Origin of the sequence: Acetobacterium sp. UBA5834 (assembly GCF_002435675.1) — a bacterium.
Taxonomy (GTDB): Bacteria; Bacillota; Clostridia; order Eubacteriales; family Eubacteriaceae; genus Acetobacterium; species Acetobacterium wieringae.
The window spans coordinates 1-42,383 of record NZ_DJGY01000041.1; the positions used below are offsets into that span (position 1 = coordinate 1).

General features: G+C 47.0%; 29 protein-coding genes, 1 pseudogene and 1 riboswitch. Of the genes and pseudogenes, 6 read left to right on the forward strand and 24 right to left on the reverse strand.

Going from position 1 to position 42,383, the window contains the following annotated elements; translation table 11 throughout:
- Window positions 1-20: 20 nt before the first annotated feature.
- The 15 genes and pseudogenes from B3F51_RS08360 to B3F51_RS08430 form a co-directional block, all read right to left on the reverse strand.
- Window positions 21-932, reverse strand: a pseudogene (locus tag B3F51_RS08360) (hypothetical protein); the annotation flags it as partial.
- The gene (locus tag B3F51_RS08365) at window positions 929-1,363 is read right to left on the reverse strand and encodes a DUF4406 domain-containing protein (protein WP_286946539.1); all 435 of its coding nucleotides are present in this window, start codon (window positions 1,361-1,363) and stop codon (window positions 929-931) included. The pseudogene B3F51_RS08360 and the gene B3F51_RS08365, both read right to left, overlap by 4 nt.
- 1 nt (window position 1,364) lies before the next feature.
- Window positions 1,365-2,147 carry a phage antirepressor gene (locus tag B3F51_RS08370; RefSeq protein ID WP_286946540.1) on the reverse strand — a complete coding sequence of 261 codons (783 nt, stop codon included), beginning with the start codon at window positions 2,145-2,147 and terminating at the stop codon, window positions 1,365-1,367.
- Between the two features lie 64 nt (window positions 2,148-2,211).
- The gene (locus B3F51_RS08375; protein WP_147659323.1) at window positions 2,212-2,739 is read right to left on the reverse strand and encodes a sigma-70 family RNA polymerase sigma factor; all 528 of its coding nucleotides are present in this window, start codon (window positions 2,737-2,739) and stop codon (window positions 2,212-2,214) included.
- 370 nt (window positions 2,740-3,109) lie between these two features.
- The gene (locus B3F51_RS08380; protein WP_286946549.1) at window positions 3,110-4,696 is read right to left on the reverse strand and encodes an ImmA/IrrE family metallo-endopeptidase; all 1,587 of its coding nucleotides are present in this window, start codon (window positions 4,694-4,696) and stop codon (window positions 3,110-3,112) included.
- Window positions 4,671-5,423 (reverse strand): M48 family metallopeptidase, encoded by a 753-nt coding sequence (locus B3F51_RS08385; protein ID WP_018579898.1) that lies wholly within the window; start codon window positions 5,421-5,423, stop codon window positions 4,671-4,673. The genes B3F51_RS08380 and B3F51_RS08385 overlap by 26 nt, the downstream gene beginning before the upstream one ends.
- On the reverse strand, window positions 5,416-8,541 hold the full coding sequence (locus B3F51_RS08390) for a type I restriction endonuclease subunit R (RefSeq protein WP_147659325.1): 3,126 nt from the start codon (window positions 8,539-8,541) through the stop codon (window positions 5,416-5,418). The genes B3F51_RS08385 and B3F51_RS08390 overlap by 8 nt, the downstream gene beginning before the upstream one ends.
- 13 nt (window positions 8,542-8,554) lie before the next feature.
- Window positions 8,555-9,736, reverse strand: a complete 1,182-nt coding sequence (locus tag B3F51_RS08395; protein ID WP_286946552.1) for a restriction endonuclease subunit S — start codon at window positions 9,734-9,736, stop codon at window positions 8,555-8,557.
- Complete coding sequence (locus B3F51_RS08400; protein WP_286946554.1) at window positions 9,730-12,420, reverse strand: N-6 DNA methylase; 2,691 nt, start codon at window positions 12,418-12,420, stop codon at window positions 9,730-9,732. The genes B3F51_RS08395 and B3F51_RS08400 overlap by 7 nt, the downstream gene beginning before the upstream one ends.
- 36 nt (window positions 12,421-12,456) lie before the next feature.
- A complete protein-coding gene (locus tag B3F51_RS08405; protein WP_286946555.1) occupies window positions 12,457-12,669 on the reverse strand; it encodes a type II toxin-antitoxin system Phd/YefM family antitoxin in 213 nt (70 codons plus the stop codon).
- A gap of 319 nt (window positions 12,670-12,988) precedes the next feature.
- Complete coding sequence (gene rlmD / locus B3F51_RS08410; RefSeq protein ID WP_286946557.1) at window positions 12,989-14,356, reverse strand: 23S rRNA (uracil(1939)-C(5))-methyltransferase RlmD; 1,368 nt, start codon at window positions 14,354-14,356, stop codon at window positions 12,989-12,991.
- A 90-nt stretch (window positions 14,357-14,446) separates the two neighbouring features.
- Window positions 14,447-14,821, reverse strand: coding sequence for a metal-dependent transcriptional regulator (locus B3F51_RS08415; RefSeq protein WP_286946559.1), 375 nt, complete (start codon window positions 14,819-14,821; stop codon window positions 14,447-14,449).
- The gene (locus B3F51_RS08420; RefSeq protein ID WP_286946561.1) at window positions 14,802-16,784 is read right to left on the reverse strand and encodes a YgiQ family radical SAM protein; all 1,983 of its coding nucleotides are present in this window, start codon (window positions 16,782-16,784) and stop codon (window positions 14,802-14,804) included. The genes B3F51_RS08415 and B3F51_RS08420 overlap by 20 nt, the downstream gene beginning before the upstream one ends.
- Window positions 16,785-16,990: 206 nt before the next feature.
- Window positions 16,991-17,752, reverse strand: a complete 762-nt coding sequence (cobS, locus tag B3F51_RS08425) for an adenosylcobinamide-GDP ribazoletransferase (protein WP_286946563.1) — start codon at window positions 17,750-17,752, stop codon at window positions 16,991-16,993.
- Between the two features lie 348 nt (window positions 17,753-18,100).
- The gene (locus B3F51_RS08430; RefSeq protein WP_070372285.1) at window positions 18,101-18,376 is read right to left on the reverse strand and encodes an HPr family phosphocarrier protein; all 276 of its coding nucleotides are present in this window, start codon (window positions 18,374-18,376) and stop codon (window positions 18,101-18,103) included.
- Between the two features lie 169 nt (window positions 18,377-18,545).
- Between B3F51_RS08430 and B3F51_RS08435 the strand changes: the two genes are divergently transcribed.
- The 5 genes from B3F51_RS08435 to B3F51_RS08455 all read left to right on the forward strand — a co-directional run bounded on the left by B3F51_RS08435 (window position 18,546) and on the right by B3F51_RS08455 (window position 23,729).
- On the forward strand, window positions 18,546-18,758 hold the full coding sequence (locus B3F51_RS08435; RefSeq protein ID WP_070372286.1) for a DUF1858 domain-containing protein: 213 nt from the start codon (window positions 18,546-18,548) through the stop codon (window positions 18,756-18,758).
- A gap of 228 nt (window positions 18,759-18,986) precedes the next feature.
- Window positions 18,987-19,160, forward strand: a riboswitch (Lysine riboswitch).
- Window positions 19,161-19,380: 220 nt separating this feature from the next.
- On the forward strand, window positions 19,381-20,379 hold the full coding sequence (locus B3F51_RS08440; RefSeq protein ID WP_286946565.1) for an aspartate-semialdehyde dehydrogenase: 999 nt from the start codon (window positions 19,381-19,383) through the stop codon (window positions 20,377-20,379).
- Window positions 20,380-20,802: 423 nt separating this feature from the next.
- Window positions 20,803-21,681 carry a 4-hydroxy-tetrahydrodipicolinate synthase gene (gene dapA, locus B3F51_RS08445; RefSeq protein WP_286946567.1) on the forward strand — a complete coding sequence of 293 codons (879 nt, stop codon included), beginning with the start codon at window positions 20,803-20,805 and terminating at the stop codon, window positions 21,679-21,681.
- A 9-nt stretch (window positions 21,682-21,690) separates the two neighbouring features.
- Window positions 21,691-22,446: a 4-hydroxy-tetrahydrodipicolinate reductase gene (dapB, locus tag B3F51_RS08450; protein ID WP_286946569.1), complete on the forward strand. Its 756-nt coding sequence runs from the start codon at window positions 21,691-21,693 to the stop codon at window positions 22,444-22,446.
- Window positions 22,447-22,523: 77 nt separating this feature from the next.
- A complete protein-coding gene (locus B3F51_RS08455; protein ID WP_286946570.1) occupies window positions 22,524-23,729 on the forward strand; it encodes an aspartate kinase in 1,206 nt (401 codons plus the stop codon).
- A gap of 83 nt (window positions 23,730-23,812) precedes the next feature.
- Here the strand turns inward: B3F51_RS08455 and B3F51_RS08460 are convergent, their stop codons facing one another.
- Window positions 23,813-24,085, reverse strand: coding sequence for a late competence development ComFB family protein (locus B3F51_RS08460; protein ID WP_286946572.1), 273 nt, complete (start codon window positions 24,083-24,085; stop codon window positions 23,813-23,815).
- A gap of 156 nt (window positions 24,086-24,241) precedes the next feature.
- The gene (locus B3F51_RS08465) at window positions 24,242-25,984 is read right to left on the reverse strand and encodes a diguanylate cyclase domain-containing protein (protein WP_286946574.1); all 1,743 of its coding nucleotides are present in this window, start codon (window positions 25,982-25,984) and stop codon (window positions 24,242-24,244) included.
- A 390-nt stretch (window positions 25,985-26,374) separates the two neighbouring features.
- Between B3F51_RS08465 and B3F51_RS08470 the strand changes: the two genes are divergently transcribed.
- On the forward strand, window positions 26,375-33,076 hold the full coding sequence (locus B3F51_RS08470) for a non-ribosomal peptide synthetase (RefSeq protein ID WP_286946575.1): 6,702 nt from the start codon (window positions 26,375-26,377) through the stop codon (window positions 33,074-33,076).
- Window positions 33,077-33,225: 149 nt separating this feature from the next.
- Here the strand turns inward: B3F51_RS08470 and B3F51_RS08475 are convergent, their stop codons facing one another.
- From B3F51_RS08475 to B3F51_RS08505, 7 genes are all read right to left on the reverse strand, one after another.
- On the reverse strand, window positions 33,226-34,899 hold the full coding sequence (locus tag B3F51_RS08475) for a response regulator (protein ID WP_286946577.1): 1,674 nt from the start codon (window positions 34,897-34,899) through the stop codon (window positions 33,226-33,228).
- A gap of 17 nt (window positions 34,900-34,916) precedes the next feature.
- On the reverse strand, window positions 34,917-35,399 hold the full coding sequence (locus B3F51_RS08480) for a chemotaxis protein CheX (RefSeq protein ID WP_286946579.1): 483 nt from the start codon (window positions 35,397-35,399) through the stop codon (window positions 34,917-34,919).
- Entirely contained in the window at window positions 35,399-35,773 is a 375-nt protein-coding gene (locus B3F51_RS08485) for a response regulator (protein WP_286946581.1), read from the reverse strand. Before B3F51_RS08485 ends, B3F51_RS08480 begins: the two co-directional genes overlap by 1 nt.
- The gene (locus B3F51_RS08490) at window positions 35,770-36,624 is read right to left on the reverse strand and encodes a CheR family methyltransferase (RefSeq protein ID WP_286946583.1); all 855 of its coding nucleotides are present in this window, start codon (window positions 36,622-36,624) and stop codon (window positions 35,770-35,772) included. Before B3F51_RS08490 ends, B3F51_RS08485 begins: the two co-directional genes overlap by 4 nt.
- A 42-nt stretch (window positions 36,625-36,666) precedes the next feature.
- Window positions 36,667-39,045, reverse strand: coding sequence for a methyl-accepting chemotaxis protein (locus B3F51_RS08495; RefSeq protein WP_286946586.1), 2,379 nt, complete (start codon window positions 39,043-39,045; stop codon window positions 36,667-36,669).
- A gap of 17 nt (window positions 39,046-39,062) precedes the next feature.
- Window positions 39,063-39,476 carry a chemotaxis protein CheW gene (locus tag B3F51_RS08500; protein WP_286946587.1) on the reverse strand — a complete coding sequence of 138 codons (414 nt, stop codon included), beginning with the start codon at window positions 39,474-39,476 and terminating at the stop codon, window positions 39,063-39,065.
- Window position 39,477: 1 nt separating this feature from the next.
- A partial coding sequence (locus B3F51_RS08505) for a hybrid sensor histidine kinase/response regulator (protein WP_286946588.1) occupies window positions 39,478-42,383 on the reverse strand: 2,906 nt, incomplete at its 5' end.

The following is a 42,383-nucleotide window of genomic DNA, read 5'->3' on the forward strand; positions in this document are numbered from 1 at the left end:
AACTATTATTGACAATTCCAATCATCTAAATGACCAAACTTATGAATACGAACAAGATCGAAAGCATTAAGAAGTCTCCCACTTGCAGGATCTGTTGCGTGGTGGGAATAGGCAAACTTATCATCATAGAGTATGACACCGGCACTGGAGTCAGCAGGAATATAATCATAGCGACCTGTCATTGCTGAAGGCTCGTATATATCCTTTAAGAACATATCGATTGCACTGCTTACTGAGTAGGTACGGCAAAAAGTACCGATGACTCCTTCCTTAGAAAGCGGATCGGCTTGTTCTTTTAGTGAGCGGTCAATAACTTCTGACTGACGGGAGGATACGGGCCAAGTACTGGTGTCTCGCCAATCATCGTATTTGTTTAGAAACTCATCCGGATCAAGGAGGGAGCCATCTTTTTCTTCATATACAAATACACCGTTTCTTGAAGTAGATGGCCAATACATTAATCGTTCTGGTTCATAGGTTGTGTCATCAAAAAGGTCGATGCCGATTTCTTTTGCGACCATGCGACTAACGGCTGCATACTCCTCTTCTCCCACATCACGAAAGAGTGGAATGATCAGCCTTAATCTTGGATGTTCTGGAGTATGCTTATGAGTAGAATAAATACAACACTGATAAGGGAAGAAGGTAGAGATTTCTTCCCAGATAGTACTTGTGCCATAATCCATATCAAGGGTGAGCATGGAGCGTGATAGAACATTCCCTTTTTTACGTCTACCATCTTTTAAGTGACCGCCGACAAAACCCCCGACATCTTTAATGGAATCCTGACCACCTTTTCTCATTTTTCGATATTCTTCTACCGTTTCGGTGGTACGCTGTGTGGTCTTAACACGGGAGCAGAAGTCATCCCAGCTGATGTCTGTGTTTTTCCACTTTTTATCCATTCGGCTGTTGCCGTATGCTATCTTCATAGAGACTCTACCTCCTCAAAATCTTTATTAAAGTATCTAACCGGCTGTCTGCGTTTCTTTGCTTTTTCAATTTCAATACTCATGCCCCTTGAAATCACATCACCTAGAACCCAGACCTCTTGGCATTTGCCCATCAGGATAATATCCATGAAAATAGCGAGGTCACGCTCTTTCTCATTGCTGTCATCCATAAACTGTGGAAATAGAAGGTGTGGAGCAAGCGGAATATTGCCCTTATCTAAAGCAAAACGGCAAAATGCTCGTGTGCGCTTATTGTTGTTTTCAATATCGCCACTAAATGGAGAGCAAATATAGACAAGGGGCTTAAAGGCAGCTTTTGCTGCTGCCTTTTCCTCACGGGTGATATTGCTAAGTGCTTCATGGGGAGTTGGGTCATGATACCCCTCTGCATTGAATTTATTGATTCCCATATCACACCTCCATCTCAATCTGCGGATAAATACCGTCCGCTTTCAACTGTTCATAGATAAAGAGTCTGCCTTTTTGCGTCCACTTGGTATGCACTTTCGTATGTTGGATACCTTTGCTATCTTCATAAATGTGAGTGTTGGTTTTTGTATATCCATTTGGAGCATATTTCTGATAAAGAAGCCAAATATCACCTTGCTTAAACTGAATCCCTTTTTCATGAAGGTGTTCGTTCATGCGCATGGCACTCCAGCCGTAATCTTTGGCAATAACAGAAATATTGACTGCATCCCTGCATTTAAGAACCACATCATAGTAAGTAGCCTTGGGTTTCATCTCAGCAATTTGCTGCTGACCAATCGCAACGGCCGCCATCAATTCCTTGTTCTTTTCACGTTCCTCTTTTAGTGCAGTAAATGCTGCGATAGCAAGGTCTGGATTTGCGATTAAATCATCTGTTGCATAAAGTCCATGTTTCCGAATAGCAGGGAGTACTTCATTTGTGACCCAGCGTTTGAACTTTTTGGCACTTGGCATCTTGCTTGAGAGGATGAGGCTATAAAGACCGGATTCATTGATAGCAGTCATCGTTTGATTTCTTCCGATGGCGTCACGAATCGTTACGTCATCCTTATCCTCTTCATCAATGTGGTCGATCAAAGCTTTGCGAGTATTTGCATAACCAAGAATGCTTGCTACATCCTTGCCAACAAAATAAGGTTGACCGCCAATCGTGGTAGTACGTACAGAGCCAAACTCTGCATTTTTGTATACTTGTAATTCCATTCGAATTACCTCCTTGTGTTATTTTGGAGGTCTTGACCTCCTACCTAGTAGCCACGGGAGAAGGTCAAATCTGACGGTTTTTATATTCTTGTTCTAATTTCTTTGTTGCTCGCTTTAATTTCTGAGTAATATTGTTTTCGCTGACTCCGATGGAACTGGCATATTCTCGGATGGGCACACCATCAATGCGTACTGCGATGAACATATCTGCCCAGTCCTGCTTTTTGCCAAGAGCGGTGCGTATCCATTGGCAGACATCTTCATATTTATTTTGATAGGCTCGTTCGAGCTCATCTTTTCTAAAAACTCTATCATCGGCTACTTCTTTCATTAGAGGTTCTGAAGTATCACATTCCAGACCATCTGCATTTGGTTTTGCTATTGAATATCCCTTGTGCCTATCAAATTTGTGCCAGTTATTGTATTCGGGCTTATTAAATTTTTCATTGAAGGCATCTTGAATTAACCGTTCTTTGTCAGAGTTTGGAAGCTCATCACCTTCGAGCGATAAACTAATCCACATTTCCTCAGTTTCTTTTTCATTAAGTTCGATAATCTGAAATTTGTTGTCGTATCTTACTGATAATCTCATTAGATTCTCCTGTCCCGTCTTGGAAGGCGGCGGAGAACTAATGAATCTTTGGAAAACAATGACCAACAGAGTTACTTCCTAAAAATATGTATAGGAAATAAAACGGAGGAGCATAAATTTCACCCAACAGCCTGTCATTGGCTATCTTCGAATCATTTATGAATCCGCCGTCTTCTGCTGGCCAGCTTTAGACGCATTTAATTTTTGTAAAGCTTGTACCTTACATTTATAAATATAATAGGTTTCAAAATTTCACGACCAACTCGTTGAGTTGGTCCGAATTTGCCTATTTATCAGCCTTTCTAAATTTGGGCATAAAAAAAGAACCCCTTTCGGGGTCCTAAACCAACTCACTGAGTTATCAACTTTTTTATTCTTTTATTTTACTACCTAATTCTGGAATACCGCTCTGTTCTAAAATGCTGTTAAAATTATCAAGCGATAGTCCGGGCATAACATCTAATATATGTATATAAGTCATGTCGGGATCCTCGTAATAATTCAGTTTGTTCTTCGAGCGTTCAAATAGTTTTTGAGTAATACGAGAACTTAAGCCCATACCTACACAGATTGCCATCAAAACATTTGTTCCCATATCTTCGTACTTATTATTCTTAATTTTGCCATGATAGTTTTTATGGAGTCCTGTCTCTTCATTGAATTTCTCAGGATAAATCCATTTTCTATTTTCCATCAAAAACCATATGCAATCACATAATGTTTTGGTAGGGTCGCCAAGTAATTTCATAAGTTCAATTTCTTCATCAACATCATAGCAAGCTAATTGTTTAGAAAATGCTTGATATACTTCTTCTGGTTCATTTATTAGATCAGATTGAAATTTAGGATGAAATGTAAGAAGTCTATTATCAATCCCTTCTACCTTATTTAGTATTGCATAGCCAATGAAGTCTTTTTCTGTATTGCTATACGCCACATATCTTTGTTCTCGAATATTGATAGCACATCTAGAGAGATTTTGCTTTGCCTTTGGTGTTAGATGGAGAACCCCATCTTCTTGTACAACATATTGGTTATTAGCAAGTACAAAATACCCTTCAGCGTATACAAAATGCCGCTCTTTTATCCAGTTTTTCAGTGTTGTATCAGAGTTAATTATTTGTATCGCTTCTACTGGGGTTAACTTAACAAAGTCTTTATTACTGTGGATTTCTTCATAGACATCATTGTAATCAGAGAATTCAGATATGGTATCCTCTAAACCAACTTCAATCAATCTATATTTTACTGATAGTCTTGACGTTATAAAAAAGCTACTTAAATCTTCAATCAAGGTATCACAAGAGTATATCGTATTTTCACCAGATGCTTTATACTGCTCAATAAACTCTAAAGCTTTCTTTTTGAAGCTTTTTTTGGGCATCAGAACTCTAGGTGCTAATCTGTGTGCTTGCCATTCCAACCATCGAACTTCATTTTCCTTTGTCTTCTTTCCCTCAGGTGGTGTAAAGAAAGTCTCGGACTGTCGGCATAAAATTGGATATAGTTTTTCAGATTCGTTTTTATTTTTAACCTCAAGAATTTGAAAATATGTTTTATCTTTTTCCCAGTGTAGTGCTTCATGAATGAGCGTATTTCTTTTCGAGCCTTCACCATAAAAAGACTCAGACAAAGGGTCAATTAATACTGTTCCAGCACTGAAGGAAGTTGATAAATATTTACCTGTTTCCCTATCATATATATCAACATCTGCATCCAAAAGTAAACAACATCCAAAAACATCTAGGTCGCTTGATAAATGAACTTCTTGAACAGTAAGCCCCATATCCTTAAGAATGTCATCAACCGGAAGAGGCATCGGTTCAACCAATGCCTGTTTACAGTATTTAGTCAGAAATTTTGTAGCATAGTCATCAAGGCGATTCTTTCCAAGAATTAGAGCACCTGATTTTTTATTGATATCGAATACATCACTTGGAGTTATCTTCCTCTTCATAATCTACCTGTTCTCCTTTTTCAATATGATCCAAAGGCAACTCTGACAATAACTTTCTTGCCTCTTTCCAGGTAGGGTAGAACTCCTCCACAAGTGAATTGAATCTATGGGTGTGATTCTTTTCTAACAAGTGTACCAGTTCATGGATAACAACATATTCAAGACATTCTATTGGTTTCTTGGCTAGCTGTAGATTAATCCATATTCTTTTTTTATCAATATTGCATGTACCCCACTTAGTTTTCATATTCTTAATTTTGTACTCATTAGCATGGAGGTTTGTTTTTGTTTCACACCTTGAAACTACCCCATCCAACACTCGTTTAAGTTCTTCTCTGTACCATTCATTGAATGCCCTCTCCCTTGATTCTTTAGTTGATCTTTCGGGAGCAGTCAATATTATCTTGTTTGGTAGTTTTGAAATTTCGTATTTGTTTCCTTCATAGACAACTTGTAGCCGATATGGCTTTCCCCACAGGAAATGGGATTCTCCTGAAACATATTCTCTCTCAGTTTGACGCGCCTGTGACAGCATCCTGTCTCTTACCTTAGTGATTTCTGGCATTTTCTTTAATACAAAGAGCCTTATCTCTTCATCAGGATAATCGCTAGGAGTACTAACTGTCACACTGCCTTCTGGTGGATTCACCCTGATATAGAGATTTTTAAGATTTTTCTTTTTTATAATTTCTATTGGCAACCCACCAATTATTTCTTCATTACACATCGTATTCTGCCTGCCTTTCAGCTATTTCGAAGACCGTAGCAGTTTCCTGCGTTGCTTCATCTTCGTCATAACCATATACCAATAAATTTTCATATATAGCAAGCCTTATGTTTTGTTGTTTTTGAAAATTCCTTTTCCAATCAGGACGTAATGCACTATGGACAGCACTATCAATATTTACTGCTAAAGTCTCGTCTTTATTAAAATAATCAAAGAAAGCTCTTCTAGCTTCACTAGTCTTAACGGTATCAGGATAATCCAAGCTGTCTTCAGGGTGCAAAATCGCTTGGGCCAACTCAACAACTTGCCGTAAATATTCCTCGTAACTCATAGCCTCTATCCGTCTCTGGTCGATTAGTACTTGGAGCATTTCTGATAACTTACCATAATAAACTTGGTTAGATGACATCTTCTTTACAATTTCATGCTGCAAGTTATTTTCGATGATTTCTGCTTTAGCATTTTCATTACCTGGAAGACCTTGTACCAGGGCCTCTATTGGTGTTGTTGAAGTGTTTTCAAGTAACAATTCCACCAACGACATATTCCCGAGTTCACTTACAACTGTAGAATCTTCTGCACGTATGTAAGTATCAAGGACATATCGCATATCAGCCTCATATGGTTTTAAATCGATATAATCACAGCTTGCTAGTTTAACCATTTCTTTTATTTTGTTATAGCCGGAAATATCACTCCTTAGCCTGCTAACTTGCCCCTCTGAATAGCCATAATCACTCACAAGTTTATCACTGCAGTTAGCAAAAGAGCGTGTTAGCGAGGCTGTAAGAGTATATAAAATATCTCTGCGACCAGTGTTTTCATCGTCTTCACTATTTTCACCACAAAAATACTCAATATAATCCGTATCGTCTTTAGGATCGCTTACATTTTCTAATAGATCTTTCAGCGATGCAATTGCACCCACCATCTCAGATTTAGCTTCGTCATAGCGATTCTTTATAAGTCCCTCAACATCTTCCTTATCAAAGCTATCGAAAGCTTCAGCAGTATAATCAGCCACTGCAAGCTGAACATTACGAAACAAGTCCATGTAATCTACGATATAGCCATAGTCCTTATCTTCGCCATCTGGTCTATTAACTCGGCAGATAGCCTGGAAAAGGTCATGATCCCTCATAGATTTATCAATATATAGATATGTCGCTGTTGGAGCATCAAATCCTGTTAAAAGTTTATCTACCACGATAAGAAGTTTCATCTTAGCAGGTTCTTTTTTGAACTGCTCTTTTACTTCCTTCTCAAATTCAGACAATTTTTTGCCCTTAAGCATACGCTCATAAATAGACTTCTTATATTCTTCTTCGCCCTCTTGACTTAAGTCACTCGTAGCTGTTCTAACACTCGCGGTTGAAGGCTCAAAGGAAGTTACAACAGCACACTTGTTAAAGCCGTTGCTAGTAAAAATATCCCAGTATCTGCAAGCCTCATATATACTGTTGGCCACAAGCATGGCAGTACCACGCTCATTTTTTAGACGAGGTTTTAAGTTCATATCGAAAATGATATCGCTAGCTATTTTCTCAAGTCTTTGTTTTGAACTATATAATTTGTTGATTGAAGTCCAACTTTGTTTCAGCTGTATCTTTGCTCTATCTGTAAGACCTAAGGTTTTATTGTCAAACCATAAATCAACCTTGTCTTTACTAGATAAGTCTTGGTCAACATCTCTTGCTTCATAACGCAAATCAAGAACAACACCATCTTGAACACCTTCATCAAATTTATAAGTATGGATGTAAGGTCCAAAAGTCTCAAGACTCGTTACTTTATCTTTTTTGAGTAGTGGAGTACCTGTAAAACCAATAAGTGATGCTTCAGGCATCAGTACTTTTACAGCCTCATGCAATTTCCCTGAGTTAGTACGATGGCACTCATCAATAAAAGCTATAATATTTCCTTTTGATTTAAAGTCAGCTGGGAGGTCTTTTATCAATTCTTTACGATATTGATCCACGTCGGATTGTTTACCTGCATTATGTCCGTATTTATGAATCAAAGAGCAGATAATAGAATCATCATTTTTATTTAGAACCTCTCTTAAATCAGCACTACTCTTTGTTCTTCGTACTTTTTCATTTACATCAATAAACAAACTTTCAATTTGGTCATCAAGTTCATCTCGATCGGTAATGATTACCACTCGGCTATCTGCTACATTCTCAATAACCCACTTAGTAAGCCATACCATAATTAGGGATTTTCCTGAACCTTGCGTATTCCAGATTATTCCACCTTCACCCGAAAGGATTCTTTTCCTAGCAGCAATATTAGCAAAATACTGATTATGTCTTGCAATCTTTTTCACTCCAGCATCAAAAATAATAAAGTCGTGGATTAGTGAAAGAAACCTCTCTTTATGACAAAGAGAAATTACACCATCCCTTAGTTTATTTCTTTCTCTGGATTGGATACCTTTAATACTCGCAGAAAGTTCATCACTAGCTTTAATATCTTCTTTCCAATTCAGATAATACTTTTCTGGAGTTTCGATTGTTCCATACTTCAGTCCTTCTGCTTCGTTACCTGCAAAGAGAAACTGCGTAGTGCTAAAGTAGTTCTGAATATACTCTTTTTTTTGGTTTGTGAGATTCTGACGAATTCCCTCACCAATACTCACACATGAACGCTTTAACTCAAATATGCCAAGAGCGATACCGTTTATATACAGCACCACATCAGGGCGTTTTCTCTCTATTTGATTAAAGCAGAGAACACTTACTTCTTCAGCAGCATAAAAATCATTGTTTTCGACATTGTTCCAGTCGATATAATGGACTGTTTGACGATTTTTATTCTCGTCTTTAACACCTTGCTTGCCATAGCGAAGTAGGGAATAGACCTCTTTATTGATTTGGTAAAGGCTATCCACTTGATTGCTCGCTTTTGAAACAAGCTCAGTTACAGCTTTGGAAATCTGATCTTTCGAATAACCACGTTTTTCAAGATTCTTCTTCAGCAAATCTTCTCTGATAGGTTTGTTATTCTGATCCTCTAGATTTCCGAGATACGTATAACCAAGACCACCGTCTTCCTCTTTATCTATTAACCAGTGAAGGACCTTGTTTTGCAATTTTCTTTCTAAATCAACAGACATAGCCTTTACCTCCTCATACTTCAAGGCGCACACGGCCTGTTAAGAGGTCGTCCATTGCACCTTCTTTAATTTGTATCATTTTTTCTTTTTCTGTTTCGAGAGATTCTATTTCTTCGTCCATTTCTGTCAGAACTTCGGCAATTGCTTGTTGTTCTTTTATTTCCCTCGGAAGTCGTATATTTATATTCTTTATTAGAGTTTTATTCAATCCACCACGTCCACCGTCACCTGATGAATGTTCTCTTAAATCAACATACATATTTTCAATTAAGTAATATAAGAACTTAGGATTTGTTTTATCTGATGGGACTAATGCAGCTAGAGATTGGTTTAATGCCATTGGATAGGCTAGAAACGCTGCTGTTCCCCTAGTCTTTCCTTGTCCTGCTAGTGCAATTAATACCGAATCTTTTGGTGCTATTTTAGCGGATGAATTATTCAAACCAATTTCTGTAATGTTTCTAGTTGCTTTGGTAATTATTTTTTGATGAACTTCTGTAGAAGCAAGCCATGGAATTGACCCGCCCCAGTATTTGTCTATCGTGGTTGAAGGAGTACCTCCTGTAATAATTGCACTTGTTGAACTCTCAATTGTTGATTCTATCCAATCACCGTCAAACCCGTCAACTCTTGTTCTCCCACTGACCAAATCATCCAAAGCACCTTCACGAATTGCTTTTTTCTTTTCAATTAGTTCAGACAGATTGTCTATATGCTCATCAAAATCTGATAATACTGAAGCTATAGCTTGTTGTTCTTTAGAAGAAAGAAGCGGAATTTTATACTCTTCAGTAACTGGTAATGAAATTTGTGAAAAAGAACTTCTTCCATCTCCAGCATTTCTAAAATAATCGACATTATGTTTCAGATAATAAAAAAGAAATTTTACTGCATATATATCAGATGACGTATAGCCCCACATCTCATTTTTAAATGTACAAGGGACATTGCAATATATAAAGTCTATTACCCCTCTTGATTGAACAATTACTACAGGATCACTAATAATATTTGCATTAGGCAAATCCGATACATTTGCTCTAATCTCTGTTGCTCCTCCGGCAAAAACTCTTATCGCTCCAGTAGCAGATTTTATTTTACTCATTCTTTCTGCAGTTATAGGAGTTCCTCTAACACGCTTATATATTTTTTTTATTTCGTTATACTCAATAGTATCTTTAGAATGAGTTACCATGTGTATCCCATCCTTTCTAATGCAGATTTAACCTTAGCCTTCGACTGAACTGTCTTTTCTTCAATCTCTCCTAAAGTGTACTCATAGCGTTTGGCAATTAAGACAACCTTTGAGGCGAGACAATTCATCACCTGATCAATCGCATCAGTAATATCTTTTTCAAGCCTTGCCATCCATTTTTTGTCAAAGAGTAAATGCTTTACTTCATCAATCGTTAGTTCTGCGTATTTAGAAAGGACTACATCATCCAGTTCCTTTTGAGCCTCTTTGATCGCTTTATCAGCTTCTTCCTTCTCTGTTAACTTAGCTTGATAGGAAAGAAGAGCATCATATTCATCAGCATATGTTTCTGGAATTACTGCATTGTCATTTGCTTCTTTTAATGCATTTCTTAATTTAGCCTTTCCGAATGAGCCGTTCTTATTTCTAAGTTCATATATCTTCAGCTCACTATTTGCTTTGACGATTTTCTCCATCTCCGAAGTACTGCCTGTATCAAATAATTCAATAAGCTTTGTAATGTCATCTATTACTTCTGAAGTCTTTTTACTTTCAAGTTCTTTTATTTGTTTATTCAGATTTGCTTTAGGTATACCGTCACCTTTTTCATTCAAAGCATTTATAAGCAAACCTTCGTCACCTGATTCTTCTTCTCTCATTTCATCCAGTTCAGATTCAAGCAATGCAGATTTTTCGATTAGCTCATTAAGAGCCATTAACTCAGTTTCAAAATACTCCTGTTCAATAATGTCTCTCGAAATTAAAGCACCTTCAAAAGACTTCATTTTTGAAGTATCATCGACTTTTATTTCTTCTCCATTTTCATCTTTAGCTTTCTTTTGAGCGTATACATATTCAATCTCACGTCCCGCATCATATCCGCTCGCTTTTATTACATATACATCATCTTGCATTTTTTCATTCCAATAGTTAAGCAAGAAGTCGTACACATCGTAATTGTCTAGAAGTTTTGCCGATTCAAAATCTCTCAAAATTTCAATACCCAAGCTTCGAATTAATTCTTTTGGATTTGTATCTGTATTAATATTGAGTAATGAATCTTTTACTTTATTTTTCCACGTCTCGAATAGAGAACCGTATTCAGTCTCCTTTTCAACCTTTATACTTTCATCTTCAGAAATGACTGTTTCAATTTCATTTGGTTTTATGGCAAGATTATAGACATTATGTTCTTCATCAACACAAGTGAATAGCTCTTGTCTTAACTGTGGCGATATTTTCCAGAGTCTCTCTAAAGAGTTAATATCGACTTCTGGAATACCACCCTTAAGATGAGATGCAATGTTTTGAGGTAATGTGTCATCTATTTTTTGGATATAACGAGGCACATTAAGGTTTCCTTCGTTCTCTTCTAAAATCTCTTTATACGTAATAAAGCGAGAGTACCCCTCAACCTTTTCTTGGTGAATAAAGGTTTGTACAATTTTCTCAATATCCTGTTCACGTAGGCGGTTCTTATTTCCGTCTTTCTTAAACCCATCGCTCGCATCAATCATAAAGATACCTTCACGCTTATCAGCGTTTTCTTTATCGATTATGATAATACTAGCAGGAATTCCTGTGCCATAAAATAAGTTTGTAGGCAATCCAACAATACCTTTTATATATTTCTTATCAAGTACCGCTTTTCTAATAGTCTTCTCTGCATTAGGTCTAGATAGTACGCCGTGTGGCAGAATAATCCCCGCCTTGCCATTGCTTTCCAACGCTTTTAGAACATGTAGAAACCAAGCATAATCACCATTCTTTTCAGGTGGAATGCCATAACCATCAAACCTCTTGTATTTATCTTCAGATGGTTTAATTCCATCAGTCCAGTCTTTATCAGAAAATGGTGGGTTCATGACAATAAAATCAAATTTTCTAAGTCCACCAAAATCATCAGTATATTGTGGGTTTGCCAATGTATTCCCGCTTTTAATTTCACCTGTGCCTTTGTTATGTAGGATGAAGTTCATCTTTGCTAAACCAGCAGTATCAGGATATTTTTCTTGTCCAAATATTGTAACTATGGAATCACCATTATCATCAGTTGGTGCTTCATCTGCTGCACGAATAAGTAAAGATCCACTTCCCGCCGCAGGATCATGGAGGGTCCATTTCTTTCCTGTCTCTTGTTTAATATTGCCAATACCAATAAGTCTAGCAATAATACGTGACACCTCACTAGGTGTATAAAATTGCCCCTTACTTTTGCCAGACTCCTGAGCAAATTTCATCATGAAGTATTCATAAGCATCTCCGATGATGTCATCTCCACTAGCTCTGTTACTTTTAAAGTCAATAGCAGGGTTTTGGAATATAGCAATTAGGCCAGAGACTTTATCTACGAGTTCCTTACCAGAACCTAGTTCATCCGGATTATTAAAGCTTACGTCAGGAAGTGCACCTACTAGCTTATTATCTTCTAGAAACTTTTGGAGAATTACATCAACTCTTTCTCCAACATCTGGCTTGCCTTTTGCAGCAATCAAGTCGTCAAATGAGGCACCTTCATTTACTGTAAACTCAGCAAAACGTTGCCCTTTATATCTGTCTGATACATACTTGAAGAATAGTAATACAAGCACATAGTCTTTATATCTTGAAGGTTCTACTCCACCTCTTAATTTATTACAAGCATCCCATAATAGGGAATACAATTCTGATTTTTTCACGGCCATTCATTTAACCTCTCTCGTCTATTAATTGTTTTATATTTAGTATTCAGTTATATCTATTCCTGCTTTTATTAACCTTTCATATCTCTCGTGGGATATAAGAACTGCTACAGGCTTTCCATTTTTCAAAACAAAAGCTGTTTTATCTTCATCTGATAAACCTGTGATCAATTTCGAGGATTGTCCTCTAAGAAAATCTGACATATTATAAAACTCCATTGGTTGCTTTTGGGCTTTATCTTCCTTATCCATACCTAAATCCACCTTTTCTTTTTATCATAACATTTTACAACTCTTATTTCAACCTTAATATGCACTTGAAAAGTAATTACCTTATAAGTGCATTTCAATCTTGTATGTCCATTCAAACCAATAGCCATCTTGTCAACTCACCACATTTTTGCCAGCAATCTTATCAACTCACTAAGCCTATATTCAAATTCGTAAATCCGGTGAATAATCCACCACTCTTGGATATCTTCCCTCAAAGCAAAATACCGTGATTATCCTTCCGGCTTGTAACCAGACCTCAAATCACGGAAAGCTCTTATTTACACATGTTTCTATACTCTTACTTTTCCACCCTTGACATCAATACCACTGTCTCAACATGACCAGTTCCCGGGAACAGATCCACCGGCTGAACGGTTTTAATAGCATAGCCAGCTTCGGTTATAAACTTTAAATCCCGGGCCAGGGTTGAGGGGTTACAGGATACATAGATAAGCTTGGGGGTGCCCAACTCGCTGATGGCTTGCAGCAAGGATTCGTCACAGCCTTTTCGAGGCGGATCGAGAACGATCAGATCGGGTTTGACTCCTTCATCTTTGATGATCTTGAGCATTTCATCTTCAGCCCGACCCAAAAAGAAGCGGGCATTGTCGATCTGATTGAGGCCAGCGTTTTCCCGGGCATCAAGAACTGCATCGCCGACGCTTTCAATCCCGATGACCTGTTTGGCCTGAGCCGCCAGATAAAGCCCGATGGTGCCGGTACCGCAATAGAGATCAAAGATGGTTTCTGTGCCGGTCAAGGCAGCAGCCGACTTGATGGCATCATAGAGTTTTTCTGTCTGCAGCGAATTGACCTGAAAGAAGGAGTTTGGTGAAATCGAAAAACTGAGATCCCCGATCTGCTCCACCAGTCGGGCCGCCCCGTAGACGCAGAGACTTTTCTTGCCCAGAATCACATTGCCCTTTTCCCGGTTGATGTTGGCGTAAATGCTTTTGACATTGGGAATTCCGGCGACGATGCCCTCAATAATGGCCTGCCGTTGGCTTAACTCCTTACCATTGATGATCAGGGTGATCATGTTTTCGCCCTGAAGGTTGGTGCGCTGCAATACCCCCCGGAGATAACCTTTGTGGGTGCGCTCATCATAAATACTTAGATTCAGTTCCTGAACCAGAGCATTGATGGTTTTGATGGCTGCTATTGCTGATTCTGGCTGGTTGAGGCAATCGTCAATATGAACCAGCTGATGGGATCTTTTGGCATAAAAGCCCATTCCCTTGCGATCAAGTTTAAACTGAGCCTTATTGCGGTAACGGAGGGGATCTTCCATGCCGATAATCGGCGCCACTTCAATCTCTTTAAAGCCCCCAATCCGTTGGAGTGCGTCCCCCACCATTTTGGCCTTGGCCTGAAGTTGGCCCGGATAACTCATATGGCGGATTTGACAGCCACCGCATTGGTCAAAATAGGAACAATCCGGGGTCACCCGAACGGGTGATGCCTGGCTGATTGACAATAGTTTTCCCTGGGCATAGGTTTTTTTAACATTTTTGATTTCTACCTCTACCACATCCCCGGGAAGGCCGCCGTCAATAAAGACAATCATGTTGTCCAACCGACCTACTCCTTCCCCACTATGGGTAATATCGATCAATTCCATGGTATACTGCTGGCCAACTTGTAACGGGTTGCTTGTTTCGTTCATTCTTACTTCCTTAATTTTCTTATTTTGTGATCGCTTATTTTTTTATTACCAGATAAATAATAGATCGGTACGGTAGTTTGCTACTAATGTTTACTGCTTGAGATAGGCCTTCATTTTTTCGAAGGTTTCATCCGAGATAATATGCTCAATACCACAGGCGTCCTGTTCCGCATTGGCCAGGGATACGTCCAGGGCCTTGACTAGAAACTCGGTAATCAGCCGGTGTTTTTCATAAACTTTCACCGCCCGGCATTTTCCGGTTTCGGTAAGATAGATCTGGCCATAACGCTCATGTTCCACATAGCCCAATTCCTTAAGCTTGCGAACCGCATCATTGGCACTGGCCTTACTGACCTTGAGTTCCAGGGCAACATCGGTAATCCGTACCCCTTTGCCGTGTTTTTGACTCTCCAGATAAATGGTTTCGATATAATCCTCAATGGATTCAGTTAATTTTTTTTCCATTTCTACCTCTGCTTTTATCTTTTTGGTTTATTTTTGTTTGCTTCGCCGTAGTGGGCTTGGCATTTTTTGTTTTATTCGTATTCCGGCTAAGATTTGCTTGCGGAGATTGACGATCACCGCTTTTTACTTTGGCCGGAATTAACGCTTTCTTGCCGCTTCCAATCAGATCCTCCCGATAGGCTTTGGTCAGAGCCTCATGCACCAGCAGATAATTCTCCCGTTTGTTATACTGCACCAGCGCCCGCTGCATGTTTTTTTCCCGGCCCTTGGGCACATAAACCGCTTCCATCGTCAGCGGGTTGACCCCGGTATGGTACATGGCCGTCGCCACCGAACCCGGAGTCGGGTAAAAATCCTGAACCTGCTCCGGGAAAAAGCCCATCTCCCGGATGTACTCCGCCAGCTTGACAGCATCCTGGAGGGTGCAGCCGGGATGGCCGGTGATGAAATAGGGCAATACAAACTGGTTTTTCCCCAGCTGCCCATCAATCTGTCTAAACTGCCGGACAAAGTTTTCATAAACTTTAAAGGCCGGTTTGCCCATGTGAGCAAGCACCGTGTCGGATACATGTTCCGGCGCAACCCGTAGCTGGCCGCTGATATGGTGCTCCACCAGTTCCCGAAAAAAGGCCTTGTCCTGATCCAGGGCCAGATAATCATAGCGGATTCCCGAGCGGATAAAGACTTTCTTGATGCCCGGCAGTTTCCGGACCGCCCGAAGGGTCTCCAGATACGGTTTATGGCTGGAATCAATGTTTTTGCAGGGTTCCGGTGCCAGACACTCGCGATCCTGGCAATAACCCCGGCTGGCCTGCTTTTTACAGGCCAGATGAGAGAAATTGGCCGTCGGTCCGCCGATGTCGTGAATATAGCCCTTAAAATCCGGCTCTTTGGCCAAACGCCCGGCTTCCCGGACAATTGAATCACGGCTGCGCATCTGGACGTATTTGCCCTGGTGAATGGCCAGAGCACAAAAGGTGCAATTGCCGTAGCAGCCCCGATTGGCGGTGATACTGAACTTTACTTCGTTAAGTCCCGGGACACCACCGACCGGATCATAGGCGGGATGCCAACGATAGGTAAAGGGCAGATCATACAGATCATCAAACTCCGCCTGGGAAAGCGGCGGCTGGGGTGGGTTCTGCCACAGATAGCGGTTGCCGGTGGGCTGAATATAGGCCCGCAGATCATGCGCATTATTACTCTGATAAATCAGGGCGGTCGCCTCGGCATAAGCCTGGGTATCGGTGCTGACCGCTTCGGTGGACGGCAGTATGACCCCGTCCCCGACTTCCCGGCAGATAACCGCCGTGCCCCGGATATGGGTCAGCTGATGTACCGGAATGCCAGCTTCCAGGCCTTCGGCAATCTCAATGATGGCCCGTTCGCCCATGCCATAAACCAGCAGATCGGCCCGGGAATCAAAAAGAATGGGTCGCCTCACCTTCTCCTGCCAGTAATCGTAATGGGCAAAGCGTCGCAGACTGGCTTCAATCCCCCCGATAATCAGGGGAATCTCGCCGAAGTTCTCACGGATCTTGCCACAATACACAATCGTGGCCCGGTCCGGCCGCAGGCCGGCTTTACCGCCAGGGGCATAGACATCCTCCCGGCGGCGCTTTTTGTTGACGGTGAAATGATTGACCATCGAATCAAGATTGCCGGCGGTGACCAGAAAACCCAGCCGGGGGGCGCCCAACTGCTTAAAGTCGGCGTTTTCCTGCCACTTGGGTTGGGCAATAATCCCCACTGAAAAGCCCCGGGACTCGAGCACCCGGCCGATGATCGCCGCCCCAAAGGAGGGATGATCGACATAGGCATCTCCGGTCACCAGTATAAAATCGCATTGGGCAATACCCTGGGCCTGCATTTCTTTTTTGGACATCGGCAGAAAACCCTTATTTTTTTGGGGTTGGGTGTCGATTCGGGCTTTTTGTCCGGAATCGTTGCTTGACTTATTCATTCATACCCTTTCATAATAATTTTTCACATTTTTTATATTAAACCGCTAAAAAGATATCTATTTGGCAAAACGTTCATGCGCTTCACTGTCTGTTTCACACAAACACTTGTTACACTGTACTGCATACAGGCTATCGCCTGTTCGCCTACACGTTACACACGGGTGTTGTGGAAACAGCCATCAAAGCAATCATTGTTTATCTTTTCCTAAAAAAGTTTAAAATAAACCGGGAAGTTAATCAGGATGATGGCAAATACCACCATAAAAAAGGTCTGATTAAGTTCGATGGTCATCCCGATGGTGTCGCCGGTCATCCCGCCGATTTTGTGCTGCAGATTTTTCATCAACAATAGCGCTGGCAATAGACCGATCACCGCCGTCAGCAGTCCGGGTAGACCCAGAATCAACGTGGCATAACCCAGTAGTAAGACCAGATAAATGATAAAATGGTGGAGCTGGGTCATTTCGACAAAGCGTTTGCCCAAACCGCCACCGCCAGGGGCATAGGTCGAAAAGCAGGTCGACATGATCGCCATCGTTCGACCAAACACCGGCATCACCAGCAGGGCACTGCTGTATTCCGGCAGAATCATCGTATAAGCCATCCAATTGGTTAAAATAATCAGGATCAGTCCAATGGCGCCAAAGGCGCCAAGGCGGCTGTCTTTCATGATTTCCATCATCTTTTCCCGATCCCGGGCTGAGAACAGGGCGTCGGTGGTATCGGCAAAGCCATCCAGATGAAGACCGCCGGTAAGCCAGATGTAGGCAATCACCATCAGCAGCGCCTGCAGCTGAACAAAGTGGATCAGTGAAAACAGCTGGGCCACCCCGTACAGGATCACCCCGATAAAAACTCCCACCAGAGGGATCAATATCATTGATTCATAGAACTCCTCGGCACTGACGTCTTCCAGTTTGATCGGGATACGGGTAAAAAAAGATATCGCTATCAGTAATTTTCGCATGTTGTTCTCCAAATATACAATCTATTTAGGTAATTGCGATACTGCCGTGAGCTTTGCGCCCAGTTTCCCACGAAACAATTTGTTCACTGTACGGCGAACAGTTCTAAGAACTGTTCGCCTACACGTTACAAAATTGTTTGTGGAAACTGCACACAAAGCAACCATTGTTCGGCGCTTTTTCATTTCGCAATTACCTATACTATCATTATTCATGGCCTTTTCGCAGCTCAAATCATCAAATACTACGCTCACGACAGTTTTGCCCGAAAAAAGAAAAGCATGAATTTGCATTCATACTTTATCCGGCCATGGTTTCTGAATTTTCGTTTTTAAAAGATTTTCATTATCTTAAACTTCATCCACAAAATCAAAACGATTTTCAATCATTTGTTTCAATTGTTCAATGGCCCGCTTCTCGTCATCGCCATTCGCTTCGATTTGTATCTCGTCACCTTTTTGAACAGCTAAAATCATCACACCCATAATGCTTTTGGCATTAACCCGGGTTGTTTCTTTTTTGATATAGATTTCGCTTTTAAACTCATTGGCTTTTTGGACAAAAAGAGAGGCTGGTTTTGCATGGAGTCCGGCCTTGTTATTAACGATTACTTTATCAACTATCACAATAATCCACCCCTTTACTATAAAATTCCCCTATGCTACTATTATAACCTTAGACTGCGATTTTAGCAAGTAAACGACTTTTATTTCTTTTTAACTTGTAAAATCTTTTTTTAAGTTTTATAATGTATGATATGTCAAATGAGATTAACACTTTGCGGAGGTGAAAAAAATGAAAGTTACTAAAGATATGGGCATCCTTGATGCTGTTAACGCATATCCGGATTCTGTCAACGTCTTCCAGGCTTATGGCATGCATTGCTTTGGTTGTATGGCAGCACGTTTTGAAAGCATCGAAGAAGGGGCATTGGCCCACGGCATTGATGTCGATGCCTTGATTAAATCAATTAATGACGCCATTGACGCTGTTGATTTAACAAAATAGTTTAAGGTTGTCGCTAAACTACCGTACCGACCAATTGTTAATCTGTTGTCCGCTCCGATGCGTAGGGTCTGACCCCTAGGTCACAACATGATGTAACAATTGTCGGTACTGATTTATCTTTTTTGATAGTCTGAGCAACGCATTTTAATCAATGCGTTGCTTTTTTTATTTTTTTGTCAATACCCCTTGAAATCACCAGGAATAATTGTTACAATGGTCAGAATCGAATATTACGATAGAGGTGCGGACTTTAAGATTAACGGCGGTGACCATGGCTAATGGGATGAAGCGTTGTGAAAGGAAAGCTCGCCGAAGGACAATGTTTTGCCAGCATTTTTCCTGGGCTTACTGTTAAGAGCAGTGAGACTGTCATCATTTTTATGATGGAGTGCTATCTAAAACCCAATGAGATCTCTTTTTTGAGTGTTTCTTTGTTTTTTAGCCGGTACCCGTTACCGGCTTTTTTTAATTTCAAATGGACGATTGCGAAACTGCTATACTGCTGCGAGCTTCGCTGCCGGTTTCCCACAAACACGTGTGTTGTGGAAACCAACATCAAAGCAATGAATGTTCGCTGATGTAAATTTTGCAATTAACTATAAATTCAATTTTTGGAGGACTTATGAAATCTTATAATGTTGCAGTTGTTGGTGCCACCGGCATGGTGGGACAGAAAATGCTTCAGGTACTGGCGGAACTTAAATTCCCGGTCAAGAACCTGTATCCGATGGCGTCCAAACGCTCAGCCGGTAAAGAAATAAGCTTTAATGGAAAAAACTACGTGGTGCAGGAGCTTTGTGATGAAGCTTTTGACCAGGATATTGATATTGCCCTGTTCTCCGCCGGTGGCGACACCAGCGAGCGCTTTTCGCCGGTGGCAGCTGCCAAGGGTGTCATTGTCATTGACAACAGCAGCGCTTTCCGGATGGACCCCACCGTACCCCTGGTGGTGCCGGAAGTCAATCCCGAAGATCTGGACTGGCATAAAAATATCATTGCCAATCCCAACTGCTCCACCATTCAGGCGGTAGTGGCCTTAAAACCGCTCTATGATGCCTTTGGCATCGACCGGATTGTCTATTCTACCTACCAGGCGGTATCCGGCTCCGGAGTCAAGGGCTATTCCGATCTGGAAGGAGGGATCAAGGGCGAAGCCAATGCCTTCTACCCCCACCCGATTGCCTATAACGTGCTGCCCCACATCGATTCTTTCCTCGACAACGGCTACACCAAGGAAGAAATGAAGATGATCAATGAAACCCGGAAAATCCTCCATGACGACAGCCTGCGGATCACCGCCACCACCGTCCGGGTGCCGGTTTTCTACAGCCACAGCGAGAGCGTCAACGTTGAGCTCAAAAAACCCTTTGAGCTGGACGCCGTCCGCAAGCTTTACAGCGACGCCCCGGGGGTTGTCCTCCAGGATGACCCGGCCAACAACGTCTACCCGCTGGCCCGCAACGCCGAAAACACCGATGAAGTCTATGTCGGCCGACTGCGTCGCGATGAAAGCGTCGCCAACGGCCTGAACCTCTGGGTCGTCGCCGACAACATCCGCAAAGGCGCCGCCTCCAACGCTGTCCAGATCGCCTTCGAACTGGCTAAACGGGGCCTGATCTAGGCTCATTAATTTAGTGCCGTTGGCTTTGCTACCGCTATACAGCAAACAGTTTCTACACTAGGGCGAACAACACTTTTTTGTACTGTTCGCCTACACGTTACGAAACTGTTTCTGAATACCGGCACCAAAGCAATCAAGGTTATGCTCGTTAACGAACATAGATTAGAACACTAACCCAGTACCGACAATTGTTACATCATGTTGTGACCTAGGGGTCAGACCCTACGCATCGGAGCGGACACGGCAAAGCCTGTCCGATTCTTCGCGAAGGCAACGAGCCAATCATAAGCTTGCTTATAGTTGGCGACTGCCCGCGACCAATGCGAAAAGAGCGCAGCGAATTTCGCATGGCGCAGCGAACAACAGATTAACAATTGGTCGGTACGGTATTATACACAAAAACCACAATCAAAGGAGATTGAAATGAGTATTTTTACAGGAAGCTGTGTCGCCCTGGTGACCCCGTTTAAAGATGGAAAAGTGGATTTTGAACGCTTTCACAAACTGATTGACTGGCAGATCGAAAACAAAACCGATGCCATTCTGATTGCCGGCACCACCGGTGAAACCTCAACCCTGACTGATGATGAGCATCTCGAGCTGCTCCGGGATGCCGGTAAATACATCAACGGCCGGGTGCCCTTTGTGGCCGGAACAGGCAGTAATGACACTGCCTATTCGATCATGCTATCCCAGGAAGCCGAAAAAGCTGGTGCTGATGCCTGCCTGATTATCAACCCCTATTACAATAAATCGACCCAACGGGGCATCATCGCCCATATCACCGCCATTGCCAACGCCATCACGATTCCGGTGATTATTTACAATGTCCCCAGCCGCACCGGTATGAACATCTCAGTGGCAACCATTAAAGAGCTGAGCAAGATCCCCAATGTGGCGGCGGTTAAAGAAGCCAGCGGCGACATCAGCCAGGTCACCGAAATTGCCCGGGTCTGTGGCAATGACATTGACATTTACAGCGGTAATGACGACCATGTTCTCCCAATTATGGCGGTTGGCGGCAAGGGTGTGATCTCGGTCTCGGCCAATATTATTCCTGAAGACATGCACGAGCTGGTGGCCAGCTTTATGGCTGGGAATATCGAACGGGCCCGGGAACTGCAGTTTAAAACCAATCTGGTTAATCTGGCGATGTTCTATGAAACCAACCCAATTCCGGTTAAAACGGCCATGGGCCTGATGGGTCTGGATTCCGGCGAAATGCGGCTGCCGCTGATTGAGATGGAAGAAGCCAACAAAGATAAACTGATTGCCGATTTAAAAACCTACGGTTTACTATAGGAGGTCGCCATGATCAATATTTTACTCAGTGGCGTCTCCGGCGCCATGGGTGCCACCCTGCAGCAGATCATTGCCGCCAACCCCGATACCCAGGTGGTGGCGGGATTTGATCAGCAGGCGATTACCACCCTGCCCTTTCCGGTCTACAATGATCTGACAAAGTGCACCGAATCCGTCGATGTTATCATCGATTTTTCCCACTTTGCGGCCTTCCCGGCGATTTTCGGCTTTGCCCGAAGCCACAAAATCCCCATCGTTATCGCCACCACCGGCCTGTCTGAGGCCGATCTGGCGGCCATCGATGAAGGGGCCAAAGAATTCCCGGTTTTTAAAACCGCCAACTTATCCCTGGGGATCAATCTGATTGCCAAGATGCTGACCGAGATGGTTGCCAAACTGGAAAGTGGTTTTGACATTGAAATCATCGAAAAACACCACAATAAAAAGCTGGACGCCCCCAGCGGCACCGCTCTGCTGTTGGCCGACGCCATCAACGACGGACTGGCCACCAAAAAAGACTACACCTACGGCCGTTACGGCCGGGACGCCAAACGCACCGAAAACGAACTGGGCATCCACGCCATCCGCGGCGGTACCATCCCCGGTGAACACTCGGTGATCTTTGCCGGCAACGACGAAATCATCGAAGTCAACCACATCGCCCTGTCCAAAAAAGTCTTCGCCGAAGGCGCCGTCAAAGCCGCCCAATTCCTGGTCGGCCAGGCCCCCGGCCGCTACGACATGGCCATGGTCGTCAACGACTAACGCCCCCCACACCACAACAGAAAGGATCAACTAACAGTCGATTAATCATAACTGCTACTGATTTAGAGGTTAATCTCATGAATATCGTTGTTCAGAAATACGGTGGAACCTCGGTAGGTTCCACCGAACGGATTCAAAATGTTGCCAAACGCATCATTGCCAAGAAACAAAGCGGCCATCAGATTGTCGTGGTGGTTTCCGCCATGGGCAAAACCACCGATGATCTGGTCAAGCTGGCCTATGATATCAACCCCACCCCACCCAAACGGGAGCTGGACCGGCTTTTGTCCACCGGCGAGCAGATTTCTATTTCGCTGCTGTCGATGGCCCTCCAGGCCATGGGACATGACGCCATTTCTTTCACCGGCCCTCAGGTCGGTATCCGCACCAGCGGCCGCCATACCAAGTCCCGGATTGAAGGGATTGATACCACCAAGATTTTAGAGTCATTAAACGAAGATAAAATTGTCATCATAGCCGGTTTTCAGGGCGTCAATGAAAATGATGATGTCACTACCCTTGGCCGGGGTGGCTCGGACACCAGTGCCGTGGCGCTGGCCTGTGTGCTGGAGGCCCCCTGTGAAATCTATACCGATGTCGAAGGTATCTATGGGGTCGATCCCCGGCTTTATCCCCAGGCCAAAAAGCTGGACACTGTATCTTACGAAGAAATGCTGGAAATGGCCAGCCTCGGCGCCGGGGTCATGCATCCCCGGGCAATTGAGTTGGGCAGCAAGTACGATACCCCCATCTGGGTCGCCTCCAGCGAATTTGAAATTCCCGGCACCATCATTACAAAAGGAGAAAACAACATGGAAGGACAATCCATCACCGGCGTGGCCATTGACAATGACGAAATTATGATCACCATCCGTGACGTTCCCTTTGACCGGAACATCACCTCCCAGTTTTTCAGTCAGTTTGCCACCAAAAGTATTAACATCGATATGATCAGCCAGAGCGCTCCCATCGATGATCTGATTAATATTTCATTTACCGCCCCGGCCTCGGATCTGGAGGATGCCAAGAAAGTCCTCAACGCTTTTCAGGAAAAGCATCCCGGCATCGGCGTGATCATCAACGAGCAGGTTTCCAAGCTGTCGGTGGTCGGCATCGGAATGCGGAGCCAGTCTGGCGTCGCCGCCAAATTTTTTGCGTTGCTGGCCGACAACAACATCCAGATGCTGATGATAACCACCTCGGAAATCCGGATCAGCTGTATTATTCCCTCCAAAGACAAGGATTTAGCGGTGACGGCCACTGCGGTCGCCTTCGACTTATAGAATTTATCAGATCACAAACAAAAATAAGCCAGTATTTCCGACCCTCAGGTTGGGAATACTGGCTTTTATTTTTGTTTAAGAATTCATTGTTGTTTGGGATGGCGGGGATTTTTTGAGACGATATCAATGGCCCGGGTCAGCTCACTGGTCAGATCTGCCTTATGCTGGGTGGTCATTTCATCGATTTTAGAAAACAACAGCCCTTCATGGGTCACAAAATAAGCCGGTTTCAGCTTGTTCAGGGCAATCGCTTTAATATCTTCAACACAAAGCTCGCAGCGGCAAATTTCCGGATACTGTTTGAGCATATGTGGTAAAAATGAATCAACCGCATCCTCCATGTAATTTTTTAACATCTTTTCCCTCCAAAGTTTGTCGATTTAGTAATTGATTTTATCGATTCAGATAAACACTTTCCTGACATTAGTATACTATTAAAACAACGCCATTTCAACCGTTTTCAGTTCAATATTCGATATTTATTTTAAACATGAATTAATTTTAATTTATTCTCATCCTGGTTGCTCCACCAGCACCCTGCTTACAAAAACCCCGGCGATGGTCGGGTCAAACTGAGTGCCGGCGCCGTGAACGATGGCGTGGAGTGCCTGACTGGGAGAAAGGGCTGGACGATAGGGACGGTCACTGAGCATCGCATCATAGGCTTCGGCAATGGCAATGATCCGGGCCAACCGGGGAATTTTTTTGCCGGTCAGGCCTTTGGGGTAACCACTGCCATCCCACCATTCGTGATGACTAAGAATCGCCAGGGCGATTTCGGTCATATCGGCGGAAATGTTGGTAATATGGTAGCCGATTTCGGGATGGCGTCTGATGGCCACCCATTCATCGGCGGTCAGCTCGCCTTTTTTATCCAGCAGTGTCGCTGTCAGCGTAACCTTGCCGATGTCATGGAGCCGTGCCGCCCATTCTAGAGCCGTCATTTCCTTTTCGTTGAGCTGCATGGCTTCGGCGATCAGCCGGGCATAGCGGCGGACATTGTCGCAATGGGTCTGCTCGGCTCGGCTTTTGTGATAGAGCGATGTCATAATTAGGCCGATGGTATCGTCCCGAACCTGGGGTTTCATCTGCAGTTTGTGCTTGTACATATAGTTTTCGGCATTCTTAAACACCTCCAGCACATCTTCCGAGAGATTTTTTTTGGTGTCCCAGCCAAAGGCCATCGAGAGCATTCCCTGGTCAACCGGGGCCAGGGCCGCAGCCTGGTTCATCCGCTCGACGATTTTGGCAGTGGTTTCCTCGTCGGTGTTGGGCAGCAACAGTACAAATTCATCACCGCCCCAGCGAGCCGCCACATCGTTGGGGCGACAGAATTTCTTGAGGATTTTACCGGCAGCATAGATCACCTGGTCTCCGGTCAGGTGGCCAAAGGCATCATTGATCATTTTCAAACTATTGATGTCGCCCATAATAATCGACAAGGGGAAATGGCGGCGGCCATCGATGCGCTTGAGTTCTTCTTCAAAATAACGGCGATTATAAAGCCCCGTCAGGTGATCGTGGTAGCTGAGGTATTCAATCCGCTGGCTTTGCGCCATTCGCTCAGAAATATCCCGGAAGATCAGAACCACCCCGGTGGTGGCCCCGTCACCGTCCTTCACCGGGGTGGCACTGACCTCAATATGAAAGCAGCGGCCCTGGCGATCCGTGATCATGGCATGGTGGGATGAGGCTGTACTGTGATCCGTTTTTAGCACCTCATCTACCGGATTGGAAACCTGATATTCGGAATTTTCATGAGACAGCTGAAAAACCAGCTCAAAGCTTTTACCCCGGGCCTCACCACTTGACCAGCCAGTGAGCTCTTCGGCCACCCGATTGAGCAGGGTTACCCGCTGTTCCAGATCGACCACGATAATACCATCGCCGACGCTTTTCATCACCTGATCAAGATTTTTATGGCTGTTCTCCAGCTGACTGACGAGAAAATAGATCCCTGAGGCCACAAACAACAGGATACTGGCCCGGAGAATCGGCGCCATCAAAAAGGCCCCGGTACTGAGATAGTCCATAACGATATGGAATAGCCCCAGAAAAATCGCCACCTGAATGACGTAGCGCTTGTACCAGAGGCCGACCATCACAATCACCACATAAAACAGATGAGTATAAACCACATCGATGCCCTTAAAGTAATTAAAATATACCGCCACAAAAATCGTTCCCAGGAGGCAGAGGCCGACGATGGTAATCCGGATCTGATGATTGGCGGTTGATAGCTGAGATCTTTCCATAAATTAACCCTCATTTCTTTGCTTTGGTTGTCTGTGACAATCACGGGACGGTTGCAGTTGACTGTAATTAATCGGGATTTTGCCGAGCTGCAACGGGGACGTGGTGCATTCTTGTTGTTTTGTCCCATATGGTTCGCTTTTTTTTGATACTTTAAATAAACTTTTTTCTATTTTACCATAACACCCCACCCGCTGAACAGACTTTTAATTAACAACCGTGTCCCTCACCGCCGAGTCTTTCAATAGTGATCAGGACGCTCAATCCAAAAAATAGTCTCACCAAACAAATGTTATGGTATAATAACAATAGAAAACTTACGATCTCAGCAAAGCACCATCATTTTTGCTGGTGCTCATAAAATTTTGCATCCAGGAAGGAATAATTGCCCCATGAATGATCTTAATGACAAACAAACCCCGTACAACGCAAACGTTTCCGCCACCAGCGATGAGAGTCTTCGCTATTTCACTGGTATTTTTAGCGGACTGGAAATTGATTCCAATCTGATTTATGATTATCCCAATCACAGCAACCATACTGCCATCCCTGATGCCTGGATTGGCAGCGATTTTTCCCGGAGTTTTGCTCCGGAGACCATTAATGCACTGCTGACTACCGCCGGGATCACCGCCCCGGTGCTTTTTTTAGCCGCCTTTACCTACACCCTGGCCAAGTTTACCGGTCAAGACGAAAGTGTCTGCTGTCTGCAGCCCTGTGACAACGCCGATGGCATTTTGCCGCTGTATCTTAAAATCAATGAAGACGAGTCGATTGTCGACTACCTTAAGGCTGTTTCTTGTAGCTATACAACCACCACCCGCCACTGCGGCTGCGCCTTTTCGCAGTTATCCCGGGAGCTTAATCTCACCGCTGACCTGCGTTTTGTCTTTAATGAAAACCCAGAACAGCCGGTGGATCTCGGCCACGCCCATCTGGCGGCGGTGGTCAGCCCCAAAGGCCATAGCTTTGCGCTACGCCTGCATTACCGCAGCGATTTATATAAGGAAGAAACCATTCTCAGCTTTGCCGATCTGTTTGAACGCACCATCGGCGGCTTACTGACAGCTCCAAAACTCTTGGCCATTACCCTGATTTCGGAGGCTGACCGGCTCCGCTGTGAAACTTTTAACCACACCACCGTTCCCTACGATACCAGCCTGACGATGGTCTCGATGCTCAGAAACCAGGCCCACAGAACCCCGGACAACATCGCCCTGGTCTATCAGGAAATTCGGCTGACCTATGCCGAACTGGACGCTGTCACTGACCGGCTGGCCAAACACATCAAAAGCTTTGACATCGGTCGGGAGGATATTGTCCCGATTCTGCTGCCCAAAAGCGAGCTGATGACGATTGCCTCCATTGGGGTCCTTAAAGCCGGGGCCGCCTATCAGCCCCTGGACCCGTCCTACCCCAGCGACCGGCTGAGCTTTATGATTGGCGACACCAGCGCCCGACTACTGATTGCCGATGAAGCGCTGCTGGGGCTAATCCCAAATTACAGCGGTCAGGTGATCTTGACCAAAGACATCACGGCTCTGCCGGACAGCACTGTGGTGCTGAGTGACCCTGAGCCCGAGGATCTGATGATTATGCTCTACACCTCCGGCTCCACCGGGGTACCCAAGGGCGTGATGCTGGAGCACCGCAACCTGGTTTGTTTCTGTCACTGGTACAACCGCTACTATGATCTGGACGAAAATGCCCAGGTGGCCGCCTATGCCAGCTTTGGCTTTGACGCCAATATGATGGATACCTATCCGGTCTTAACCGTTGGCGGCACCCTGCATATTATTGCCGATGAAATCCGCCTTGATCTGCTGCGGCTAAACGATTATTTCGAAGCCCATGGCATCAGCCACATCTTTATGACCACCCAGGTGGGCCGCCAGTTTGCCGATACCATTACTAATCATTCGCTTAAGCATCTGTCAACTGGGGGTGAAAAGCTGGCCACCATCCACCCGCCCCACTATCATTTCCACAACCTCTATGGCCCCACCGAAACCGCCGTCATTGCCACCAGTTTTCTGGTTGATGGCGACTATGACAACATCCCGATTGGCAAGGCCCTGGATAACGTCAAAACCTACGTGGTTGACCGCTATAAACGCCAGCTGCCCATTGGCGTCCCCGGGGAGCTTTGTATTGCCGGGATGCATGTCGGCCGGGGCTACTTGAACCGCCCCGAGGCCACTGCCGCCGCCTTTGGCACCAACCCCTTTTGCGATGTCGCCCCTGATGACCGGATCTATTATACCGGTGACATTGTCCGCTATCTGAGTGATGGCAACATCGAGTTTGTCGGCCGCCGGGATGCCCAGATCAAGATCCGCGGTTTCCGGGTCGAACTGACCGAAATCGAAGCGGTGATCCGCCAGTTCCCCGGGATCACCGATACCACCGTGGTGGCCTATGATGACCCCAGCGGGGTCAAGTATATTGTGGCCTATGTGGTGTCTGATACCCCGGTTGACGTTGCTGCCCTGAACGCCTTTATCGAAGCCGAAAAGCCGCCCTATATGGTGCCGGCGGTAACGATGCAACTCGAGGCCATTCCGCTCAACCAGAACCTGAAGGTCAACAAAAAAGCCCTGCCTCAGCCGGTCAAGCAGCAGACGGATTTAACCCCGCCGCAAAACCCCACCCAGCGGCAGATCTATAACTGCGTGGCCAGGATTCTCGGCCATGAGCAGTTCGGTATCAATACCGATCTCCAGGAAGCCGGGCTGACCTCGATCGGCACCGTGACCCTGAACGTGCGGTTGTCCCAGGCCTTTGGGGTAGTGGTCAAGAGCCGGGATCTAAAGGCTCACAATACCGTCGCCCAGCTGGAAGCCTTCCTGACCAGTGCCGCAGCCGCCGCCCCGGAATCCGCAGCCACCAAACGGGAGGCCTACCCGCTGACCCAAACCCAGATGGGATTATTTGTCGAATCGATGGCCAAACCCGAGGAACTGCTGTATCATATCCCCTTCCTCTTTAAACTTCATCCTGATGTCAACCTGCCCCGGCTTAAAAATGCCATTGAAGCGACCATCGAGGCCCATGCCTACATCAAGACCCGTTTCTTCATGGATACCGACGGCGAAATCATGCAACGGCGCCGGGACGAGGCCCCCTTTACCCTGCGGATTCGGGATTATCTGGATCATGACAAGCTGGTCACCCCCTTTAAACTGATTGATGGCCGGCTCTTTAATGCCTCATTGTTTCAGACCAAGGACGGCAACTATTTCTTTATCGATATCCATCACAGCATCTGTGACGGCACCTCGCTGGTGATTTTGCTTGAGGACATTAACCGGGCCTATGGCGGGGCTGCCCTGGAACCGGAAAGCTACAGCTCTTTTGACGCCGCCCGGGACGAACAGCAAAGCCGGGCCGGGGCCGATTACACCCAGGCCGAGGCTTATTTTACCGACCTGTTTTCGGGCTGCGATACCAATTTTCTGCCCGGTCCGGATAAAAATGAAACCGCCAAGACCCTGGGCATCGTCAGTCTGATCCCCGAACAGCTGGAGGTAGCCGCCGTAGCCAGCTATTGCGAAGCCCGGAAGCTCAGTCCCAACGCCTTTTTTGTCGGTTTGTTCGGGTATCTGCTGGGCCGCTACAACCACACCGACCACAGCGTCTTTACCACCATCTACAACGGCCGCAGTGATTCCCGGACCGACCGCACCATCGGGATGTTTGTTAAAACCCTGCCGGTAACCTGCCAGCTGGGCGTTTCTGCCAGCGAGCTGTTCACCGCCACCAAAAACCAGCTGATCGACAGCATGGATCACGATATTTATTCCTTTGCTGAAATCAGCCGGGCCTTTGGCATCAGCGCCGACATCATGTTTGTCTATCAGGGTGATAATTTTGAGTTTGACAGCCTGGCCGGCCGGCCCACAGAAGCCCTGGAAGTCATGAGCGAAGGGGTTGTCGCCGCGATTTCGGTGGAGGTCTCGATCCGCCAGGGCCGCTATCATTTCCGGGCCACCTTCGAGAGCAATCTTTATGAGAACAGCTCAATGACCGCCCTGCTGGACAATCTCGCTCTGGCTGCCGAACAGGCGCTGGGTACCGACGACCTCGCGCAGATTAAGCTGCTCTTTGATGAAGACCGGGAAATGGTCGACGATCCCCGTTACTATGGCCATACCTTTGTCGATCTGTTTGTTGCCGCAGCAGCCCAATACCCGGATCGCCCGGCGGTTTTGGACCGCAAGGGCAGCCTCAGCTATGCCCAGCTCGATGCTGCCTCGGATGCCCTGGCGGTGCAGCTGCTGACCGCCGGGGTCAAGAAAGAAGACTTTGTCGGCGTCCTGTCCGGCCGGACCCGGGAATTCATCATCGGCGTCATTGCCGCCATGAAGGCCGGTGCCGCCTATGTGCCGCTGGACCCCGAATACCCGGAAGACCGGCTGCGCTATATGCTTAGCGACTCGGCTGCCGATATTCTCCTCTATGTCGACGAGTACCAGGCCCTGACCCGCTTTTTCCCCAACCAGACCATCAATCTGGACGCCGTCACCGCCAATGGCTACCCCCAGCCCGATAAAAGCTGGCTGGCCAGCAAACCCCAGGGCGAAGATCTGGCCTACATGATTTACACCTCCGGCTCCACCGGCAAACCCAAGGGGGTGATGATCAGCCATGCTAACCTCAGTAATCTGATTATGAACGAAACCATTAATCAGCAGGTCACCGCGCAGACCCGCTGCGCCCAGTATTCCAGCTTCTGCTTTGACGCCTCGGTGGTGGGGATCTTCCCCTATCTGGCCAATGGCGCCCTGATCTATCTGTTTGCCGAAGCCGACCGCAAGGATGCCGTCAAGGTCTGTCAGATCTTAAAAGACGAAGCCATTAACGTCGCCGTCTTCCCGACCCAGATGGGCGAAATCATCATCGACAACATGACCGGTGACTCCCGCCTGACCCATATCGTCGTCGGCGGCGAAAAGCTGAAGCATTATTATGACCGCCCCTATACCGTGGTCAACGCCTACGGCCCCACCGAAAGCACGGTGGAAACGACGATTTTTAACGTCGATCAGGAATACCACAACATCCCGATTGGCAAATCGCTGCTCAATGTCCGCTCCTATGTGGTTGATGACCACCTGCACCCAGTACCGATCGGGATGCCCGGGGAGCTCTGCCATGCCGGCCGCCAGATTGCCCGGGGCTACCACAACCTGCCCGAAAAAACCGCCGCTGCCTTCGTTCCCAACCCCTTTGCCAGCGGCCCTGATGATGGGGTGCTGTACCGCACCGGGGATATGGTCCGCCGCCGCGGTGACGGCCTGATTGAGTACATCGGCCGGATCGATTCCCAGGTCAAGATCCGCGGTTATCGGATAGAGCTCTCCGAAATTGAAGGGGCGATGCTGGCCCACCCGGGTGTCAAGGAAACCGCCGTGACGGTGCTGGAGCAAGGCGGTAACCAGTATATTATCGGCTACTACACCCGGCCCGAAGGGGCCATTGACCCCAAGGTCTGGCACCATCTGCTTTTATCCCAGTTGCCCGAATACATGATTCCGACCTTCTATGTGGCACTGGACACAATGCCCCTGACCCCCGGCGGCAAGGTCGATAAAAAAGCCCTGCCCCAGCCCGATACCGGCATCAAAACCGCCGCCTATCTGGCCCCAGAAACCGCCCTGGAAAAACAACTGACGGAGATTTTTGAGTCAACGCTGGGCCTCGACACCGTCTCGGTGCTGGACGATTTCTTTGCCATCGGCGGCACCTCGATTTCTGCCACGAAGGTGGCGATGAAGTGCCTGAGCCAGCAGATTCCGCTGGCCTATGCCGATCTGTTTGAGTACAAAACGGTTCAGCGGCTGGCGGCCTTTGTTGAAAAACACGTCGCTGAAACCATTGACCCGGCCGACGTCATCAAAAACTTTGACTACCACAAACTGACCCCGGTGCTGGCTAAAAACGATATGACCAATCTGGCCAGCCTGACCACCAACCCCCTGGGTGATATTATCCTAACCGGCGCCACCGGCTTTTTGGGAACCCATATTCTCAAGGAGTTCCTCGATCATTATGAGGGCAAGGTCACCTGCTTTATCCGCAAGGGCAAGGCCCGCTCGCTGGAGCAGCGGATCAAAACGATGCTGGTCTACTATTTTGACCGCGATTACGATGAGCTCTTCGGCAGTCGGATTTTCTGTGTCGAAGGCGATATCACCAATCCCGCGAGCTTGACGGCGCTGGAAACGGTGGCCGCCGGCACGGTGATTAATTGCGCCGCCTGCGTCAAGCATTTTGTCGCCGACGATACCCTCGAAAAAATCAATGTCCGGGGGGTTGAAAACCTGATTGCGCTGTGTCTCAAAACCGGCCAGCAGCTGATTCAGGTCTCCACCGTCAGCATCGCCGGGGAAGGCATCAACGGCGCCCCACCTCCGGACAAACGAATCCGTGAAAACGAGCTGTACTTTGATCAGAGTCTCGAAAACGCCTATGTCCATTCCAAGTTTCTGGCCGAACGGGCCGTACTGGTTGCTGTCGCCGATCAGGGCTTAACCGCCAAGATCATGCGGGTCGGTAATCTGATGAGCCGCAACAGCGACGGCGAATTCCAGATCAACTTCCTCCACAATGGCTTTATGCGGGGCCTCAAAGGCTATAAGATTCTCGGCCAGTTCCCCGTCAGTGCCCTGAGTCAGGCGGTCGAGTTTTCGCCGATTGATACCACCGCCCACGCCATTTTGAAGCTGTCCCAGACCAACCGGGAGTTGACGGTGTTCCACCCTTACAACAACCATACTGTCTATATGGCCGACGTGCTGGCCGAAATGAACGCCTACGGCTTTGGGATTGAGGTCGTCAGTGACGCCGCCTTTGATACCGCCCTGCGTGCCGGCATGGCCGACGCCGAGGTGGCCCCGGCGATTTCCGGGCTGATTGTCTACCTGACCAGCGACACCACCAATCATATCTACCCGATTGATCCCGAAAACCGCTTCACCACCGAGGTGCTGTACCGGATCGGGCACAGCTGGCCGATTACCAATGAAACCTATATGCACAAATCCATCCAGGCCCTGGATGGACTGGGATTCTTTGATATTGACGAGAATTAAGGGCGACAAAGAACAGGCCGCGGCGATGTGCCGCGGCCTGTTCTTGCCGGTAGGGGGTTATTTTATGTTGCTGTCTGAAGCCGATTAACCGAGCCTAGTCCCCCAGCACAAACAGCACTGCGGCCACCACCACGTGTCCCCCGGTTCACCTAGAGCAGTCGCTTGACACTTTGTTCAAGCCGTTCCAGGGAAATCGGTTTTTTGATAAAGTCATCATAGCCCAGTTCGTGGAGCAGCTGGGCATTGTCACCTAAGTTTTTAACACTGATCAGAATCACCTTGACCTGCTTTTCCTGCTCCATACTTCGGATCTCCTGGAGTACCAGCGCCCCATTTATATCCGGCAGAATGATATCCAGAATCAATAGGTGCGGTTTAAAATCCGGAAAAATAGCCAGCGCCTCTTTGCCGGTCGCCACCACCTGGGTCTCTAACCCTAAGCGGCTGAGTCGGCTTTTGATTAAGCGGCTGACGGTTGACGAGTCATCGCAGATCAGAATGCGGTTTTTTTCGGTACCGGTATCCATCGCATCATGTAAGAAACTGGTACAGGCCCGACCCCGTTCTTTGGCCCGGTATAACTGACGGTCAGCTTCTTCCAGGACCGCTTCGAGGGTTTTATCGCCGCCATTAAACTCGCTGATGCCGGCACTAAAGGTGATATAAATCTGGTGGGTAGAGTCCGGCGGATTAAAAGCTTTCCGTTGAAATTTCTGGCGGATGCGTTCAACCACCTTAAACGCCTCAAGCGCATCGGTTTCCGGTAACAGCAATAAGAACTCGTCGCCACCAAATCGCGAAATTTGATCGGATGGCCGGAAGCTCGACTTAAATTCCGACACGAAACTTTTTAGTACCGCATCGCCAAAGAGATGGCCATAGCTGTCATTGATCTCTTTGAAATGGTCGATGTCGATAAAGACCACTGAAAAAACCCGGCCGTCACGCTGAAACTTGGCTTTTTCCTGGGCAAATCGGTCCGCAAAAAAACTGCGGGTATAGGCTGAAGTCAGGGCATCCTTCCACAGGGCGGTTTGGTTTTTGTGCTCTTTTTTCAGCAATTTCTCGACATTGGCCACTAACACCTCGGCTTCAAAGGGTTTTCTCAGAAAATTATCAATCCCTTCCTTAAGCGCCAGAACGTGATCCTCCTTACTGGTGGAAGCCGTCAGAACGATGGTTGGAATCACGATTTTTTCCTGTTTTAATTCCCGATAAAACTCGATTCCGCTTTTGCCGGGCATGACCAGGTCAAGAATCAGAATATCGGCATCATAGGCTCTTAATATTTCCAGGGCCTGCTCGGCATCATTGGTGATCAGGACATCATAACCGCGATTCCGCAAAACGCTTTCGATAATGTTTAAGACCAGCATATCATCATCAAAGACCAATACCCGGCCTAAGGTCAGACGGCTGGTTTGATTGTTCCGGGCCGCCAGATTGACCACCTCCCGGGTCTGAATATCACAGACTAAATTCATGGCGTCGCTTCCCTGATAGGTTGCGACCGTCAGCAAATTTTCCAGGGCCAGGGTGACTTCACCAAAGCGTTTTGCCAGCTTGATCGCATAGGTGCTGTCGTTTAAAAGTTTGCGCTCGTTTTGTTTGATGAATTCTTCACTCTTCAGACAAAGATACCCCAATTCGCGAAAATTATTCTTGATTGCCAGGGCCTTTACTTCCGCAAAAAAAGCCGACATCAACCGCAGCCTGATGGTGTTCGGTTCAATACTGAAGACGACAAAATTTTGCAGGGCCTGATTAAGCTGATTCTCTATTTCGGATAACATGGCTAACATGCTTGGTTCACTTGTATTCATCATTTGCTCCGCATTCGTTATAATTTATAAAGCCTCAGCATCAGATCAATCTCGTCACAGACCAGTCTGGCGATAAAGCTATCGGTTCTCTTTTTAACCTCAATTTTAATGCCATCCCCGACCAGCGTGAAGGGAACGGATAAAAAGAACTGATAATTGCTGGCTTCCAAACGGGCCCGGGCCGATCCCCCCACCATATTGATCAACTCCGTAATGCCATCATTTAGCAGGTTATCATCCAAGGCGGCGGTTTCAATGCCGGTCATAAAGGAAACCAGGGGGGCCGCACTGGCTTTATTGGTTTCCAGGGTCAAAAGCATGGCGTTATCGCCCTGTAAAAACATGGCGCCAATAATTTCATGATCCGGGGCGGTTGCCTGGTCATGCTTAACCGCATTCAAAACAAAGCCGCTCATCTGCTCCACACTTTCCAGTAAAGCTGCGACAAAAACCTGTCCCGGAATTTCTTCGTATTGCCTGATCGCTTCTTTTGTATTCATCAGTTGACCTCCCCACCCAAACTGTCGATGATTTTTTTCATCAGTTCTTCAATCGAAAAGGGTTTGGTGATGTACTGGGACACCCCGGCTTTAACCGCTTCGATGACACTCTCCGGCATATTTTCCGTGGTCACCATGACCACCGGAATGTGTTTGAACTGGTCACTTTTTTTGATCGTTTTGAGAAATTCCAGGCCGTTCATCCCCGGCATGTTCCAATCCAGAAAGATCAATTCAATTGTATCCGGCCCCTGCAGCAGATTCAGTCCATCCTGGGCGGACTCCGCTTCCAGACATTCGTGACCAAGCACGGCCACCGCCGCCGCAATAATCCTGCGGACAACGGCCGAATCGTCAATCGTCAACATCTTCATTTGGTTGCCTCCTTCACTGTAAAATAAGTCCCATCACTGGTGATGTTCTTGTCAAAATAATCATCCATCGCATAATAAATCTCGGCCGCTCCGATTAGCAGCACGCCTTGCGGTTTTAACACCTGGGCGGTCTTTTTAAAGACCGCGTGGCGCAGCGCTTCGGTAAAATAAATCAGCACGTTGCGGCAGAAAACCAGATCATATTTTCCCAACAGCAGAAAGCTGTTCTGCAGGTTGAAGGGCTCAAAGCGAACCCGTTTGCGCTCAGCCTCATTGAACACCCAGGAGGTTCCCTCACGCTTAAAATAGGCCTCCCGGAGATCCGGTTTTAAACCCCGCATGATGGTAATCGGGTCGTAGTGTCCGCGTCTGGCAATCGTTAAAACATGATTCGAAATATCAGTCGCCACAAACTCGAAATCGTCGAGGGAAACCGTGGTAATGTGATGGTTCTTTAAATACTCACTAATCAGGATGACCAGCGAATAGATTTCCTGCCCGGTTGATGCGGCAGCACTCCAGACCCGGATTTTGTCCGGTCGGCCGGCTTCCACTTCGGCAATTTTTTGCGGCAACCAGGTTTTTTCAATAATCTGCCACGCCCCCGGATCGCGAAACCAATAGGTCTCATTGGTGGTAATGGCGTCGATGACCCGGGTTTCGATATTGGCGTCGGAATGGCTTTGCAGCAGCAAAAACAATTCTCCAAAGCTGTCACAATGGGCGTCAATCAGCAATTTTGCCAGTCGTGATTCGACCAGATAGGCCTTGCTCTCATCCAGAGCGATCCCGCATTTTTCAGCGATATAGCGCTGAAATAACTGATACTCCTGTTCTGATAAAGCAGCCATCGTCTGCCCCCTTTCTGACCAGCACTGCAAGGCTGGCGAATACTAAAATTTAAACTGCGAAACCGAATCGCTGAGCTGCAGTGACAGATCGACCAGCCGATTGGCGGCAATCGACGTCTTGGATGCGCCGACGGCGATTTTTTCCGAGGCTTGATTAATCTCCTGGATACTCTGGGAAATTTCGACAGCGCCTTTGACCGTTTCTTCGGTGGCGCGACCCAATTGGGTCATGCTGACCGACATTCTTTCGGTGTTCACTGCGGCATCATCGGCAGCCCGGGCCAGCTCGGCGGTGCTCTGGGCAATCTCGCCAACAGCCTGTCCGGATTCTTCAGCGCCCCGTTTGACTTCGCCGGCTTTCTGATCGATTTCCCGGATTTCCACGGTAATCGTATCGAGCCGCTGGGAAGCCCGAATCGCCGCTTCGGAAATCCCCTGGGTTGAGGTGCTTTGGGCGGTGACAGCCGTGGCAATTAAGGTTGTGATCGTCGTCACTTCGTCAACGACATCATTGATGCGGGCCACCGCCGAAACGGCCTGTTCCATATTTTCCTGCATCCCTTCGATCTGGTCGGCGATTTCATCGGTGGCTTCCGATGTCTGCTTGGCCAGTTCTTTGACCTCATTGGCCACCACGGCAAAACCCTTGCCGGCTTCGCCGGCTCCGGCCGCTTCAATGGCAGCATTCAGGGCTAACATGTTGGTCTGGTCGGCAATATCGTCAATGATCTTAATGATTTTATTGATTTTTTTAGATGACTGATTGAGATTGCGAATGATCTCGGCGGTGTTTTTGGCTTCACTGTCGGCCACCTGGGTAATGTGTAATGATTTTTCGCAGTTGCTATTAATCTCATTAACCGACAGGTTCACGGCTTTGACGGCCTCAACCACGGTATTGACTTCGGCATTGACATTTTCCGCCGAGGTTGACACCTCACGGATACTGGCAAAAATATGACCCATCAATAAAATGGTCTGATTGACGCTTAAGGCCGTTTCTTCCGAAGCAGCTGCCAGATTTCTGGTGGTGCTGCTGATTTCTTCGATGGCTGCGGCAATCTGATTGGTATTATCCGCCGTTGTCAGGAGGGTCGCGCTGGATTGTTCCATACTGGCCGAGATTTCTTCGACGGCGGCACTGACCACATTGATTTTTGCACTGGTTTCCTCGGAGCTCACGGCAATGTTGCTGGCGACCCGATCCATCGCATCGGCGGAGTCGTTTAACACTTCCGTAGCCTGAACAATTGCTTTTAATGACCCCCCGATTTTTTCAACCAGCTGATTAAAATCAAGACAGAGCTTACCAATTTCATCGCGGCTGGAAAACTCCCCACGGACGGCCAGGTTGCCTTGTCCGGCTTCGTCCATCAGCGCTGAGACGGTCTTCAGCGGCCTGGTAATGCGTCGCGATAAAACCGACACGATCGCCACACTGGCGGCAATGGCGAGGATTAACACCAGCACCATCATCACCTGCAGACTTTTAACCGGCGCTAACGCTTCGGCTTCATCGACTTCAATGATCAGGCCCAGCCTGGTTGCGCCAATGTCGACAAAGGAAGCCGTCCCCAAAACGAGTTCGTCCCGATAATCCCGGTACGTCCCGGTGTACCGGAAATCATCACCGTCGCTGTTAAAATGCGGTTGCAGTTGGGCCACCGCGGCCGTGTTGATGGTCGTTGAAAAGGCCTTGGCATCGGCTTCGGCCCCCAAAACCGGGTTGGTATTGAGCAACCCGGTCTGATCGACCAGATAAATATCACCGGTTTCACCAATATCACCGATCCCTTCATTGAGGCTCGCTTCAATGCTGTCCATTAACACAAGGCAGTTGACGGTTCCCAGAATGGCGCCATTCTGGGAACTGTAAAAGGGTGCCGACAGGGTCACATAATATTTTTTGATGATATCCGAATACTGCACCGGGGTCACGCTGCTCTGTCCCTGCATGGCCGTTTTGACGTACTCCCGATTGGCCAGATTGGTCCCTTCCAGGGTCGCCTTCAATTGCCCCGAGGCATAAATACAGTTGCCGGCGGCATCGGTAATATAGATACTTTCGATTTGTTGGGCTGCCTGCTGCGGCGTCAGCCCGGTTTCAACCCGGCCATAAGCCGCCTCCCACTGTTCCCCTTTGCCACCCCCCGGCAGGGTTTGAGTCAACAGATTTTCGACAATCGCTAAATTTGACAGCACACTGCTGGTATAAAAGGCTTTGTCGGCAAATTCCTGGGTAAACCGGTTTTGGGTGACTTTTGAATACAGGGCCATTTCCTCAAGTTTCATCGTGACCAGACTATTGCGGGCCTGGGTATAGGCCAGCCCGGAAATAATGATGATCGGGATTAACCCGGTCAGGATAAAAAAGATGACTAACTTGGTCCGCATTTTTACATTATCAAAATATTTAAACATGTGACACCTCGCTCATTTTAAAATAGTTTCTCTTTATCAACGATCATCAGCAATTGCTGCTCCAGCTTGGCAATCAACTTAATCGTTTTGCCATATTCATGTTCTAAAGATGGCGTTGGCGGTTCGCATAGTGCTTCGTCAACATTAAGCACATCGGCTGCCTGTTCAACCAGTAACGCCATCACATCAAGGTCCCCCGGTTCTTTTTTGAGGACAATCGAATGTTTTTTGGGCCCCGTCGCCGGCACCCCTAAAAGCGCCGCAAAATCCAGTAAACTGACAACCTGGCCACGCAGATTCATGATCCCGGCCATCACCCCCGGCGCCAACGGAATGACAGTTATTTCTGGATGACGATTGATTTCTTTGACATAGCGGGTTTCGATGCCATAGAGATTATGGCCGGATTTAAAACAAAGAACTTTTAACAACTTATTCACCTCTCTGGGATGCCGTAATGACCGCTTCGAGGGTCCGCAACAGGCTTTCCCGATCCAGTTTATACTCGTAGCGGTCGAAGCCGCTGGCCAAACCTTTCTCGCGATTGCGGGTGCCGGTCATGGCGCTGATCGCCACGACCGGGATGGCATCATAGGCCGGCTGCTGTCTGATTTTTTTAAGCAGTGCATAACCATCAAGCAGTGGCATCTGAATATCGGTCAGGACCACATCGATCGGCTCACGGGCCAGGATCGCCAGCGCTTCCAGGCCATTGGCGGCCAGCGCCACCTGATAACCGCCGCGCTCTAAATAACTTTGCTCAACCTTTTGAAAAAACGGCGAATCTTCGACCAGCAGAATTTTTCGGCCGCTGGCCTGGGGTGACGGCAGATAGGCAAAGGCTTCCGGTTCCACCTGCTCCAGTAAGGCATAGAGATTAAGGATCAGGATCATTTTGCCACGAAAGACCGCCGCCCCAAAGATCCCCGTCATCTTAAACTGCTGTGCCTCAATAATCGGCTCGAAGTTGACATTTTCAATAATTTCGGTTGCTAAAATACCCATTGGCTGGGGCACCAGCTTGGGCGTGATGACATAATAGTCTTCACCATCATCCGGGCCGCTGTTAAGGGCCAGATAATCCTCGGGCCTGATGACCCGCAATGGCAGGTCGCCCCGGGTAATGTATGAGCGGTCGCCGACTTGCTCAATTGCGGTTTTTTTAATTTTGTCGATGCGCTTGATCAGGGCAATATTCAAGGCCAGCGTTTCATTTCCGGACCCTTTAAACAAGACAAAATCTTCGCGGTCATCCCCGGCCACCGCGGTCCGGTCCGGATCATCGATGATGGTTGGTGGCTTTGTCCTGGTATCACTCACCAGGGTCGTTGTTCGGGCAATGCCAGCGATGTCCAGAATCGGGGCGACTTTACCATCGCCCATGATCGTTAAGCCCGAATAAATGCCACATTCCTTGAGGATGGCCGGCAAGGGCTTGATCAGGGTCTCTTCGATTCCCAACAAGCTTTCGACCAGTAAGCCAAAACGCTGCAGCCCGAGTTTGAGCACCACCAGCTTATGATCGCGGGCGGTCCGGTCAGCTTGCTGGGGCTGCCACAGGTCACCCAGGTAGACAACCGGCAACAGCTGCTGCCGGAGGCGATAAAAATACTTGCCATTGATCGTTTCGATTTTATTATTCAACGTTTCTTTGTTGATCTTGATGGTCTCCTGCACATCGGCTTGGGGAATCACCATTTTTGTCTCGCCGGATGCCACCACCAAGGATTGGATAATCGAAACCGTTAAGGGCATCGTCAGTTTGACGCTGGTGCCCCGGCCGGACTGGGTTGTAATTTCAATGCTGCCGCCCATCCTTTCAAGATTCGTCCGCACCACATCCATGCCAACACCGCGGCCAGATACCTCACTTATGCGATCCGCCGTCGAAAAGCCGGGATCAAAGAGCAGGTTCAGCAGCTCTTTTTCGGACATCTGATTGAGTTCGGTGTCGCGATAAAGCTTTTTTTCCCGGGCGATTTTCTGAATTTTGGTAAAATCGATGCCGCTACCGTCATCACTGACTTCAATGTTGACCACACTGCCCTGATAACGGGCCTTGAGGCTAATCGTGGCGATTTCATTTTTACCTTGCTGTTTGCGGATCGCCGCACTTTCAATGCCATGATCCGCGGCATTGCGGAGCAGATGCACCAGCGGATCGCTTAACCCTTCGAGAATCGACTTATCGAGTTCGACCTCACCGCCTTCTATCTGCAGCGCCAGTTTCTTATTCAGTTTTTTGGACAGGTCTCGGATCAGCCGCGGATAGCGATTAAAGAGGGTTCCAATCGGCTGCATCCGGGTCAGCATAATTTTTTCCTGGATGCTGCTGGTTAAGTGATCAACATTTTGCAGCACCTGGGGGAGCCCCGCAATCCCTTTCTTTTCCGGTTCCAGCAGGGTCAGCAGCCGGTTTCGCCCCAGCACCAGTTCACTGGCCAGATTCATCAAGTCATCCAGCAGCCGGATATTGACCCGGAGACTCTCCGCCCCGTCATTGAACTCCGGCTGGGACAGCGCGGTCAGTTTGTCGTCGCTGGCGTCGGGATCCCGGTCCGGCATCAGCACCGGCGCCGCCACCGTTTCTTCCCCACTTTCTACCAGGACATGAACGCTGCTGGCCGGCAGTCCAAACACCTGGCGCAACAGGCTTTCTTCAAGGATACTTGACGCCAGGATCAGAACCACCTGATGGTTCAATTGGCCGGTTTTGAGATCGTCCCAGCTGAGTGGGTCGCCGGCCGGGCTGATCATTGCAATCACATTGGTAACGGAAGTTAAATTATCGACAATGGCCGCAAGCCCGCCGCTGCTGGCCCGATAATGATCGGTCAGGGCCATATTGATGCCATAAATATGATGGCCAAATTTTCTCAAGGCGGCGATTTTATCCCGGGTCTGCGGATTAAAATCAAAAAGGGCAAAAAACTGACGGGCATCCGGCGGCACTGCTTCCCCCATCGGATCAGCCGCCTGCGCCTCCTGCTTGGCAAAGCCCGCCTCAGCGACCTGCAATTTTGCCAGGATATCATCGATGGGATAGGTTTCACTCTGCTTGACATCATCCACCAGCAGCTTTAAGCGGTCTTTCGCTTCCAGCAGCAAGTCAATCTCAGCCTCAGTTAACGGGATCTGCTTGCGATTTACGACGTCCATAATGGTTTCCATGGCATGGGCGATGGCGACGATCCCGGTTAAGCCAAAAAAACCGGCGGTGCCCTTGATACTATGGACCGCCCGAAAGGCATCGTTGATCTGTTCGGCACTGATCTCCGCCAGATCCGTCAACAGCACCCGTTCAAAATTTTCGAGATGGTGTTTTTGACCAACTAAAT

Excerpts from the sequence above, each read along its gene's own strand:
- rlmD (WP_286946557.1), bottom strand. The coding sequence starts at position 14,356 with ATGAACGAAACAAGCAACCCGTTACAAGTTGGCCAGCAGTATACCATG.
- B3F51_RS08365 (WP_286946539.1), bottom strand. The coding sequence starts at position 1,363 with ATGGGAATCAATAAATTCAATGCAGAGGGGTATCATGACCCAACTCCC.
- B3F51_RS08455 (WP_286946570.1), top strand. The coding sequence starts at position 22,524 with ATGAATATCGTTGTTCAGAAATACGGTGGAACCTCGGTAGGTTCCACC.
- B3F51_RS08470 (WP_286946575.1), top strand. The coding sequence starts at position 26,375 with ATGAATGATCTTAATGACAAACAAACCCCGTACAACGCAAACGTTTCC.
- B3F51_RS08400 (WP_286946554.1), bottom strand. The coding sequence starts at position 12,420 with ATGGCCGTGAAAAAATCAGAATTGTATTCCCTATTATGGGATGCTTGT.
- B3F51_RS08380 (WP_286946549.1), bottom strand. The coding sequence starts at position 4,696 with ATGAAGAGGAAGATAACTCCAAGTGATGTATTCGATATCAATAAAAAA.
- cobS (WP_286946563.1), bottom strand. The coding sequence starts at position 17,752 with ATGCGAAAATTACTGATAGCGATATCTTTTTTTACCCGTATCCCGATC.
- B3F51_RS08440 (WP_286946565.1), top strand. The coding sequence starts at position 19,381 with ATGAAATCTTATAATGTTGCAGTTGTTGGTGCCACCGGCATGGTGGGA.
- B3F51_RS08460 (WP_286946572.1), bottom strand. The coding sequence starts at position 24,085 with ATGTTAAAAAATTACATGGAGGATGCGGTTGATTCATTTTTACCACAT.
- B3F51_RS08405 (WP_286946555.1), bottom strand. The coding sequence starts at position 12,669 with ATGGATAAGGAAGATAAAGCCCAAAAGCAACCAATGGAGTTTTATAAT.
- B3F51_RS08375 (WP_147659323.1), bottom strand. The coding sequence starts at position 2,739 with ATGAGATTATCAGTAAGATACGACAACAAATTTCAGATTATCGAACTT.
- dapB (WP_286946569.1), top strand. The coding sequence starts at position 21,691 with ATGATCAATATTTTACTCAGTGGCGTCTCCGGCGCCATGGGTGCCACC.
- B3F51_RS08475 (WP_286946577.1), bottom strand. The coding sequence starts at position 34,899 with ATGAATACAAGTGAACCAAGCATGTTAGCCATGTTATCCGAAATAGAG.
- B3F51_RS08390 (WP_147659325.1), bottom strand. The coding sequence starts at position 8,541 with ATGTCTGTTGATTTAGAAAGAAAATTGCAAAACAAGGTCCTTCACTGG.
- B3F51_RS08420 (WP_286946561.1), bottom strand. The coding sequence starts at position 16,784 with ATGAATAAGTCAAGCAACGATTCCGGACAAAAAGCCCGAATCGACACC.
- dapA (WP_286946567.1), top strand. The coding sequence starts at position 20,803 with ATGAGTATTTTTACAGGAAGCTGTGTCGCCCTGGTGACCCCGTTTAAA.
- B3F51_RS08395 (WP_286946552.1), bottom strand. The coding sequence starts at position 9,736 with ATGGTAACTCATTCTAAAGATACTATTGAGTATAACGAAATAAAAAAA.
- B3F51_RS08370 (WP_286946540.1), bottom strand. The coding sequence starts at position 2,147 with ATGGAATTACAAGTATACAAAAATGCAGAGTTTGGCTCTGTACGTACT.
- B3F51_RS08485 (WP_286946581.1), bottom strand. The coding sequence starts at position 35,773 with ATGAAGATGTTGACGATTGACGATTCGGCCGTTGTCCGCAGGATTATT.
- B3F51_RS08480 (WP_286946579.1), bottom strand. The coding sequence starts at position 35,399 with ATGAATACAAAAGAAGCGATCAGGCAATACGAAGAAATTCCGGGACAG.
- B3F51_RS08435 (WP_070372286.1), top strand. The coding sequence starts at position 18,546 with ATGAAAGTTACTAAAGATATGGGCATCCTTGATGCTGTTAACGCATAT.
- B3F51_RS08415 (WP_286946559.1), bottom strand. The coding sequence starts at position 14,821 with ATGGAAAAAAAATTAACTGAATCCATTGAGGATTATATCGAAACCATT.
- B3F51_RS08495 (WP_286946586.1), bottom strand. The coding sequence starts at position 39,045 with ATGTTTAAATATTTTGATAATGTAAAAATGCGGACCAAGTTAGTCATC.
- B3F51_RS08385 (WP_018579898.1), bottom strand. The coding sequence starts at position 5,423 with ATGTGTAATGAAGAAATAATTGGTGGGTTGCCAATAGAAATTATAAAA.
- B3F51_RS08490 (WP_286946583.1), bottom strand. The coding sequence starts at position 36,624 with ATGGCTGCTTTATCAGAACAGGAGTATCAGTTATTTCAGCGCTATATC.
- B3F51_RS08465 (WP_286946574.1), bottom strand. The coding sequence starts at position 25,984 with ATGGAAAGATCTCAGCTATCAACCGCCAATCATCAGATCCGGATTACC.